38 protein-coding genes, 4 pseudogenes and 1 CRISPR repeat array (1 of these 43 running past the window's edge) are annotated in these 57,671 nt (G+C 53.4%); of the genes and pseudogenes, 34 read left to right on the top strand and 8 right to left on the bottom strand.

Translation table 11 applies throughout. The features are described 5' to 3' along the window. Positions 1 to 6 precede the first annotated feature (6 nt). Both tnpC and C7445_RS14645 read left to right on the top strand, forming a co-directional pair. Positions 7 to 960, top strand: a pseudogene (gene tnpC, locus C7445_RS10360) (IS66 family transposase); the annotation flags it as partial. 43 nt (positions 961 to 1,003) lie between these two features. Then, a complete protein-coding gene (locus C7445_RS14645) occupies positions 1,004 to 1,144 on the top strand; it encodes a hypothetical protein (protein WP_166669097.1) in 141 nt (46 codons plus the stop codon). A 227-nt stretch (positions 1,145 to 1,371) separates the two neighbouring features. On the opposite strand, the pseudogene C7445_RS10365 reads toward C7445_RS14645, so the two are convergent. Further along, positions 1,372 to 2,344: pseudogene (locus C7445_RS10365) on the bottom strand (IS256 family transposase). Between the two features lie 220 nt (positions 2,345 to 2,564). Here C7445_RS10365 and C7445_RS10370 point away from each other — a divergent pair. The 3 genes from C7445_RS10370 to C7445_RS10380 are packed head-to-tail and all read left to right on the top strand — an operon-like array spanning position 2,565 to position 8,585. Next, on the top strand, positions 2,565 to 5,324 hold the full coding sequence (locus C7445_RS10370; RefSeq protein ID WP_134160072.1) for a class I SAM-dependent DNA methyltransferase: 2,760 nt from the start codon (positions 2,565 to 2,567) through the stop codon (positions 5,322 to 5,324). Continuing rightward, complete coding sequence (locus C7445_RS10375; protein WP_134160074.1) at positions 5,321 to 7,411, top strand: DEAD/DEAH box helicase; 2,091 nt, start codon at positions 5,321 to 5,323, stop codon at positions 7,409 to 7,411. Before C7445_RS10370 ends, C7445_RS10375 begins: the two co-directional genes overlap by 4 nt. Next, positions 7,404 to 8,585: a GIY-YIG nuclease family protein gene (locus C7445_RS10380; RefSeq protein ID WP_134160076.1), complete on the top strand. Its 1,182-nt coding sequence runs from the start codon at positions 7,404 to 7,406 to the stop codon at positions 8,583 to 8,585. The genes C7445_RS10375 and C7445_RS10380 overlap by 8 nt, the downstream gene beginning before the upstream one ends. A 229-nt stretch (positions 8,586 to 8,814) precedes the next feature. Here the strand turns inward: C7445_RS10380 and C7445_RS10385 are convergent. Then, a pseudogene (locus C7445_RS10385) lies at positions 8,815 to 9,558 on the bottom strand (IS256 family transposase); the annotation flags it as partial. Positions 9,559 to 9,775: 217 nt separating this feature from the next. Further along, positions 9,776 to 11,065 (bottom strand): NRAMP family divalent metal transporter, encoded by a 1,290-nt coding sequence (locus tag C7445_RS10390; RefSeq protein ID WP_134160078.1) that lies wholly within the window; start codon positions 11,063 to 11,065, stop codon positions 9,776 to 9,778. 116 nt (positions 11,066 to 11,181) lie between these two features. Between C7445_RS10390 and C7445_RS10395 the strand changes: the two genes are divergently transcribed. The 10 genes from C7445_RS10395 to C7445_RS10440 all read left to right on the top strand — a co-directional run bounded on the left by C7445_RS10395 (position 11,182) and on the right by C7445_RS10440 (position 22,042). Then, entirely contained in the window at positions 11,182 to 11,805 is a 624-nt protein-coding gene (locus C7445_RS10395; protein ID WP_134160080.1) for a DUF1232 domain-containing protein, read from the top strand. Positions 11,806 to 12,769: 964 nt separating this feature from the next. After that, complete coding sequence (locus C7445_RS10400; RefSeq protein ID WP_134160082.1) at positions 12,770 to 13,054, top strand: hypothetical protein; 285 nt, start codon at positions 12,770 to 12,772, stop codon at positions 13,052 to 13,054. A gap of 14 nt (positions 13,055 to 13,068) precedes the next feature. Beyond that, positions 13,069 to 13,410: an ArsR/SmtB family transcription factor gene (locus C7445_RS10405; protein WP_243835127.1), complete on the top strand. Its 342-nt coding sequence runs from the start codon at positions 13,069 to 13,071 to the stop codon at positions 13,408 to 13,410. A 27-nt stretch (positions 13,411 to 13,437) separates the two neighbouring features. After that, positions 13,438 to 13,977: a TlpA family protein disulfide reductase gene (locus C7445_RS10410; protein ID WP_134160085.1), complete on the top strand. Its 540-nt coding sequence runs from the start codon at positions 13,438 to 13,440 to the stop codon at positions 13,975 to 13,977. Next, positions 13,974 to 14,645 carry a cytochrome c biogenesis CcdA family protein gene (locus C7445_RS10415; protein ID WP_134160087.1) on the top strand — a complete coding sequence of 224 codons (672 nt, stop codon included), beginning with the start codon at positions 13,974 to 13,976 and terminating at the stop codon, positions 14,643 to 14,645. The genes C7445_RS10410 and C7445_RS10415 overlap by 4 nt, the downstream gene beginning before the upstream one ends. A 61-nt stretch (positions 14,646 to 14,706) precedes the next feature. Next, positions 14,707 to 16,326: a mercury(II) reductase gene (gene merA, locus C7445_RS10420; RefSeq protein WP_243835135.1), complete on the top strand. Its 1,620-nt coding sequence runs from the start codon at positions 14,707 to 14,709 to the stop codon at positions 16,324 to 16,326. A 747-nt stretch (positions 16,327 to 17,073) separates the two neighbouring features. Continuing rightward, on the top strand, positions 17,074 to 18,396 hold the full coding sequence (locus C7445_RS10425) for an FAD-binding oxidoreductase (protein ID WP_134160091.1): 1,323 nt from the start codon (positions 17,074 to 17,076) through the stop codon (positions 18,394 to 18,396). Position 18,397: 1 nt separating this feature from the next. Next, entirely contained in the window at positions 18,398 to 19,726 is a 1,329-nt protein-coding gene (locus C7445_RS10430; protein ID WP_134160093.1) for a (Fe-S)-binding protein, read from the top strand. After that, positions 19,723 to 21,252 (top strand): FAD-linked oxidase C-terminal domain-containing protein, encoded by a 1,530-nt coding sequence (locus C7445_RS10435; protein WP_134160095.1) that lies wholly within the window; start codon positions 19,723 to 19,725, stop codon positions 21,250 to 21,252. Before C7445_RS10430 ends, C7445_RS10435 begins: the two co-directional genes overlap by 4 nt. 10 nt (positions 21,253 to 21,262) lie before the next feature. Then, positions 21,263 to 22,042, top strand: a complete 780-nt coding sequence (locus C7445_RS10440) for an IclR family transcriptional regulator (protein WP_134160097.1) — start codon at positions 21,263 to 21,265, stop codon at positions 22,040 to 22,042. Positions 22,043 to 22,188: 146 nt separating this feature from the next. Here C7445_RS10440 and aceB read toward each other — a convergent pair whose 3' ends face one another. Continuing rightward, entirely contained in the window at positions 22,189 to 23,793 is a 1,605-nt protein-coding gene (gene aceB / locus C7445_RS10445) for a malate synthase A (protein ID WP_134160099.1), read from the bottom strand. A gap of 328 nt (positions 23,794 to 24,121) precedes the next feature. On the opposite strand from aceB, the gene C7445_RS10450 reads away from it, so the two are divergent. The 4 genes and pseudogenes from C7445_RS10450 to C7445_RS10465 all read left to right on the top strand — a co-directional run bounded on the left by C7445_RS10450 (position 24,122) and on the right by C7445_RS10465 (position 29,206). Continuing rightward, positions 24,122 to 25,759, top strand: coding sequence for an L-lactate permease (locus tag C7445_RS10450; RefSeq protein WP_243835128.1), 1,638 nt, complete (start codon positions 24,122 to 24,124; stop codon positions 25,757 to 25,759). Positions 25,760 to 25,804: 45 nt separating this feature from the next. Continuing rightward, on the top strand, positions 25,805 to 27,229 hold the full coding sequence (locus C7445_RS10455; protein WP_134160101.1) for an NAD-dependent malic enzyme: 1,425 nt from the start codon (positions 25,805 to 25,807) through the stop codon (positions 27,227 to 27,229). Between the two features lie 105 nt (positions 27,230 to 27,334). Then, positions 27,335 to 27,652, top strand: a pseudogene (locus C7445_RS10460) (hypothetical protein); the annotation flags it as partial. Between the two features lie 153 nt (positions 27,653 to 27,805). Continuing rightward, positions 27,806 to 29,206 (top strand): hypothetical protein, encoded by a 1,401-nt coding sequence (locus C7445_RS10465; protein ID WP_243835129.1) that lies wholly within the window; start codon positions 27,806 to 27,808, stop codon positions 29,204 to 29,206. Between the two features lie 77 nt (positions 29,207 to 29,283). On the opposite strand, the gene C7445_RS10470 is transcribed toward C7445_RS10465, so the two are convergent. Together C7445_RS10470 and C7445_RS10475 are read right to left on the bottom strand one after the other, a co-directional pair. Next, positions 29,284 to 29,955, bottom strand: coding sequence for an MOSC domain-containing protein (locus C7445_RS10470; protein WP_134160103.1), 672 nt, complete (start codon positions 29,953 to 29,955; stop codon positions 29,284 to 29,286). A gap of 62 nt (positions 29,956 to 30,017) precedes the next feature. Next, the gene (locus C7445_RS10475) at positions 30,018 to 30,773 is read right to left on the bottom strand and encodes an exodeoxyribonuclease III (protein WP_134160105.1); all 756 of its coding nucleotides are present in this window, start codon (positions 30,771 to 30,773) and stop codon (positions 30,018 to 30,020) included. Positions 30,774 to 30,909: 136 nt separating this feature from the next. Here C7445_RS10475 and C7445_RS10480 point away from each other — a divergent pair, with 136 nt between their 5' ends. Then, on the top strand, positions 30,910 to 31,893 hold the full coding sequence (locus C7445_RS10480) for an aldo/keto reductase (RefSeq protein ID WP_134160107.1): 984 nt from the start codon (positions 30,910 to 30,912) through the stop codon (positions 31,891 to 31,893). A 79-nt stretch (positions 31,894 to 31,972) separates the two neighbouring features. Here C7445_RS10480 and C7445_RS10485 read toward each other — a convergent pair whose 3' ends face one another. Further along, complete coding sequence (locus C7445_RS10485; RefSeq protein ID WP_166669098.1) at positions 31,973 to 34,687, bottom strand: alpha-amylase family glycosyl hydrolase; 2,715 nt, start codon at positions 34,685 to 34,687, stop codon at positions 31,973 to 31,975. 296 nt (positions 34,688 to 34,983) lie between these two features. Here C7445_RS10485 and C7445_RS10490 point away from each other — a divergent pair, with 296 nt between their 5' ends. The 14 genes from C7445_RS10490 to C7445_RS10555 all read left to right on the top strand — a co-directional run bounded on the left by C7445_RS10490 (position 34,984) and on the right by C7445_RS10555 (position 57,253). Further along, on the top strand, positions 34,984 to 36,702 hold the full coding sequence (locus tag C7445_RS10490) for a methyl-accepting chemotaxis protein (protein ID WP_134160109.1): 1,719 nt from the start codon (positions 34,984 to 34,986) through the stop codon (positions 36,700 to 36,702). A gap of 195 nt (positions 36,703 to 36,897) precedes the next feature. Then, positions 36,898 to 37,272 (top strand): Na-translocating system protein MpsC family protein, encoded by a 375-nt coding sequence (locus tag C7445_RS10495; protein WP_208320894.1) that lies wholly within the window; start codon positions 36,898 to 36,900, stop codon positions 37,270 to 37,272. A gap of 246 nt (positions 37,273 to 37,518) precedes the next feature. After that, a complete protein-coding gene (locus tag C7445_RS10500; RefSeq protein WP_166669099.1) occupies positions 37,519 to 39,048 on the top strand; it encodes an NADH dehydrogenase subunit 5 in 1,530 nt (509 codons plus the stop codon). Then, on the top strand, positions 39,045 to 41,687 hold the full coding sequence (locus tag C7445_RS10505; RefSeq protein ID WP_243835130.1) for a DUF2309 domain-containing protein: 2,643 nt from the start codon (positions 39,045 to 39,047) through the stop codon (positions 41,685 to 41,687). The genes C7445_RS10500 and C7445_RS10505 overlap by 4 nt, the downstream gene beginning before the upstream one ends. A gap of 251 nt (positions 41,688 to 41,938) precedes the next feature. Further along, a complete protein-coding gene (gene cas9, locus C7445_RS10510; RefSeq protein WP_134160113.1) occupies positions 41,939 to 45,385 on the top strand; it encodes a type II CRISPR RNA-guided endonuclease Cas9 in 3,447 nt (1,148 codons plus the stop codon). Continuing rightward, positions 45,386 to 46,309 carry a type II CRISPR-associated endonuclease Cas1 gene (gene cas1 / locus C7445_RS10515; protein ID WP_134160115.1) on the top strand — a complete coding sequence of 308 codons (924 nt, stop codon included), beginning with the start codon at positions 45,386 to 45,388 and terminating at the stop codon, positions 46,307 to 46,309. A 13-nt stretch (positions 46,310 to 46,322) separates the two neighbouring features. Further along, positions 46,323 to 46,622, top strand: coding sequence for a CRISPR-associated endonuclease Cas2 (gene cas2 / locus C7445_RS10520; protein ID WP_243835131.1), 300 nt, complete (start codon positions 46,323 to 46,325; stop codon positions 46,620 to 46,622). Between the two features lie 100 nt (positions 46,623 to 46,722). Next, a CRISPR array of direct repeats spans positions 46,723 to 50,256; the repeat unit is 36 nt; unit sequence ATCATACCACATCGAGGCTTACGAGGGAACTATGAC. A gap of 173 nt (positions 50,257 to 50,429) precedes the next feature. Then, a complete protein-coding gene (locus C7445_RS10525) occupies positions 50,430 to 50,675 on the top strand; it encodes an AbrB/MazE/SpoVT family DNA-binding domain-containing protein (protein ID WP_134160119.1) in 246 nt (81 codons plus the stop codon). Between the two features lie 255 nt (positions 50,676 to 50,930). Next, complete coding sequence (locus C7445_RS10530) at positions 50,931 to 51,251, top strand: DUF3870 domain-containing protein (protein ID WP_134160120.1); 321 nt, start codon at positions 50,931 to 50,933, stop codon at positions 51,249 to 51,251. A gap of 183 nt (positions 51,252 to 51,434) precedes the next feature. Next, on the top strand, positions 51,435 to 52,826 hold the full coding sequence (gene tcuA, locus C7445_RS10535) for an FAD-dependent tricarballylate dehydrogenase TcuA (protein ID WP_134160122.1): 1,392 nt from the start codon (positions 51,435 to 51,437) through the stop codon (positions 52,824 to 52,826). After that, positions 52,813 to 53,892, top strand: coding sequence for a tricarballylate utilization 4Fe-4S protein TcuB (gene tcuB, locus C7445_RS10540; protein ID WP_243835132.1), 1,080 nt, complete (start codon positions 52,813 to 52,815; stop codon positions 53,890 to 53,892). The genes tcuA and tcuB overlap by 14 nt, the downstream gene beginning before the upstream one ends. A gap of 293 nt (positions 53,893 to 54,185) precedes the next feature. Beyond that, on the top strand, positions 54,186 to 55,316 hold the full coding sequence (locus tag C7445_RS10545; RefSeq protein WP_134160124.1) for a 2-methylaconitate cis-trans isomerase PrpF family protein: 1,131 nt from the start codon (positions 54,186 to 54,188) through the stop codon (positions 55,314 to 55,316). A gap of 81 nt (positions 55,317 to 55,397) precedes the next feature. After that, on the top strand, positions 55,398 to 56,756 hold the full coding sequence (locus C7445_RS10550) for an MFS transporter (protein ID WP_134160126.1): 1,359 nt from the start codon (positions 55,398 to 55,400) through the stop codon (positions 56,754 to 56,756). A 230-nt stretch (positions 56,757 to 56,986) separates the two neighbouring features. Next, positions 56,987 to 57,253 carry a hypothetical protein gene (locus C7445_RS10555; protein WP_134160128.1) on the top strand — a complete coding sequence of 89 codons (267 nt, stop codon included), beginning with the start codon at positions 56,987 to 56,989 and terminating at the stop codon, positions 57,251 to 57,253. A gap of 24 nt (positions 57,254 to 57,277) precedes the next feature. On the opposite strand, the gene C7445_RS10560 is transcribed toward C7445_RS10555, so the two are convergent. Further along, positions 57,278 to 57,671, bottom strand: partial view of a chloride channel protein gene (locus C7445_RS10560; protein WP_243835133.1) — the 3' portion only. Its footprint extends 1,391 nt past the window's final position; 394 of the gene's 1,785 nt are visible here — the last part of the coding sequence; the start codon falls outside the window, past its right edge — the gene reads right to left on this strand; it ends in the stop codon at positions 57,278 to 57,280.

Genomic DNA, 57,671 nt, shown 5'->3' on the forward strand with positions numbered 1-57,671 from the left:
GCCTGACAAGGCCTGCGGTTGACCCGGCAGACCCTGGCGAACTGGGTGGTGTTGGGGGCGACGCGGTGGCTTGATCTCATATACCACCTGTTGCACGAGGAACTCCTCCAGCGCCGGTACCTCCATGCGGACGAGACGACGTTGCAAGTGCTGCATGAGCCGGGGCGACCTGCCAAGGCGACATCGTACATGTGGCTGTACCGAAGCGGTCAGGATGGGCCGCCGATTGTGCTGTTCGACTATCAGGAGACCCGCTCGAAGGAGCACCCGAAGCGCTTTCTCGAAGGATTCAAGGGTTACCTGCACGTGGACGGGTACAGCGGTTACAACGAGATTCCGGATGTGAAGCTGGTTGGGTGCTGGGCACACACCAGACGCAAGTTTCATGAGGCGCACACCGCGCTGCCGGCAGAGGAGCGAAAGAAACCGACCGCTGTCAGGATAGGATTGGAATACTGCAATCGGTTGTTTAAGATTGAACGCGCCCTGAAGGACGCGACGCCAGAAGAACGCCACGCTGGGCGGCAGAGGTTAAGCCGGCCGGTGCTGGACGCGTTTTTGGCATGGCTTGAGGAACAGAGCGAACAGGTACTGCCCAAGAGCGCCTTTTGGCAGGCGGTTTCGTATTGCCTGAACCAGTGGTCCAAACTCACTACGTTCCTGGAGGACGGGCATCTGGAGCTGGACAACAATCGGAGCGAGCGCTCCATCAAGCGGTTTGTGATTGGCCGGAAGAACTTCCTGTTCGCAAACACACCACGAGGCGCGAGGGCCAGCGCCATCGCGTACAGCTTGGTGGAGACAGCCAAGGAGAACGGACTGGATCCATACTTGTACCTGGAATACCTGTTCGAACGGCTGCCCAACATCCAGACTGACGACCGGACGGCGATGGCTGACTTGCTGCCGTGGTCCAACCACTTGCCGGACGGTATCCGCAGACGGCCGAAAAGACCATAGAATGCACAGTTGCCCCGCCGGGGAACCGGCGGGGTTTATTGTCATGTACGACTTTGACGCAGCGACGGCGGGAATGCAAGATGGGCGGGATTTGACGCTCACCGAAAAGATAAAAACGATTGTCGATTCGACGGGGCGATATGACTATTTGCGGAGGCTAAACGAATCGAGCCACGAAGGCTAAACACAAGCAATGGCACCTGCGTTTTCGAATCGTGCCAATGGGGTGTGTCAAGCGTTCTGTGTAAACTCCATTTTGAAGAGATTACTTTCGTTCCTGTAGCGAGTACCAGGATGTCGTACCTATGTGAGGATGTCAAGGTACGTTTCCCAGCTTTGACAGCCGATGTTAGGCTGCCATCCTGGCCGGACGTGGCATGCCACACACCGTGGGCATGCCACCTAACGTCGTCACGGAAGGTAAGGCGTCACGCGATCTCCGAAGTAGATGGCCAATTGCCCCAGAATGGTGCCCCAGTTGGCCACCCGCATCGTCCATTTTCTCGTCACCTCCATCGTCGCCAGGTACAGCATCTTCAGCAAAGCTTCGTCGTTTGGAAACATGCTCTTCCCTTTCGTCGCTTTTCGCAGCTGCCGGTGGTAGCCTTCGATGATGTTCGTTGTATACATGATTCGCCGCATTTCCACAGGGTACCGATAGAACGTCGCGAGTTCCGTCCAGTTGTCTCGCCACGATTTCACACACAGGGGATAGCGCGCTCCCCATCCCCGTTCAAACTGGTCAAGCTCCATCAAGGCCGCCTCTTCCGTGGGTGCCTGATAGATGGGCTTGAGTGCTGCCGCGACCGCCTTGAAATCCTTATAGGACACATACCGCAGCGAATTTCGAATTTGGTGAACGATGCATTTTTGGACATCGGATTGCGGGAAACAGGCGGCGATGGCTTCGCTGAATCCCTTCAGGTTGTCAGTCGAAAAGACGAGCACATCCTGCACGCCGCGCGCCTTCAGGTCATTCAACACGCCTAGCCAGAACTTCGAGGACTCACTCTGCCCTATCCAGATGCCCAGCACATCTTTCTGACCCTCGATGTCGATGCCAATGACCATGTACGCCGCCTTGCTTACCAAGCGGCCTTCTTCGCGCACCTTGTAGTGAATGGCGTCGAGGAAGCGCGATATCGGTATCGCCGAGTCCGGACTGCACCGTCCGCTTGGCGCCGTGGCCATTTCGGGCGTTATCCGTGTCTTTGTGCTTCGCGTCGTATTTGGCATACCCCAGGTGCGTGTCCAATTCGGCTTCGAGCATCTCTTGGATGGTGCTCGCGAAAAGATCCTTGAGCATGCTTTGGACGTCGTGAATATCCTTCAACTTGCCATCTCGAATGAGTTGACGGATTTGCTCCTTGGATATAAGTTCCATGTCGATTCACTCCCCTTGTAGACTCCCACTCCTGGGCTCGGGGACTTTACACAGTTCATTTTACACTCTCCTTCAGAGCATGTGGTAAGAGCGACGCAACTCTTCTCCACGGCGTCTGTTTACGTGGTCACGTCCAAGCAGCCATCTGTTTGACGATGTGCGATAATGGTACTTGACCTGGTGACCAGTCAATTGCTAGTGATAAATGAGGGCGTTATTTGTGAATCCAGTAGAAATCGAAGCAGCAGTATCCGAATTGGCGGCCCAGCCTTTTGACAAGGAAGAGTTTCCTTTTGCCTTCTTGCGGGCGTTCGGGAACAAGGAAACGACAATTAGGCGCCTGCGTTCGGGCGAAACGAATAAGTCTGATATAGGCGGCGTATTACAGACGAACAATATCCATATTGCAGTAGCTCCAACTGGCGAAGTCACCAAGACTCTTGCGGCATTGAAAGAAAGCCCGGCAACGTCTAGAGCGAAGGCACGCTACATTCTCGCGACTGACGGTGAAGTCTTTGAGGCCGAGGATTTAGACTCCAGGGAAACCGTAGCCTGTGCCTATCAGGATTTCCCGGATCACTTTGGTTTCTTTCTCCCGCTTGCCGGAATTACGACTGTCAAGCAGGTGAGAGAAAGCTCTTTTGACATCCGGGCAACGGGCGGGTTGAACAAGCTTTATATCGAACTGTTGAAAGACAACCCGGAATGGGGAGCGGCCGAACGACGCCACGAGATGAACCACTTCATGGCGCGTTTAATCTTCTGCTTCTTTGCCGAGGACACCGGCATTTTCAGTGATACGCGCTTATTCACCAATACTGTCGAACAAATGAGCATGCGTAATGCCTCGAACACGCACGAAGTCATTGGTGAGATCTTCCATGCCATGAACACGAAGATTGAAGACCGCGCCAAGGCCAAGTTGCCGCGCTGGGCCGATGTATTCCCTTACGTGAACGGCGGACTCTTCTCGGGAAGTATAGATGTACCAAGGTTCAGTAAGATCTCGCGCTCGTACCTGCTACATATCGGTAATCTTGACTGGACTAAGATAAATCCCGACATCTTCGGCTCCATGATCCAGGCGGTAGCTGACGACGAGGAACGTGGTGCACTCGGCATGCACTACACGAGTGTGCCAAATATCCTGAAGGTACTCAATCCGTTGTTCTTAGATGATTTGCGAGCTCAGCTTGAAGCAGCGGGTGACAACCCTCGTAAGCTGCTCAACTTGCGCAAGCGTCTGTCGAGAATCCGGGTTTTTGATCCCGCCTGCGGCTCAGGCAACTTTCTGGTCATCGCTTACAAAGAAATGCGCGCGATTGAGGCCGAGATAAACCGACGACGAGGCGAAGCAGGACGTAAGAGCGAGATCCCATTGACTAATTTTTGCGGCATCGAGATACGAGACTTTTCGGCTGAAATTGCTCGCCTGGCCCTCGTCATTGCAGAGTTCCAGTGTGACGTTCTTTATCGTGGGAAGACGTTGGCTATATCGGAATTTTTGCCGCTCTCATCGGAAAACTGGATCACCTGCGGCAACGCCCTGCGATTGGACTGGCTTAGTATCTGCCCACCGACCGGAACAGGTGTGAAGCTCCACGCTGACGACCTATTCCACACGCCGCTTGAACAGACGCAGCTTGACTTCGAAAATGAGGGCGGTGAAACGTACATCTGCGGGAATCCACCGTTCACTGGTACGCGTAAGCAAACTGATGAACAAAAGAGCGATCTTCAAGCCGTCTTCTCGCGGTACACAACAAAGTGGAAAAACGTCGATTACGTGGGCGCGTGGCTAGTCAAAGCCGCTGAGTACAATACGCATTGTCGTGCGTCATTTGCGTTTGTTGCTACGAACAGTCTCTGCCAAGGACAGCAGGTCCCAATCACGTGGGCGGTGCTCCGAGATTTGGGATTCAGAATACGCTTTGCGTACACATCTTTCATTTGGTCGAACTTGGCAAAAAACCGTGCTGGAGTAACTGTCATAATCGTGGGATTGGATGCTGATGCAGCCGGTAATCGTTACTTGATAGATGGCGAGAACAAGCGTTTAGTTGAAAATATCAATCCCTATTTGACCGAGCACAAAATAGATATTGTGCCGTCGTCTCGTCGCCCGTTGTTTACAGGCATCTCGATGGACTACGGCGTATATTATTCCAAATCGGCGGGATTGATTTTGCACCCAGACGAAGCGCGCGAACTCGTACAGAGGGGATTTCCTGCCGGATTGTTGAAGCGTTTTCTCGGATCGACAGAATTCATTAATGGCGTGGAACGGTATTGCCTTTGGCTCGATGATGAAAGCCTATTAACTGCCAATCAATTCCCTGAAGTTCGACGCCGAATTGAGGCCGTTCGCAGAGATCGTCTCGAAACAACAGACGTGGCGGTCAATAAGTTGGCTACCAGGCCGCATCAGTTTCGTGAACGTAAAGGCGAGGAACAGAAAAAGATCCTCATACCAATCGTATCGTCTGAGAATCGGGAATATCTCCCTGTCGGTTTAGTAGATGGGAGCGTTATCCCCACAAATAAGACATTCTTCATTGGTGATGCACCGCTGTGGTGTTTGGCAATCTTGTCGTCGAAACTCCATCTAACATGGATCGCGGCCATCTGCGGCCGCTTGCGTTCTGACTATTCCTACTCGAACACGCTCGGCTGGAATACCTTTCCCGTTCCGACTTTAACCGAGAAGAACAAGGCGGACCTCAGTCGCTGCGCAGAGGACATCCTGCTGGCCCGTGAGGCGCATTTCCCGGCGACGATCGCCGATCTCTATGATCGTGAGAACATGCCTGCTGATCTACGCGAGGCGCATGAGCGTAACGATGAAGTATTAGAGCGTATCTATATCGGACGTCGTTTTCGTAACGATACCGAGCGGCTGGAAAAGCTGTTCGAGCTTTACACCAAAATGACGGCTACAACGAAATCGACTAAAAAAGGTAAGAGGAGGGCAGACGCATGACCAGCAGAAATAAATCAATCCCTTCCATTTCGGTGTCCTACGCCCGAAACGGCAGTTCGGCGAAAGTGAATTCGCTTGGCATGCGACCGATGCAAGAACGCGCGTATGAACGGCGCGGAGAGCAGTATCTGCTGATTAAATCGCCGCCGGCATCCGGCAAGAGTCGGGCGCTGATGTTCATCGCCCTTGACAAGCTCCACAACCAGGGGCTTAAGCAGGCAATCATAGTAGTGCCGGAAAAATCCATCGGAGCGAGCTTCAACGACGAGCCGCTGCGTCAATTTGGCTTTTGGGCCGACTGGCACGTTGAGCCTAAATGGAACCTCTGCAATGCGCCAGGCGCCGACAATGGTCGCAAAGTTAAATCGGTGAAGGCGTTCCTTGAAAGTGATGATAAGGTGTTGGTCTGTACCCACGCTACATTCCGATTTGCTGTTGATCAATTCGGCGTAGAGGCGTTTGACAATCGTCTTATTGCAGTGGACGAGTTTCATCACGTCTCTGCCAACCCCGATAACAAACTCGGGCTGCATCTTGGGCAGTTCATTGCGCAAGATCGGGTGCATATCGTGGCGATGACCGGCTCGTACTTCCGCGGCGATGCGGAAGCCGTGCTGGCCCCTCAGGATGAGGCAAAGTTCGATACCGTCACCTATACCTATTACGAGCAACTCAGTGGGTACGAGTATCTGAAACAGCTCGACATTGGTTATTACTTCTACTCCGGTTCATACACCGATGACATCCTGAAAGTGCTTGACCCGTCCGAGAAGACCATCATTCACATTCCAAACGTTAATTCGCGCGAGAGCACGAAACAGAAGATCAAGGAGGTCGAGCTCATTATCGAAGCCCTCGGGGAATGGCTAGGGACCGATCCGATGACCGGCTTCCAGTTCGTCAAGACGCCAGGTGGCCGAATTCTCCGGATTGCCGATCTCGTGGACGATGATCCGACGAAACGCGACCGGGTAGTGGCAGCACTGAAAGATCCAGCACAAAAGAACAACCGTGACCATGTAGACATCATCATCGCTCTTGGCATGGCGAAGGAAGGCTTCGACTGGATTTGGTGTGAGCACGCACTTACCGTTGGATATCGGTCGAGTCTAACCGAAATTGTACAAATCATTGGCCGCACGACTCGTGACGCGCCGGGCAAAACCCGCGCCCGATTCACGAACCTCATTGCAGAACTAGATGCGTCCCAAGAAGCCGTTACCGAGGCGGTGAACGACACTTTGAAGGCTATCGCCGCCAGTTTGCTGATGGAGCAGGTCCTTACACCGCGCTTCGAGTTCAAGCCGAAGAATCCAGACAACGGTCCTGAAGAAGGGTTCGACTATGGCGATGGCGGCTATGATCGAGAAAAATGCAATGTAGGCTTCAATCAGGAAACGGGTCAGTTCCAAATTGAAATCAAGGGCCTCTTGGCACCCAAAAGCGAGGAAGCGTCGCGCATCTGTCGGGAGGACCTTAACGAAGTGATTGCGACCTTCGTTCAGGACAAGACCACCATCGAGCGCGGCTTGTTTGACGAAGAACTGGTGCCGGAGGAGCTAACCCAGGTTCGAATGGGCACAATCATCAGGGAGAAGTATCCGAATCTCAACGAAGAGGATGTTGAAGCAGTACGCCAGCATGCCATCGCTGCACTCAACCTGACACAACAGGCCAAGAAAACTTTACCTGGCAACGATAGAGGCGGCAGCGAACCGGTGGCCAACACTGCCTTCATCGATGGGGTTCGTAAGTTCGTGATGGATGTGCGGGAACTGGACATCGATCTCATTGACCGCATCAACCCATTTAGTGAGGCATATGCCATCCTTGCCAGGACGATGAGCGAGGACAGCCTGAAACAGGTTGCGGCTGTGATTGCGGCTAAACGTGTAAGTATTCCCTACGAGGAGGCAAGAGCGCTGGCTGTACGGGCTCTACAATTCAAGAAGGAACGCGGGCGACTACCGGACATCAATGCGCAAGATCCATGGGAGAAGCGCATGGCCGAGGGTGTCGCAGCCTTACAGCGCTATCGTTCGCAGAAGAAGGCGGCGGAAGTCAGTGGAGGAGATATGAATGCCTGAGCTATCTGATGATGAATTACTTGAGGCACTTGGTGTGGAAGATGAGATTGCGAAAACAAGTACTCACTCGCCACGTGAAGAGCGCATTATCGCGGGGTTCGAGGAAATCCAGCGATTTGTTGAGCGGTATGGCCATGTTCCGCAACATGGAGAAAACAATGATATCTTCGAGCGGCTTTACGCTGTGCGACTCGACCGTCTGCGTGCGTTGGAGGAATGTCGGACCCTGCTTGCGCCGCTCGATTACCAAGGTCTTCTGAGTGCACCCGAGATTGCGCCAGTCGACCAAGTGGAATCGATGGATGACGATGAACTGCTCGCCCAACTTGGCGCAACTGGCTCTTCGGGCATTACAGAACTTCGTCATGTCCGCCCCCGATCCGAAGTGCGGGCGTCCGAGGAAATCGCCAAGCGCGAGAAGTGCGAGGACTTCGATGGCTTCCGACCCATGTTTGAGCAGGTTGAGCGCGAAATCAAATCTGGCCTGCGACAAACGCGTCCATTTGGTAAGGATGCAAGCGTCAACATCGGTAACTTCTTTATTTTGCGTGGCCAACTTGTTTACGTGGCTGAGAAGGGGGGTGAATTTCCAGCTCCGAATGGCGATACTGATGCTCGGCTTAGAGTCATATACTCTAACGGTACCGAAAGTAACATCCTGCTCCGGTCTTTACAGCGTGCACTATACAAAGACGAGGCCGGACGCCGCGTGACCGAGCCGGTTCGCGGTCCGTTGTTTAGCGAAACCTGGGACGAAGGCGATATCGAAAGTGGCACTATCTATGTCCTGCGCAGCCTGTCCAATCACCCGTTCGTGGCGCAGCACCGCGAACTTATTCATAAGATTGGCGTTACGGGCGGCAAGGTTGAAACCCGCATTGCCAATGCTTCGCACGATGCTACCTATCTGCTGGCAGATGTCGAAGTCGTCGCGACCTACAAACTTGCAGGCATCAACCGCACGAAGCTGGAGGGTATATTGCACCGCATCTTTGCATCGGCTCAGCTTGATCTTACTATCCATGACCGCTTCGGCAACCCGGTACGACCGAAGGAGTGGTTTCTCGTACCGCTACGCGTCATTGACGAAGCGGTGAGCCGAATTCGGGATGGCTCGATTACTAATGTGGTCTATGATCCTAAGACGGCCAGTTTGGTAGGTGGTCACCAGTAAAGGGTGGGATGTTCACTAGAGACACAGATTCCGCGCCTCGTTCTTCAGCGTCTGTGATTTTCTAGGTCGGGTTGATCGCGAAGTTGCAGAGTAATCATGTTGCGCCTGGACGATTTCCGGTTGATCGAACCCGTATCACAATTCCTGGTGGAAGCGTAAGCGTCAAACCCCGCACACCTTGCGTTCGGTTCGTCTTGGTGGCAAGGTGTGAAGAGTTGGACGCTCACGTCGCTCCGGTCAGTGCAGACCCAATCGCACTGCGAAGCCCTTCATGGGCATCGCTGATCGCCAACTGCACGCCACGCAGCCCACGTGCGACCAGACTGCGGATAAATGTGAGCCAGAACGAGCCATCTTCGCTGGTGCCGATGTCAAACCCCAATACTTCGCGCTCACCGGTGTCCCGCACCCCAATCGCAATGACAAACGCCATACTTTGGACCCGTCCGCCCTCTCGCACCTTCGGGAACGTAGCATCAAACCACAGGTACGGATATGTCCCCTCCAATGGGCGGTTCTTGAAGTCCTGGACTACGTTGTCGAGCTCTTTACAGATTCGAGAGACTTCGCTCTTGCTGAGCCCCTGAATGCCCATAGACTCGACCAGTTCATCCACCTTACGGGTGCTCACGCCATGGACATACGCTTCTTGAACTACGGACAGAAGAGCCTTCTCAGCCTTGCGTCGAGGCTCCAGGATACTGGGGAAGTAGCTCCCCTTACGCAGCTTCGGAATCTGCAATTCCATCGTTCCAACACGAGTATCCCATTCCCGGCTTCGGTGCCCATTGCGGCTGTTGCTACGCTTCTCACTACGCTCATACCGATCAGCACCAATCAGAGAGCTCACCTCCGCCTCGATCACCGCCTGGGTGAGGACTCTCAACCCCTCCTTCAGGAAATCCACATCCCCATCATCCAATCCGATCTTGCGAATTAACTCCAAAAGTGCGATCTTGTCTGTAGAAGCCATCGATGTGCCTCCTCTACTATTTGCTCGTCACTTTTAGTAGATGGCACTCGATGGCTTTTTCGTCAAGATCCAGCCGTGTAATTTACACCACTACTTGAGACTCTAACTACTGGACTCAACTCCTATTTCAGCCTAACACCAAACTGAGTGGATTTAGATAGGCTGGTTGCAGCTGAAAAAATGTAAGGAGTCTAACTGTTTGGACTTTTTGTGCCGATTACATACCCCTAACTACGTTGTATAGTAACAGCACGGAAAGAATCGTGATCCCCGCAAGGATGAACCAGCCCCAGATATTATACGTTATTCCATTCGCATACTTGCCCATGATCCGTCGATCCCTTACGAGAAGCAGTAGAAAAAGTAGTGCAGGAATAATGAGTATCGCCGACACAAACTGTGCGATAACTGCCATTAGATTCAGCGGTAGGGAAGGAATTAGAACGGTGAGTGCCGCGATCGTCACGCTCCCAAAATACATCCCATAAAATTTCGGTGCTTTGTGAACCTTATCATTCAGGCTGTTTGCCCAACCAAGAGTTGTGGCAAACGTCCAAGAAGTAGACATGGAAATTGTAAAAGCGGCGAGAAATCCAGCATTGAACAGCCCGAAAGCGAATAAATCCGCACCTACAATTCCGATATGTTGTGCGTAGGCATGAATGACTTGCAACGGGCCTGATAAAGAGTCAACCACGTTACTCGATGGTGTGTATAGCGCTGCGCCGCAGATAATCAAAATTGCCGCGATCAAAACTTGGCTCACGCTTCCTGTTACGGTATCCAGGCGGCCAAAACGCAGGTCCTTTGCGGTCATCCCTTTGTCTAAAACTGCACCACCTTGAAAGAAGATCATCCACGGTGCAAAGGCGTTACCAATAGTTGCTATGATGTACCAAAGGAATAGTGTGTGTGTTTCGGAGGGAATTGACCAGTGACTAAAGGCATTCCCGATTCGTGCGATGCTTGGGTGAGTCATAATGGACACAACTATAAAAACAACATTGAACGTACCGAGCAGGAGCGCGAGACGTTCTTTTGTCCAGTAGCTTCCAAATATAGCGATCGAAATCACGATAACAAGGCTTAGAAGATCACTTGCTACAAATGGAATACCGAGAATGGAAAGTCCTGCGCTCATGCCGATGAACTCAGTAATCAAAGAGAGGATGTTGTTTAGAAAGAGCGTACCAAGCGAAAATTTTGCCCAGAACGTGCCGAAACGTTCCGAAATCATAGTTGTAAAACTGCGTTGAGTCACTACACAGAGTCGCATCACCATTTCTTGCACGGTGTATGTGAGTGGGGCGAGAAGCAACACGAATGGGATAAAAAATCCGATGCTGAATTGGGCACCCGTAATTACATAGCTTAGAACGCCTCCTGCGTCGTTGTCACCGATCATGGCCAGCAATCCGGGGCCAAGGAATATCCAAAACACATTTATCAATTGAAAACGTGATTTCTGTCTCTTTGTTGGGGCGTCAATCTTCTCTTGAACATCCATCCTGATGACAACTCCTCAGCAGTTGACGGCATATCATATACAAAGACAATACGATGTGTGTTGATGAAGTGTTGAGAAATGACCAACACCAAAACATTACAGGGGTGTCTAATGAGATGGAGCAGAAAGGGCCGAACCAGCTTGAGGATACAGTCAAGTCTCTGTTAAAACAGCGGTCCATGTCACTACGCACACTTAGCAAACGAACGGACATAGACGTTGCGTCGATTTCAAGGATGCTTTCGGGCAAACAAAAAGCCAACCCAGACTACTTACAGAGGATCGCAGTTGAATTGGATGTACCTGCCGATGAATTATTTCGTGCTGCGGGATTTGACGTAGGCAGAACGAAGTCACAGGACTCTTTAGATTTTGTTCGTGAGTTGCTTAATGGACAAGAGTTTTCAAAACAGGCCATCGAAATGGAGTTGGCCAAGTACGAGGACTATGCGCGAACCGATGAAGGTGCGAACCTGATTGTCGAGAAATTCCTCGAGAAACGCCAGCAAGTTTCGGGGACTGGTGCATTCATTGAGCAGCTAGACAAGATGTATAACGGATTTTTAGATAGTAACTCTGATGAAGAGCGATGTATTTTGGGGAGTGGCCTGCTGTATTTTGTTCTGTCTACAGATATGATCCCTGACTATATATTCCCGATTGGTTATATTGACGATGCTTTGGCGATCCAAATAACGTGGAATCGTTTTTTGCTGATCCATCGAACGACAAATGAATAATTGCATCCGGTTAGTCTGGCTAACAGAAAGGTTTATATTTACAAAATTATTTGGCATAACCTACAGTATATAAGCGTCTTACAGGCGATTTGACATTCACTCACTGTGCCAATTCTCCATGACATATCAATTGTCTGGACAGGACGGGGTTCAATACGCCCGCACTCCGCTTGTCGAAAGTTGTAGGTGCGAACAAACAACATAGACAAGATGAAGAGGTGCGGGTCTTGGAGAGACTCTCAAAACTATGATGCGACGCGAGATCCGCGGGCACAAAGACTGGGAATTCACCGACAGCCTGTTTCCTGATATCTGGGTCAGATGCAGTAGGTGCGTCTTCTGGGCCGAGAGATGGATTACACAGCATCCCGCCGTGCCCGTCCTAGACTAATTGATTCTTATCTGGAGTACATACAACGGCGGTTGGAGGCTTATCCGGAGCTGACGGCAAAGAGATTGTTCAGGGAAATCCGGGACATGGGATTCAGTGGGTCAAAACGGATGGTCCTCGATACGTTGCTCCGCTTAAGGCAAGGGTTCCGGACCGTGTCCATAAGCCATACGAGACGACCAAAAATGCCCACATTCATCGTCTGAGGGTGTGTATACTCAAATTCCATCAAGTGCCCGTCGGTTCACCAGCTTGTGACGATTATTTTGGGTAAGGCACCTTGACGAAACTGGGTAATCGAGCACGATTAAAAACAAGCTGTCTGCGGTGAACACCGCGGGTGAAGGCTTTGCTCCTTCGTTCCTTATCATCGACCGGCGAATTGCCTCTTGATGAAGCGACGACGGGATATATTTGATTTGCCGAGGCAAAACCGTCAATGGCGGTGCGTCGAAACTCGGCACATTCTACACGTAGGGGCAATTTACACACAAATTCGGACTTGACCCATTTTTGCACCCTTGCCCCCATCATATCAAGATATTATAATATGTGTAAAGGAGATGAGCCATTGTGCAAAACAATGAACAGGAGCGGCACACAGGTACTGGCATGTGGGGCTTATTGGGACTCGTTGCTCTTCCCGTGCTCTGTTGTGGGCTGCAAACTTTGATTGGAGTTCTCGGTGTCACGACAGCGGGTGCGGTTTTGGCGTCAGACCGCTATTGGATTGTGGGCGGCCTTGTCATCTTGATCGGTATCGTGATGTTTATTGTATCACGCCGTCGCAAAAAGTCCGGGACAGATTCATGTTGTGCGATATCTCCCAGCGACCTGTCGTCCAAGGAGAAAGCCTGAAGGAGCTGAATGACGTGCGAGAACTCAATACAGCATCTCTTGACAGCGTGACGCAGACGGAGATTTATGCAAAGTTTTTTCACGGATTGTCGAACCCAACACGTTTTAAAATCGTGGAGGCCTTGCTCGATCAAGAGATGAACGTCAGTCAACTCGTAGATGCAATTGGAGCTTCTCAAAGCCAGGTGTCAAATCAACTCGCTTGTCTGAAGTGGTGTGGTTACGTGACATCGAGGCAGGAGGGCAAATACATTCTGTATCGCATTTCGGATGAACGTGTTCGTACGATCCTTCAACTGGCCAAGGAAATTGTCGCCGATAACGCAGAACATATCCGGTGTTGCACCAGGATGTAAACACGTGTGAGAATTGGAGGGCTAAGCATGAACAGGATTTGGCTTGGCGGTGCCCTGGTGGTCGTGCTTGGCGCTGTTGTTTTGGGATTCACCCGGTTTGAACATGCGACAGCGGCACCAACGGCAACTGGACCGCAGTCGGCGACTGCACAGCGGACAAGCCAACAAATCTCTGCGACTGCTACCGGGTTGAGCGAGCTTCGTTTTACGGATGTCTCCGGAAAAAAGATTTCCGTCAATCCTAATGAGAAGACAGTGCTTCATTTCATGACCTCGTCTTGTTCAGACTGTTTGCCAACAGAGGCGACATTGGCCAAGTTTCAAAACATGCCAGGCGTTCAACTGATTTCGGTTGACGTGGAGCCTCAAGCCGACAATGCCGGCACGATTGCGCAGTTTGCGCAGGTGGCGGGCAGCCACTGGCCTTATGTATTGGAGACGAATTCGTCTCTTCTCCAAAAGTTCCACGTGACGGAACTGGATACGGTGGTCGTGCTTTATCACAACAAGGTTATCTACGAAGGGGTTGTGCCATCAGAAGCCCAACTCAAGAAGGTGCTTGCATGAACGCTGAACTTGCAGTCGTTCTGGGTGCGGGCATGATGGCGGCTTTCAACCCATGTGGTGTCGCCATGTTGCCCTCCTATATTGTACACCTGATTGCCGGACGTGAGCGGCGTGTCTGGGACGGGGTGTGGGCAGGTCTACTCATGACTGCCGGTTTTCTGATTGTATTCCTGCTGGCTGGCGTCGTCGCGGTGACGTTTGCGACAGTATTCGGCAAAGCAGTGGCGTGGATTGCAGAGGCCGTCGGCGTAGTGTTCGTTGTTCTGGGGATACTGATGTTGTTTGGTAAACGTGGGGTTACATTCCATATCGGGGGTGACTGGAACTTACAACGAGGCAGCCAGTGGTCCGTGTTTCTATACGGCATCGCCTATGCACTCGGTTCACTTGGCTGTACGCTACCGCTCTTCTCTGTTCTCGTGTTGTCGTCTTTTCACAGTCAGGGATTTGCAAGTGGGATGTCCGACTTTGTGCTCTATGCGCTTGGCATGGGCTTGGTGGTGACCGTCATTTCCCTGGCGTCCACGATCTCGCAGCAACTGGTCGGAAAGTGGGTTCGGTCTGGGGCTCGATGGATGGGGCGGTTCAGTGCGCTCATTACACTCGCGACCGGTGTGTATCTCGTCGTCTACTGGCTGCCGTACGTGCGTCTATATGCGGGGTTTTGACGGAGGTGCTTTTGTGACGAATTCAAGCGGCAAGAAACAAATCCGGCTTGTCGTGAACGGTATGACTTGTCATGACTGCGAACGGCACGTATCCCATGCACTTCAACTTGTGGGTGCTAAAAATATATCTGTAAGTTTTCGGGAGAATGAAGTCATCTTTGAATTGGCTGATCTGAATCGTTTGGATGATGCACAACGGGCGATTGCCGATTTGGGCTATCAACCAGGGGATGCTACCATCCTCAGTGGTTGCCAGCCGGGAAAGGTCATCGAATTGGACGGGAACTACGATTTTGATTTCCTCATCATCGGATCCGGCGGCGCAGCGTTTTCTGCTGCAATTGAAGCATCGTCCTATGGTGCGAAAATCGCCATGGTGGAGCGAGGCACAGTCGGTGGGACTTGTGTGAACATTGGTTGCGTCCCGTCAAAGAACATGCTTCGGGCGGGAGAAATCAATCATCTGGCAGCGAGCAATCCGTTTCTCGGGTTAAACACAAGCGCTGGTCCGGTGGACATGAAGACCCTCATTGACCGAAAGAATGAACTGGTCGGCGAGCTACGCCAACACAAGTACGTGGATTTGATTGACGAATACGGCTTTGAACTGATTCAAGGGGAAGCGTATTTCGTGAATGAATCGACTGTCGAAGTGAATGCTCGGAAAATCACGGCCCGAGGCTTCCTGATTGCGACCGGCGCTTCCCCGTTCGTGCCGGACATCCCTGGCCTCGCCGATGTCGATTACCTAGACAGCACAACCGCTCTTCAGCTTGGGGAAGTCCCGAAGCGCCTTATCGTGATTGGCGCCGGATTTATCGGATTGGAAATGGGGAGCCTGTTTCGGAACCTGGGCTCGGAGGTCACCCTGTTGCAACGTGGATCCCGCATTTTGCCCAAGGCCGAACCGGAAGTCGCTGCTGCTGTGAAACAAGCCTTGACCGAGAAGGGGATTCGAGTCATCACGGATGCCGCCGTCAAACATGTCGAGCAGGACGGGAATCTTAAACGGGTGTTCATCACACTAAACGGCAAGGAACAGGTCGTAGAGGCCGAAGCATTGCTTGTTGCCACAGGCCGGAAACCGAACACGGAGTCGTTGAACCTGGGCGCGGCGGGCGTGAAGGTCGGTCATCGTGGCGAAGTCCTGGTGAATGAATACCTGCGCACTAGCAATCACCGGATCTATGCCGCAGGGGACGTGACGATGGGCCCGCAGTTTGTGTACGTGGCCGCTCACGAGGGAGCCATTGCGGCGCAGAATGCGGTTGTCGGCGCCGACAAGCAAGTGGACCTAAACGCAGTGCCTGGCGTGACGTTCACGAATCCTGCGATTGCAACGGTTGGCTTGACGGAAGAACAGGCGAGATCCGCCGGGTATGACGTATTGACTTCCGTGCTGCCGCTTGACACCGTACCACGGGCTTTGGTGAATCGGGAGACGACCGGGGTGTTCAAGCTCGTGGCGGATGCCAAGACACGCAGAATCATCGGTGTCCACGTGGTGGCGGAGAATGCCGGGGATGTTATCTACTCGGGCGTGATCGCCGTGAAGTTTGGGTTGACCATTGAGGATGTGAGGTCGACGCTTGCCCCATACCTGACCATGGCAGAGGGATTGAAACTGGCGGCCCTGACGTTTGATAAGGATGTGGCGAAGTTGTCGTGTTGTGCGGGCTAGCCCGTGGCATCACGATACGTATATCTTCATCCAAATTTTGATGCACGTTACCAGGATGAAGCATTGCCGGGGTCGCCTGTATCCATTTTACGTTTAACCGCTTACCCAACCGGGCCCGCAGTGGTGTCCCCACAGGGCTTGCCCAAATCATAACGAGGGCTGGCCCTAGCAAAACATCTCCAGCCCACAGATTTTTCCTCCATCATTCCAATCGAGGAAATAAACGTAACCGTCAGAGATGAAGCAACCGTCAACCGAGTAAGAATGCTCCAGATCACCAGCATGATTGGCACGAGCAGGAATGTTCCGGCCGCTCCAACGATGCCTGAGAGAAGAATCCCACGCCATCGACCAACCCCGACGCCGGTGTACACAATGAGGTAATCGTGCAGTTGATTTCCTTTCCGAAAGGCCCAAACGCGCGATGCTGTAGCAAATCAAACCTGAATTGCATTGATTCGGAAACTTGGTATGCGGGAAATACAGTAACACCCAATCAAGGCGCAGCGTATAGCAGCAAAAAGCGGCGTTCAAAAAGATACGATGTTGCCCCAGGGCTCTTGACATAACATCGTACCGCTGCTCTCGATGAATTGGACAGTTTCGACGACGTGAAGCAGAGAAAATCGTTCTCTACCTGTTCTCGGGCATTTCTTTGCCGTAGAATGAATATAACAATTCAGAACAGTATTTCACCATGCAGAACCAGAGTCTTCCCCAGAGGGGGCATTTGGAGGCGATCCCATCGTGCCGCTTCAGTCGAAGCCACACCCTGCGGATACGGCGGAACATTTGGCCAACGTGATCGGCCTTCATCATGTTCGCATCGTACCCGCCTGTACACTGCACATGCACGAGTCTTCGCAGGATGTTTGTCTCGCCGAGCCATCCAGTGAAGAGGAGGTGCTCGCCGTTCTCGCTTACGCGCGCGATCACGGCCTGAGCTTGCTTCCTTGCGGTGCTGGTCGTTTACTCGCCTATGGCCCGCCGGCAGAGGCACCTGACATTTGGCTGTCCCTGCGGCGTATGAACCGGGTGGTCAGCTTGTCCCAGGGTGATCTCATCGTCTCGGTGGAACCCGGTCTGACCATGTCGGAACTGACATCTACGCTCACTTCAGCGGGTCTCATGCTGCCCTACGATCCGCCCGCGCCTGCGGATGCGACGCTTGGCGGCCTGCTGAGCGCGGGGGTAAGCGGGCCGCGGCGCGCACTGTACGGATCGTTGCGCGACATGGCCATTTCTCTGCGCGTCGCGTTGCTCGATGGCCGCGTCATTCGTACGGGTGCAAAGGTCGTCAAGAACGTCGCCGGCTACGACATGACGAAGTTGTTCATCGGCGCTTGGGGCACGCTTGGCGTGATCACCGAAATCACCTTAAAGCTGCGGCCGTTGCCTATGCACCGTGAGACTGTGTTGGCTGCAGGGACGCTTGATGCACTTGGCTCATTTCGCGAACGGATCGTACAATCGGCGCTGCAGCCGAGCCGCTTGGAAGTTGTCTGGCAAGGGGAGACCGACAAGACGCAGGACTGGGTGCTCGCCGTGGACTGCGATGAGCATGAGCGATCCGCCAAGGCGCAAACGCAGATTCTCGAATCGATGGCTCATGATTTAGGGCTTACGGTGGAGACGCTGGAACAGCATGCCGCTGATACGTGGTGGGCAGACCATGCCGGGGCCATTTCGGATCGCATGGTTTGTATCCGCTTACAAGGGCCGCCGACTAAGCTTTTTTCAGCTTTGGCGCCGGTGCTCGATACGATTGCTGCACTTGCCGAGGAGCCGCGCAACATCAGCGCAACCGCCGGCGGCATCACGGGTGTTGCCAGGATTGCGTTCGATCCCGCTCGCGCCTTGCTGGACGATCCCGCCTGCTGGCAGAAGCTACGAGATGTCATTGCCGCTTCCGCACTCGAAATGACTGTGGAGCGTGCGCCCACCGCCATTCGCGCACAGTGCACCACATCGCCGTTTGTGCCTGGGGCCGCCGCTGTCATGCAGCGGTTAAAGCAAACGTTCGACCCGGAGCATCTCTTATCTCCAGGTCGTTTTCTGGGAGGGATGTGAGATGGTGAAGGATTCGTCTTCCATGGCACCACGTTTGACCGATTTTTGTTTTCCGGACGCACCGGAGGAAGACAAGTACTCGGTCTGCGTACATTGCGGGTTTTGCCTCGAAGTCTGCCCTACTTATCAGGCGTGGGGCGACGAAAATCACTCCCCGCGCGGGCGCGTGTTTCTAATTAAGTCTTGTGCAGAAGGGGAGCTGCCGCTGGACGAAAGCGTGATCGATCCCGTCTTTACCTGTCTCGACTGTCGTGCCTGCGAGACGGTTTGTCCATCCGGAGTCCAGGTGGGAGCCCTTGTCGAAGAAGCGCGGGGACAAGTCTTTCACGCACGCCGCGAGCGCGGGGATACCAACGCCTTGATGCGACTTTTTTTGCGCGGCGTCTTCCCACGTCCGGGGCGCCTGAAGGCCATTCGGCGACTCATGCGATTCTATCAGAAATCCGGCCTGCAAACGCTCGCGCGATCCACTGGAGTCATGCGTGTTCTGCCGCCACAAGTGCGTGAGATGGAAGACGTGATTCCGGAGATTGACGCCGGTCCCGCTATAGACGTGTTGCCGCCCGTGATGGCGCCGAAAGGTGAGCGCAAGGCCACGGCCGCACTGTTTACCGGTTGTGTAATGGACGTGTTTTTCTCCGACGTTAACAAGGCTACTGCGCGCGTCATGGTACGCAACGGTGTGGAAGTGCAGGTACCTCGTGATCAGATTTGTTGCGGGGCGTTGCAGGTGCATGCGGGCGATCGAGATATGGCCCGCGAAATGGCGAGGAAAAACATCGAAGTGTTCGAGCAGGCGGGTGCGGACTACATTGCCATCAACGCGGCTGGTTGCGGCGCAGCCCTGAAGGAATATCCAGAGTTGTTTCACGACGATCCCGCTTGGCACGAACGGGCGGTCCAATTCTCTGCGCGCGTGCGCGATATTTCACAACTGCTTGTCGAGGTCGGGTTCGATCCGCCAAAAGCCGAACTTCCCATGTCCATCACCTACCACGATGCCTGCCACTTGTGCCACGCGCAGAAGATCCGCCGGGAGCCAAGATCCATCCTCACGTCCGTTCCGGGCGTGGACCTTCGCGAGATGCCAGACTCGGATCGTTGTTGCGGTAGCGCCGGCATTTACAATCTCACACATCCAGTCATGGCCGGTGAGTTGCTCGAGCGCAAGATGGACGACGTGCCTCAAGGGGTCGACGCCATTGTCATGGGAAATCCGGGCTGCATGATGCAGATTCGCCTCGGTGTGAAGAAACGCAATCAACAGCTTCGCGTCATGCACACCGTCGAGGTGCTCGATCTCGCTTATCAAAGGGAGGAGACGCCATGAGAGATGCGCATATCGACGCGCTGGTGAACATCGTGGGTGAGCGCCGCTGTCTTTGGAATCCCAATCAGGTACGAGCTTACGCTTGTGATGGGTACACGGCGGAGTCGGCAATACCCCGTGCTGTGGTGTTTCCCGAGTCGACAGACGAGGTGGCACAAATCTGCCGCTATCTATACGAGCATAGCATTCCCTACCTTCCGCGTGGCGCCGGTACCGGTCTTTCGGGTGGGGCCACGCCGACGGGCGGCGAGGTGGTATTGAGTCTTGCGCGGATGAACCGACTGCTTGCCGTCGATTTTGATCATCTGCGGGCCATAGTCCAGCCGGGGCTCGTGAACCTCACGCTGACCCGGCGGGTTGCCCATGAAGATTGTTATTACGCCCCGGATCCCTCGAGCCAGTCTGTCTGTACGATTGGCGGCAACTTCGCGGAGAATGCAGGGGGCAGTCACTGTCTCAAATATGGGGTCACGACGAACCATATTGTTGCGGCGAAGGTCGTGCTGCCAGATGGCAGCGTGATCGACGTCGGAGCGCCATTTGGCGATGCACCGGGCTACGATCTGTTGGGGCTGCTTGTGGGCTCAGAAGGTACGCTTGGGATCGCGACGGAGATCACGGTGCGCATTCTGAAGAAACCCCAGGCTCTGCGAACGGCACTTGCATATTTCGATCGGGTCGCAGACGCGTCGGATACGGTGACGGATATTATTGTTGAGGGTATCATCCCCGCGGCCATCGAGATGATGGACCAGCTCGCCATGCAAGCGGTCGATAAAAGCAACTATCACGTCGGGTACCCGCATGACATCGAAGCGGTTTTGCTGATCGAGGTGGACGGTCTGGCTGCGGGGGTGGATGAGGTCATGGCGCGCGTGGTGGAATTGTGCCGCAAGCACAACGTCCGCGAGGTGAAGGTGGCACAATCGGACGCAGAGCGGGCGTTGTGGTGGTCCAGCCGGAAGATGGCTTTTGGCGCCATGGGGCGCTTGTCTCCGGATTATATCGTGCAGGACGGCGTGATTCCGCGTACTCGTTTGACCGAGGTGTTGCAGAAGATCGAAGCGATCAGCCAACGGCACGGCCTTCGGATTGCGAACGTGTTCCATGCGGGCGATGGCAATCTGCATCCGCTCGTTCTATACGACAGCCGCGTACCAGGCGAAGCGGAGCGCGCGGTGCAGGCCGGATCCGAGGTGTTGCGCGCATGCGTGGACGCGGGAGGCAGTATCACGGGTGAGCACGGCGTGGGGATTGAGAAAATTGGCGAGATGGCCTACATGTTCTCAGCGGACGAACTTCAAGTGCAGCGCGCTGTGAAGGCCTGTTTTGACGCCAAAGGCATCGTCAATGCAGGCAAGTTAATCCCATTGCCTGGACGCTGCGTCGAGGTCAAACACGCTCGCGACATCATCGAGGATCACTGGCAGATTCTCAATTCATTTCCGGATCAAGCAGAGGTGCAGGTGCGCGGTGCGCGGGCGCACGGGGCTGGCGCGGAGCATACTACGAGTGTACAAGGATGAGGTGAACCGATTGGAGGACTATACAGTCAAATCGGTCGACAAAGCGCTTCTTTTGCTCGAGATGGTAAGCGAGCATCCCGACGGAATTGCGATCTCAGAACTGGCGCAGGAGGTGGGCATGTACAAGAGCACAGTGCACCGTCTGCTCGGCACGATGATGCGGCGGGGCTATATCGAGCAGGATCCCGTGAGCGGGCGCTATAAGTTGGGCTATACCGTGCTCGATCTCGGCATGAAGCTGCTGTCCTCCATCGATATGCGCCGGGAGGCGATGCCAGCACTGCAAGAGCTGGCCTTTGCGACAAACGAAGTTGTGCATTTGGCTCTGCTGGATCGAGGCTCGGTCGTCTACGTCGAAAAGGTGGAGAGTGCAAACACCGTTCGCATGCATTCCCGCGTGGGGACGCGCGTGCCAGTGCATGCGACGGGCCTGGGCAAAGCCATTCTCGCCTTTTTGCCCAAGCGCGAAGTGCAGGACATCGTTCGCCGCTATGGATTGCCCAGACTTACAGCGCATACTGTCACGGATGTCAACCAGTTTTTCGAGTCGCTCGACGAGACGAGATCGACCGGATTCGCGTTTGACATCGAGGAGCATCAGGAAGGTGTGTGTTGCGTCGCGGCCCCCATTTTTGCCCATGATGGGTACGTGGTTGCGGCGGTCAGCGTGTCGGGCCCGGGCTTACGCATGACGCACGAGCGGATGATGGAACTTGTTCCCCTGGTGAAGCGTGCAGGGCAGAGGATTTCGGAGCGCCTCGGTTACAAGAGCGCATTCATCGCGCCTTGAGGGTCTCCGAAGATCGGGAAGAGGGTAATGTAGACATCACAGCGGATATTGCAAAAGAACCCCGCCGTGGAGGCGGGGTTTCGTATGGCGTTGGTCATGCGTTTTCACGTTGGGCCATAGGGTTCATGCCGTGCGGTTTCTCTCGATCACGCCAGATGCGCGTACCCGGGCAACGTCAGGAAGTCGGCAAAATCGTCCGCCGTAGACGTTTCATCGAGCAATTGTGCGGCGAGCGGGAACTTGCTTTCGGCGTACGCTTCGGGGCCTAGTTCATCTTGCAATGTCGCCAGTTCCTCTGCGAGAATCTGGTGGAACAGTTCAGGCGTCACCTTGCGCCCGTCGTCGAGTACGCCTTTCGGGTGATGGATCCACTGCCAAATTTGTGCCCGCGAAATTTCGGCAGTGGCCGCGTCTTCCATGAGGTTGAAGATAGGCACCGCACCCGATCCCCGCAGCCACGCTTCGATGTACCGGAGCGCAACTGCCACATTCGTGCGCAGGCCTCCCTCCGTGATGGTGCCCTCCGGAACCGCGACGAGATCAGCAGCGGAGACGTCGACATCTTCACGCAGGCGATGCACCTGATTGGGCGTCGGCATGAGGCGATTGAAGACCTCCATCGCGATCGGCACCAGACCCGGGTGCGCCACCCAGGTGCCATCGTGTCCGTCCTGAGCTTCGCGCTCCTTGTCAGCGCGCACCTTGGCGAGAGCCTCTTCGTTTGCCTGAGGATCGTTCTTGATGGGAATCTGCGCGGCCATGCCGCCCATCGCAAATGCCTTGCGCCGGTGGCACGTGCGGATTGTGAGGAGGGTATAGGCGCGCATGAACGGAACCGTCATCGTCACCTGCGCTCGATCCGGCAAAATGACTTCGGGATGCTTGCGGAACTTCTTGATATAGCTGAAGATGTAGTCCCAACGGCCGCAGTTCAGGCCGGCAGCGTGATCTCGCAGTTCGTACAAAATCTCGTCCATCTCGAATGTCGCGAGGATGGTCTCGATGAGCACTGTCGCCTTGATACTCCCTTGTGGAATGCCGAGCGTGTCCTGTGCATAGACGAACACGTCGTTCCAGAGCCGAGCCTCCAGGTGACTCTCCATTTTTGGCAGGTAGAAGTAGGGGCCGGAGCCGCGTGCCAAGAGCTCTTTGGCGTTGTGGTAGAAGTAGAGTCCAAAGTCGACGAGGCCTCCCGTAGCCTCGCGCCCATCGACCAGAATGTGCTTTTCGGGCAGATGCCAACCGCGTGGGCGCACAATCAGCGTCGCAATCTCGTCGTTCAACTTGTAGTGCTTGCCTTCGGGACTCGTGAAGCTGATGGTACGACGAATGGCGTCGCGCATGTTGATCTGACCCTGCACGACGTTTTCCCACGAGGGAGCGCAAGCATCTTCGAAGTCGGCCATAAAGCATTTGGCACCTGAATTCAGGGCGTTGATTACCATTTTGCGATCCGAACTCGGCCCGGTGATTTCGACGCGGCGATCCTGCAAATCTGCCGGAATCGGTCCTACGGTCCATTCACTCTCGCGAATGTCTTTCGTCTCAGGCAGGAAGTCCGGCCATTCACCCGTAAACAGCCGCTCCTCGCGTTGCTTACGCAACTGCAGCAGCTCATTCCGGCGCGGACCAAAGCGGCGTTCCAGTTCCGCGACAAATCGAAGTGCGTCCGCCGTTAAAATGTCGGCAAACTCTGGCCTGTATGCACCCGTGATCTGCACACCCTGTGGGCAATCGTACGATCCCGTCATCCCTATCTCTCCTCCCTCATATCCCTGGATACGCTTTCATGATAGCACGTTGTTGTGTAATAAGAAATAATGTTCTGAATTACGGAACGGAACTGCCGCAAGGATGAAGAAGCCTCTCGCGTCAAATTTTCGTATGTTCATTCTGCTATACGGAATCTTTTGAAACTCGCAGTGGAAACCGTTTTCATGATGTGGGTGCCATACTACAATGACGTCAGAGCGAGGGTGTCTCAAGTGATGTGGAGGTGACGCGATCGTCGAACGGGATATGCGTTAGGGAGGCGTTCGGTGTAGCGCCTTTTGAATCCGTACGGATGGGGGGAGTTCCATGGGGAATGCATTGTTTCATCAACTGTTGACGCCTATCGGCAACTCGACAGGACTATCGTTTCTTATTGGCATCATTCCGATTGCGGTCGTACTCGTTCTCCTTGGCGTGGTGCGTGCACCGGCCTGGATTTCGGCGCTTTCGGGTCTGGTTGTGGGCCTTATTGAGGCTGTGGCCGGTTGGCAGATGCCGTTTCATCTCGCGATGAGCTCAGTTGGCGAGGGTATGGTGTTTGCGGTTTGGCCGGTCATGTGGATTGTCTGGAACGCGATGTGGCTCTACAACATCAGTCAGCGCACTGGCGCGTTTGCTCAGTTTCGCGATTGGATGTATCGGTATGCAACGGATGACAGGCGGATTCAACTACTCATCATCGCGTTTGGTTTCGGAGCGCTGATGGAAGGCATTGCAGGCTTTGGCACGCCGGTGGCGATTGCCTCGGCATTGTTAGTGGGGCTCGGGTTTCCGGTTCTGGAAGCTGTTACGTACGCCCTCATCTTCGATACGGCGCCTGTTGCGTTTGGCGCACTAGGTGTCCCGATTGTCACACTCGGGTCTGTTACGAACCTCAATGTAAGCGCTTTATCCTCGATGGTTGGTCGCCAGTTGCCCATCTTTGCATTCATTCTTCCGTTTTACGTGATCGTCGTCATGGGAGGATGGAAGGCCCTGAAGGGAGCCTGGCCCGTGGCGCTCGTGGGAGGTCTCTCGTACGCCGTCACGCAGTTTGCGGTTGCCAATTTTGTTGGGCCGGCCTTACCTGACGTGTTGGCCGCGCTCGTTTCCCTGGTCTGCATCGTCCTTTTTACGCGCGTATGGCGGCCAAAGGACACAAACCACTTCCGATCGTTCGTCCATACGGGAGCGCAAAGCGAAACCGCAGCGACAATCGAAGGCGGTTCGACGGGTTCGCTGTGGCGTGGCTGGGTACCTTGGCTGACCGTCACAGGTGTCGTGATCATCTGGACGTTCCTCAAGATTGCAGAGATTGGACAGATGAAGATCAAATGGCCGGGCTTAAACGACCAAGTGTACCTTACTCTTTATCAGAAACCGTACGACGCGGTATGGGCATTCCAACCTTTGGCCACGGGCACGGCTATTCTCGTGGCTGTGATCCTAACGGCACTGTTTTTGCGCGCAGGATGGAAGACGTTCTGGATCGCAGCCGTCGACACGTGGAAGCAACTTGTGTTCCCCATTCTGACGGTGATGTTCATCGTTGGCCTGGCGTATCTGTACAACTACTCCGGCATGGCGTATACACTTGGCGTTGCGGTTGCGGCGCTGGGAAGTTGGTTTCCGTTTTTCTCCGGGTTCCTCGGCTGGATCGCGTGTTTTCTCTCCGGATCGGACACATCGTCCAACGCGCTCTTTGGCAATTTGCAAGTGGTAGCGGCCAATCGGCTTCACTTGAATCCCGTATTGATGGCGGCAACCAATTCGTCAGGCGCGGTCATGAGCAAGATGATCTCTCCACAGAACGTGACGACCGGTGTATCGACCGGCGAATTGCGCGGAAAAGAGGGTTTCGTCATCCGGCGGACGTTCTGGCACAGTCTCGTTCTGACTGTTCTTCTGGGGATTTTGGTCGTGCTGCAAGCGCATGTGTGGAGCGGCATGATTCCGAAACCGTAAGGAATGTGCATCATCCGATCGCGACGGCACATGAGGAGGTCGAGCATGGAATTGCAGCGCAGTGGAATCAGCCTGATTTATCGCCTCGAGATCGCCAATCAAGGCAACATGTTCGCCAAGCTGGCCAGTCTGGTGGGCAATGCTGGAGGCGACATCGCCGCGGTCGATATGATCCGCGTCACACAGGAAGCCGTGGTGCGCGACGTCACGATCAATGTGGGCAATCGCGAGCATGGCCGTCAGATTGCAGAGTTGTTAGATGCTGAAGATGGCATCCACGTGGTGGCGGTATCCGACCGGACGTTTCTGGTTCACTTGGGCGGCAAGCTCGAAATTGCGCCCAAGATTCAGGTCAAGAACCGGGACGATTTGTCGCGTGTGTATACGCCTCATGTCGCGAGGGTATGCGAGGCCATCCATGAAGATCCATCGAAGGCGTTTCAGTTGACCATTAAGCGAAATACGGTCGCCGTGGTGTCGGATGGTACGGCCGTACTGGGACTGGGCGACATTGGTCCATACGCTGCGATGCCTGTCATGGAAGGTAAGGCTATGCTGTTTAAGCAGTTTGCGGGCATCGATGCGTTTCCCATCTGCCTGGACACGAAGGATCCGGACGCCATCGTCGAGACGGTGAAGCGCATTGCACCAGCATTTGGCGGCATCAATTTGGAAGACATAGCGTCTCCGCGCTGCTTCTACATTGAGGAGCGCTTGAAGACTGAGTTGGACATTCCCGTCTTCCACGACGATCAGCATGGTACCGCGGTGGTGATGCTCGCTGGTTTGCTGAACGCCGCGAAGTTGGTGCGTAAAGAGTTGAAAAATCTTAAGGTGGTGGTGGTCGGCATCGGCGCTGCGGGCGTGGCGTGCACGAAGATGCTTCTTTCCGCCGGGGTGACGAACATCATTGGCGTGACCTTGGAGGGAATCCTGCACCGCGGAAGGGAGTATGAAAACGAAATTTGGAACTGGTACAAGGAGCACACCAATCCGGAGAACATCACCGGATCGCTCGATGATGCCATGGTTGGGGCCGACGTATTCATTGGCGTATCGGGCCCTGGCGTGCTGACGGTAGAACATCTGCGTAAAATGGCTCGAGATCCGATTGTGTTTGCGATGGCGAATCCGACGCCGGAAATTGAGCCGGAAGTAGCTGCCCCACATGTGCGGATTTTGGCGACCGGTCGATCCGATTACCCTAACCAGATCAACAATGTCCTGTGTTTTCCGGGCATCTTCAAAGGGGCGCTGGCAGCGCGGGCGTACACCATCAACGAGGACATGAAGCTTGCGGCGGCACAGGCGATTGCTTCGGCCATTCGTGAGAACGAGTTGCGAGAGGACTACATCATTCCGTCCGTCTTTAATCAAGCGGTTGTGCAACGAGTCGCGGATGCGGTCGCCGAGGCAGCCCGTCGGACCGACGTGGCACGCCGGGAAGTGATGCCGAAGGACAACTTCTGAACGGGTGCGTTGAAAAGAGCTGGCGCGAATGGACGGCAGGGAGGTGGAGTACACTTCCCTGCCGTTTTGACATGCGATCTCTATGGAGGGTTACCCTCAACTCCTGAGATGTCAACGGTGGAGTGGAAACCGCTCCGAAAGGGGCAAGCCGTTCGGACGTGGGATCGGGACATGTTTCAACAAGCCATCGAGCGGATGATGTCGTGGGAGTCGTGGCATCAGCGTGTTGGGAAAGAGTACGCAAAACTCGTAGAACAAAAAAGTCGATTTGAGCAGAAGAACTTCCTCGGCCAGGAACATCTGGTCCAGATCGTCAATCGCTTGCAACTAGATATGAAAGATGCATCGTCCGGACTTGAATCGAAAGAGCCTACTGCACACTATGTGACGGGACGGGGATTGCGAGGATCGGATAAGGTATTTTCGTGCTCTTCAATTTTGCCCTGTATATGCTTTGATAGGTCTTAGAAGAAAGGAATATCACGTTGTTTGGCGAATTTGAACAGATCATCAAACTCCTCCTGTACGCCTTATCAGACTCATCGAGATGCCTGAAAAACACGGAGGCAAGAGATCATGGGATACGGTAGAGTGAGGCCAAGCATCGCTTCAGTTGCAGTTTGTTCCATTTTGTTGGGTATAACAGGATGTGGTTCGCAGGCATTTGGCACTGTCACCAATCATCCAGGGAAACCACAAGCGTCTGGCGGGATGTCCACCTCGCCGAAGCATGACCGTAAAGACGTGGGGGCTGCTTCCACATCCGGGAAGGAAGCGACGTCTGTGGGGTGGTACTTCGTTCCGACCTATTCGACGTATGGAGCGAACAGTGTGATCGCTGGTATAACCGTACAGCGTAATCGCTTGAAACTGCTCATTCGAACAGATTCGTCCATCAACCATGGAACTGGTTTCGTGTTCTCGAAAGTGTGGCATGCGGCATGGTTCGATCCGGCGGCAGATACGTTGCAATCGGATGGGGAGGTACCAGCTCAAACTCAGATAACCTATCAAGGTCCGGTCAAACTTGTCTTTCCGACCGCTTTCCCGGGTAACTTTGAACGGCAGTCGGTCACTGTGGATATACAGGGGAAATCTGCTGCCAAATGGCCGGCAGCCATTCCTATGTACGGATCGGCTGCGAATCCCGAAGGGCCAACGCCAGGTTCGCTGGATAACCAAATTCTTGGCCAGGTGGGCAACTGGATTTGGGTGGCGCTAAAGGGTCCGCAGTATCCGCCGTTTTATCCCAATCAAAAGCCCTTATTATGGGCATTCCGCTTTTGGGATCGGCTGGTGGCGTTCAATCTGCAAACGGGCCAAGCTGTCGAATATTCGATCCCACGGAGTGATTCCGAATACGTTTGGGCGGTATCCACGGGCACGAATCTCGTCCTTCCAACATTCGTACGGGATGGGAGCCGCGTCTGGGTAGCTGTTGGGCAGTGGGTGGGTTGTTTCCCGAGCGATCCGCTGCCAACTGCGAAATCTGAAAGCGTAGTACACGGATTCAGCGCTGTTCTGCGTAAACCCAGTGCTTCCTATGTGCATGAGGAGGCGCAATCCGCAATGGCCGACTTACAAATGGACGAACGAGAGGTGGCGGACAGTCTAGCAAGTTACTGGGATACGACCATTGGTGCGAATGTGCCTGGTGTGCCATCGTTTCGCATGTATCAAGATGGAAAACGGCAAGCCTGGAATTTGAATACGGTCATTTACAATCACGGCGACTTGCCCTCGGATTTGCTTTGGGCTATGCAATTTCCATTTACGCCAAGTGATCCACGGGCCAGCGAGTGCACGAAGGTAGGGAAGACCATCTTGGCGCTTTTGCGAAGCCCACTCAACGCGGACGCCATCGGCGTTATCCAGATGACGCCGCAGCAAGTGGAGCATCAGTTTCACAACAAGCCACCAGTGTCGCTTCCGGGGTATGTGATTCGCGGCAACGCGTACTGGCCAGATGGAGCGTAAAGGATTGATATGGAACTGGCAGGAGAGTGTCGCGCCGATGCGCGATGCTCTCCGTTGCCAGGTTGGCAATCCCTCCATCACGCCTGATCCAGCATCCGTCGTAGCCGCAACGCCACCACGTTCTGGGCCGCTGCGGATAATTCGTTCACCGTAAGCAAATCGCGAATGGCGTTACCATCGGTCAGGCGACCTTCGCACACATCGTTGATCCGTTCGATGGTCCAATCCGGATGTCTTCGTTCCAGCACCTGCACTGGTTGCCCCGATTCTACATAGCCTTTTTCAAGCACGCGCAAATACCAACCGGTTCGCCCTGAAGCTCTCACTCGGTCGAGCAAATCCGGAATGCCCCAGCGAGCGGAAATCTTCCAGCAGGGACCGCGCATTTGGCTGACTTGAAACTTAGCCCCGCCAATGGCCAAAACGTCTCCAACGCAAACATTGGTTTCGTCCATGCCTTCGATGGTTAGATTTTCGCCGAACCCTCCATAGGGTAAGTCGATATGCAATTCTCGTGTCCATTTCCTATAATGGTCCGCCGCGTAGCATAGTACAGCCTTGTCTGGACCACCATGATTCTTTCGATCCGCTTGGCCATCGCCATCTATATGATCGAAATGCACATAGCGCTTACCATTCACAGGTTGTTTGTCGAACGCGGAGTACCACTCGTTCCTAGATGAAGTCGATCCACTCTCGTAGCGCTTCGGCAATCCAACCTGGATCGATATAACGCGCGGTGAAGTCATGTCGGACACATCCTATTTTCGTGAGTGGAATAAACTGTTGCCATCATTTCCGCGCAGGCCACTTACTCCGCCAGATCCAGCACAATAGGACAGTGATCGCTACCCAGGATATGCGCGTCAATGCGGGCGTCCAGCAACTTGTCGCGCAACCGATTCGAAATGAGAAAGTAATCGATCCGCCATCCAATATTTCGTTCGCGCACCTTTGGCATGTTCGACCACCATGTGTACGCGTCGGCGCGCTCTGGATGGAGATAGCGGAAAGAATCTGTGAAGCCTGCGTCCAAAAGCTGTGTCATCTTATTGCGTTCTTCATCTGTAAAACCGGAGTTGCCACGGTTGGATTTCGCGTTTTTGATATCGATCTCCTTGTGCGCCACATTGAGGTCACCGCAGGCAATGACCGGTTTTGTCGCGTCGAGATGGAGCAAGTACGCGCGAAATCGATCTTCCCACTCCAAGCGGTACGGAAGACGGGAAAGATCGCGCTTGGCATTGGGCGTATATACGGTGACGACATAGCATGACGCAAACTCGAGCGTGATGATTCGGCCTTCCGGCTCGCCATCGTCTTCCATTCCGTATCGGACAGAATGTGGAGGCATCTTCGTAAAGACGGCCGTTCCGGAGTACCCTTTCTTTTCAGCGTAATTCCAATACTGTTGGTACGATGGACCGAGGTCCAGTTCGATTTGCCCTTGCTGCAATTTGGTCTCCTGCAAGCAGAACACATCGGCATCCACGTCGTGGAAGTAGTCGAGGAACCCTTTATTGACACATGCTCGCAAACCATTGACGTTCCAAGATACAAGTTTCAATTGATGTAGCCTCCTTGCTTGCCAAAAGCATACCATACCGATTTGCGTTCTCCAGGCCGATCCGCCGCCATCTCTGCTAGTGCTCAGGGTTGGAATCATGGATAATATGAAAAGCCATACACAGGAGGTGTCGAACGTGCGTTATCGAAACTTGGGATCGACAGACTTACAGGTCAGTGAAGTGAGTTTTGGGACGTGGGCCATCGGCGGATCGTGGGGGCAAGTTGATGACAAGGCGTCGCTTGCAGGGTTAGCGGCCGCCATCGACGCCGGTGTAAACTTTTTCGATACCGCGGACGTTTACGGTGACGGGCACAGCGAGGAACTCTTGGCTCGAGCTACGAAGGGCAAGGAAGATGACATCTACATCGCGACGAAATTTTGCCGTGCGGGAGATATTCATGATCGGTCCACCTATGCTGAGGATTCGATCCGCCGGTTTTGTGAGGGAAGCTTGCGACGGTTGCAGCGTGATCGGATAGATCTGTACCAGATTCACTGTCCGCCGACTGAGGTTCTGCGCGATGGACAGGTTTTCGAAGTGCTTGACAAGCTGCAGGCGGAGGGGAAAATTCGTCATTACGGCGTCAGCGTCGAGACGGTGGAAGAGGGTCTCATTTGTTTACAGTATCCGAATGTGCGAGCGCTTCAGGTCATCTTCAACATCTTCCGGCAAAAGCCGTTGGATGAGTTATTGCCAAAAGCGAAGGCGCACGGTGTCGGTATTCTCGTTCGCTTGCCGCTGGCGAGTGGCCTTTTGACAGGGAAATTCACAAAGGACAGCCGGTTTGAGGTGGACGATCATCGCGCGTTCAACGAAAACGGCGAGCACTTCAATGTGGGAGAGACATTTGCTGGCCTTGGATTTGCCAAAGGGGTGGAATTGGCGGATCAACTGCGTTGGATCGCCGAGGGGCGCGGCAACATGGCGCGTGCAGCCATCCGTTGGGTTCTCGATCACGATGAGGTGACCTGTGCGATTCCAGGCTTCAAAAACGCGGCACAGGTAAAGGACAATTTGGAAGCGTTGAACGTGCCATCTTTCACCGCCGAGGAACGTCACAAGTTGCAGGCGTTCTACAATCACGATGTCAAACCGTGGATTCGTGGCGCGTATTGAGGGAATATGCATTTCAACGTTGGGACGATGCGCTAGCAAGGCATGTGTATGCCTTGCTAGCGGAGCTGTAGCAAAAACATTACTGAATCGCTAAATTGTAGTTCTGGCCACCATTGTTATCCCATGTCCCCGCCTGGTTGTAAAAAGCGGTGTTGAGCGTCGAGCCTGATGGCACCGTGATGGTTGCGGTCCAAGTTCCGTTTGACTGCTTGGTCATGGCCGTGTTGGTCGTTCCGCTCCATCCGTTGTAGCCCCAGTGCATAGTCATCGAGCTGGCGGACGTTGCGAGTGTCCCCGCATAGACGATGGTGGCGGTTTGACCGTGAACGAGGGGACTCGGCGACGAATACACATCCTGCACGGAAAAATTGTAGTTGTTGCTATTATTGTTGTCCCAGGTCGAACTTTGGTTGTAAAACGCGGTGTTCAGTGTTTGCGCACCAAAAGGTACCGTGATCGTCGCTGTCCAAGTTCCGTTAGATTGCTTGGTCATCGGCGTATTGGTCGTTCCACTCCATCCATTGTAGCCCCAGTGCATGGTCATTGAGCTAGCAGAAGCCGCTAGAGACCCGTTATAAATAACGGTGGCCTGCTGGCCAGCATCAAGGGTCCCAGAATTTGTGTAGACACCGCTTTGTACCGGCGCATTCCATAAAGAACTGCCTTGCTGGGTCAAAATCATAGCATAGTGACCAGGTACGGTGACGCTGATGTTCCCGTTGCCGTCCACCGTATAGCTTGACGCTTCGGATGCACCATTGATCAGGGGAGTCATATTGGTCAGAACGCTACCAAACGGTGTTCCGGCTTGCGCGACGGGAATGGTCTCGCTCTCTGTATTATCGGTATCGTTGAGAATGACAATGTCGCGCTCGTTCTGGTCAAAACGGGCGAAAGCCAGAATATTGGTGGAATTATCCGCGACCAGAGGCATAAACGAGCCGTCGACGAGTGCTGGGTGGCTCGTTCGTAGTTGGATGAGCTTTTGATAGAGTTGGAATACAGAGTTTCCGCCATTTGCGACCTGAGACCAATCAAAGGTCCAGCGCTTCCCTGCGTCATTGGTTCCACCACCCAACATGCCGTATTCGTCGCCATAGTAGATAGTGGGGATACCGACATACGTAAATTGCAAAAAGGCCCCAAGATAATCCTTCCAGTAGTTTGGCGTGCCGCCATAGGGCTCCGTGAATGTGCTGCCATTCGGCTCGGTGTAGGTTTTGTTATTGATGCTTTCAGCAGCCCGCTCGCCAAAACGAGGGGTATCCTGTGTCGACAGTTCGTTAACTTGGGCTAGTTGAGCCGCCCGCGGAACCGCGTTAAGTGTTCCTGTCAGCCAGCTTTCCATCGTGGTTGCGTTAATTGCGTCCGCGTTAAATCCATCGTCGTAACCAGTAACCCATTCGGATACCGGTTGGAGAAAACCATTGTAATTGACCGAGCCGTCCCATTGATCTCCATTATTTAGCCATTCCGTTGGCTGGGATCCTTCAAACCATTCGCCGAAGACGAATGCATTTGGATTGGCGGTTTTGACAGTGTTTCGAAACTCTTGCCAATAACTGTGGTTGGTGGGATCGTTGTAGTTGCCGTTAGACTCGGGGTCGTAACCGTTGGCTCCGATATGTCCTGGAGCGTCGAGTCTCCATCCGTCGATGTTGTAGGGTGAAGACAACCATGTCTTTGCGACATTATCGATCTGGCTGCGCAGCGCACTTGATCCGTAGTTCAACTTTGGCATGGTGCCAACGCCAGCGAACGTGGCGTAAGAGTTGGGCCAGTTGGTGAACGTGTAGTAGCTATAGTACTGGCTGGATTGGCTTTGCTGAGCGCTAGTGAACCAGGCATTTTGATTACTCGTGTGGTTAAAGACGCCATCTAGAATCAATCGACCTTCTTGTCCAGCGTTGTTGCTCGTGTTGTGCAGATCTGTGGATAGTTGCTGGAGTGCTGTATTGCCGCCAAAGTGTGGATCGACGTTGTAATAGTCTTGCGTGTCGTATTTGTGATTGGTCGGTGACGTGAAAATTGGATTGAGATAGACGATATTGGCGCCAAGTGTTTTGGTGATATAAGATAGTTTTTGGTCAACACCCTCCAAATCACCGCCGGAAAACGCAACTTGGTCTTTACCACCCGGATCTCCCAACTCGGGATCTGATCCCCACGGTAGTTGGACTGTCTGGTTGCCGTTCCACGAGTATGCCCCGGTCGTAACATCGTTCGACGTATCACCATTGTAGAAACGATCAACCATTATCTGATACATAATGCCGTTCTGTGCCCAGGTGGGTGTACTGAAGTTTGGAGCAAGGACAAAATCATCATATGTGTTCCACTGATTTCCGCTGAGCGATGGTGTTGGGAAAGCACTGGTGGATGTTCCTGAACCATTGTAGTATAACGTCGAAGATCCATCGTTTGCCTGGAAGTAGTAGTACTTGACGCTGGACGATGCAGGAATCGTCCCCTGCCAAAAGTCGTACAGTCCGTTGACATCCGTGCCTTTCAGTGCCATGGGGTAATAAGTGGTGGAGCCAGTAGAGGTATCATACACCACGACATTGGCGCTGGTTAAGTTACCATGCGTCGCACGCAAGGTCACCGTGACGGCTTGCGCGGACGTTGGTTCTTGCGGCGACATATACTGGGGCCCTTGGTCAGCAAACAGCCCACTCGCCTGAACACCGGAGGACGATGCAGCCGCTTGGGGTGTAAAACATACACTCCAGCCGAAAAGTGCGGATAGCGGAATGAGCGCTATCGGATACTTTGCCCACTTTCGAAGTTTCAACTTCTTTCACGCTCCTTCACTTCAATACAAACGTTTGCCTGATAGCGAGAAAAATAGAGCAAACGTTTTCATTATTTCAGCATACGGTTTGATGTCATTCAATTGTCTAAAGCTATGTTTTATTTACACAGACAATCGTCCCATTACATAACGATTTGAACCGAAAATACGAAGGTTCTGTGATAGATACCGATAAGACGTCAAAATCTCCAATTGATTTTGTAAGGTGATTAGACGTACGATTCAGTTAGTTTGCGCATGCAAACGATTGCGCATGTCCGAGAAGGGGGATAAGAGTGCAAGAAAAAACGTACGTATGGTCAGGGTATATGTGGAAAAAGCGTCAAGACCCGTTGGTCTGGCCTTTGTGGATGCGGTTTGTGCCTATTCTGCTTGTGGCGGTTATTGGAATGTTGGCAGTTCAACGAATTTCCATAGGAGCTGTCGTTTCGACTGCGACTGTGGTTGCCAACCAAGATTCGCAGCAATTTGAGGATTTATCTCTCATCACATCGGTACAAACCAGTATTGACGCTGCGTATATCTCCCTGCTTCAAGCAACATCTGCCAAGCCAATGGATACCGTTGCCATGAGCACATTCGCGCAGACAGCCACGGGCATAGACCAGGCAATTCAAACATTGACGGCGACCGAGGCTCATATCGTGTTACCCGATTGGGATGCAATGAAGCGGGATGCAAGTGTATTGATTTCAGACGCGATACGGAAGCCTTCAAACGTAAGCCAAGATTTAGCCAACCTGCAAAACGATGCGCAAAGCGTCTCGAATGACCTGACGATGTTAACTGGCGTCGACACAAATCACACGTTGGGTATTGATCGTGCCGAACAGTCAGCAATTGAAAAGATCCATGCCATATCTATGGAAATGCTCGGGGTGATGACCTGCGTTGCCGTTGGCATTTTTAGCATTGTGGCGTGGCAAACGCGTAGACGCATTCGTCGGCTGACGCAGGGGCTACACCGAGCAGCTGTCGGTGATTTGTCCATACGTTTTGAAAGCATTCGGGATCGCACAGAAATTGGCTTTATTACACGGGAAGTGCAGTTGCTGGTCGATAGTCTTTCCCGGATTGTGAAATTGGTTCTCGCTGCAGTCGGTGATACGGTCATTCAGGCTAACTTACTGCTCGAACGCGTTGAGACAGCTCGTTTAGCGGGGAGTGAGATTGACCGGGTTGTCCAGTCGCTGAATATAGCAATTGGTGATTCGTATTTCGAGTTGGAGCGTGGTCGGGACGAGCTGTCTGCGGCTTCTTCTGCGGTCTCATGTTTGTCGCAAGCGGTTGAGGAAGTGAGCGATCGCGCAGCCGAGGTGACCAGTTCATCGCATGTTGGCTTACAGCACTTGGCCACCATTCAAACCATCATGCTCGAACTTGGACAATCGACATCTGTGAGCCAGCAGGTTTATATGTCTACGCAGCAGCAGTTCGAACGATTGGTATCCAAGGTACAGATGATTTCGCAGATCGCTGAAACCACGGAATTGCTGGCGTTAAACGCAAGTATTGAGGCTGCGCGCAGTGGTCAATCGAGTTTCACCGTCATTGCGGTAGAAGTTCGCAAGTTGGCGATGCAAACGTCCGATGTCTCGCAGCTGATTCTGGAAGCCATCCGTGAACTCGGTGTATCGATGCACGAGACCGGGTTGTCTGTTCGTGCAGCCCAGCGACTTACATCAGAAGCTGTGGCACACATCGAGCAAACCAAAGGGACGTTTGAATCCATTGTTGTTGGGATGTCAGAACTTGAAAGGTCATCCGCGAACACAGCTGTGACGGTACGGGAAAGTGTGACTTGCATGGAGCGGATTATCGGCATGCTACGCAATGCCATCAACACGATACAGGCTATTTCTACCTACAGTGCCGAAGTCGCTGTGAGCTTGCACGCTCAATTGAGCGATTTCGAAACCTTGAATCGTACGAGTGAAACGGTTTCCGAGACAGCTCGTCATTTGGAAACATCCGTCGCGCGCTTCACCGTATAAGATGAACGCTTGGTTGACGCTGGTGTAAAAGGGCGATATGGTTCGTTCCGGCAATGGTTCCTAGAAGGAAGCATGTAAAGTGCAAGCTCGAAGTTCCATTGCATATACTTGCCCGAGGAGGCTGTTTGTTGTTACAATGTTTCTGACCTGTAGCGAGGCCGTGCGGCGTTCGCGGCCGAAGGAGAGAACGCAGCAGTGGCAAAGCTAAAGGGCTGTATGGAAGCCGAAATTAGTAATGCTCTCACAAAATGGGAGAAGGAGTACCTTGGGCGAGGGTCTGTATCTGTGAAGACAGATGTTTTACGCGACATGATTATCGTATCCTTGCGTGGCATTCTGTCGACTGCCGAGTATGCCTTGTGTGAAACGCGCGACGGTATGCTTTCGGTGAAACGAACGCGGACCAGCTTGGTCGAGTCTGGGATTGACGAATTGAAAGACATGATTCGCCGCATCACAGGTGAAGAGGTGACGAGCTTTTTCACCGATTTGAGTACGCGCACGGGCGAGCGCATCATGGTCTTTCGGTTATCTGAGGATTTGGAAAAGAAGTTTATTACAGCGGATTGACGAAATCTGCGCATATACCTAAAGCACTCGGAGGTTGACCTACGCCGAAGGATTTTGGTGGAGGGTGGCAGTCGAGGAAGTCAAGGACGCATGGGAGTTCTTCGTCACAATGGTGGCGACTGAAAAACCGGCGTGACCCTATAGAGTCGGCATCGGCGGAAGCTGATGAACGTGACTGTATGGGGCGCGCCGGTTTTTATGTTGTATGCCGATATGTGTCGGATGTGGTCGAGAGAGGAGACGACGATGTTCATTCAGGACATGCAGCAGTGGATGTTGCCGATTTGGCTTGGTACGTGGGCGTTTGTCGGTTTGACCGGGTTCCTTGCCGCGTGCATGGGCAAAGCGAACGGATTCGTGCGTTGGCATGTCGCTGGGCTTGCGCTGCCTGTCATGGCAGCGGGGGTTGGGCTATTCGCGAGGGCGGATGGCGTTGCGCTGGGACCCTGGCAGGCTGACGGGATTGGCTGGTTGATGGCTTTTTATATTGCTTTGCTTGGCATCGTGATTCAACGATTTTCTGTTCGCTATCTACTGGGAGATCGCCACTATGGCCGGTACTTAGGGTGGCTCACCTGGACGACGGGCGCGGCGAGCATGACGTGGATGAGCCGCACGCTATGGATGGAAGTGGCATCCTGGACGGCAATGGATGCGGGGCTGATTGCCTTGATTGCTCTCGCTTGGCAAAGTGGCCCCGTGCGCGCCGTAACGAAGCTTACGATTCGCCGTTTGGCCATCGGCGCTTTCGCGATCGCGATCGCCTGTTTGTGGTACGGCATGGCCGCCCATCGGGGAGACATCGCGATCTCGCTGGCGCGGGTCGGAGATTTGCCGTCCATGGTTCGTATGGGTGTGGCGTTGTTGCTCATTTTGGCGGCGATCGTTCAGGCGGGCGGTTGGCCGTTTGGGCGTTGGTTGCTTGAGTCTGCTGTGACACCGACACCGGTGTCCGCCATCATGCATGCAGGGATCGTGAACGCGGGCGGACTCTTGCTCACGCGCTGGGCGCCTTTGCTCAGCGTAGCTGGGCCGTTGCCCCACGGTGTGTTACTCGTCCTGGCTTGGGCCAGCGTTGGGATCGGGTCGGGTATCCTGCTGGTTCACGTGGATTACAAACGGCAATTGGTCGCATCCACCATGGCGCAAATGGGACTGATGCTCATGCAATGTGCCATCGGCGCATACGACGCGGCGATCGTCCACCTGATTTTACATGGTGTGTTCAAAGCCACTCTGTTTCTGCGGTCAGGCGATGCACTGCCGCCTCCGGAACAGGTGCTTGCTCGATCGCGAGGGACAAAACGGCCGTCTGCACAATGGCCTGTGGCGCTCGGCGCTATCTTTGCGCTTGTCTACTTTGCAGTGGAGCCACATGCATGGGTGCGGGCGCTCAGTGCGCTGATGCTTGGCGCCGGGGCATCCTTGGTCGCGAGACAAGCGCGATCAATGCGGGAGGGACGCTGGCTTGGAGTCGCAATCGTCCTGGTTGCTGCGGCCATCAGTGAAGGTTTACGTGCCTGGCTTTCGCACACCATTCAGGAAATTGCCCCCGACATCCACGCCTACCCGGTAGCCATGGCATGGCCGATCGCCGCGGTTGCCCTGTTAGCACTCATCGGTTTTGCTGGTGCGATCGTCGCAGTCAGGCCAGATGCGGCCGTCGCCTCGCGGTTATATCTTTGGCTTGTGCATCTGGGCGAGCCGCGGCCCGTCGCCATGGAGGCACATCCGCGTCATCTCCGTCGATACGAACAGGAGGCGGTTTTACGGTGAGACAAAGTCACGCAGTCCAGCGGAATACCGCGTCGCCACTTGGAAATATTCAACTTCAGGATCGTGTGTTGGCATGGGTTACCCAAGCGATGGATGTCGTGGTTCCACAGTGGCCCTTGCCTGTCTTTGTGGCACGCCATCCGTGGATGCATCTCGAACATATGTCGTTCGCAGATGCGCTGTCCCTCCTGGAGGATATGCAGGATGTACAACTACGCCCGGCGCTCTCTGTCATCCAATCCGCTGTCGAGCGTGGCGACATTGCCTTGCCTATCTTCGAACAGCGGCTTCGTGCATGGGTAGATGAGCATGTGCCGCCATCTCTGACAGCGCGTCTCGAACCCGTTCTCCGTGCGCTGATTTGGGAAGAAGAAAGTGAATCGGCGGTTCCTGAGTATGTATGGGCGTTTGCCAACGAGGTGGTGGCGGCGGGCGAAGCGCCGCTATCTTCTCGCAAGGTCGTCGTGCACAGCAACGAGAGCGGCCATGTGCGCTCGCGCTTGGCGCAGCAAACCATTAAATGGTGCAAGTTGTTTCTGGATGCTGGCCAGGCGGGGTGGAGATTGCCAGGTACACAAGATGGTTTGTACAAGGCATGGCGCCACCTGATCTTGCGCGATCCTGCCTTAACCCGGACTGAAAGGCGTCGCTTGGCCGACTGGCCGACGGATTCGGTGGAAGCTATCGCGTTCGCGATCAAGATGTTGGCTCTCGAGGAGCACGAGGCTGTTGCCTATCTGCGTGCGCACCTCGCGGCATTGCCTGGGTGGGTTGGCATGCTGAGTTGGCGAGGGCGCGAAGAGGGCTGCGAGATCGAGCTTGTTGTAGATTATCTGGCGCTGCGTGTATCGCTAGAATGGGCCCTGTATGGCTTAACGGGTGCTGATGCGGCTATCACGGTGAACGATGATGTGACGAAGGATGTGGCGTTGAGCTTGGCGGCACTGCATCGCTATGGGGGCATGACGCGATCCTCCTGGCGCAATGTTCCGATCAGCACGCGTACAGAACTGCTTGCCATCGTGGATCGGTTTCGACGGGTGGAACGGTGGCAACTGTGGTTGGAAGCCTGGGAGGATACGCAAGCACAACGCATGGCGGCAGCGTGCAAGGTGCCAACCGACGAGCCGGCCGAAGCTGTGGCGGCACAGTTGCTGTTTTGCATAGACGTCCGCTCGGAGCCGTTTCGCCGCAACTTGGAGGCGTCAGGGCCGTTTGCGACCTACGGCTGTGCGGGGTTCTTTAACCTTCCCATCAAGACGCGTCATCTGGATTGTTCCTATGCCCACCCCTCCTGCCCGGCGATTGTCACACCAACGGTTGAACTGAGAGAGTCTTTGGTGGAACCTTCACTCATTGCGTATCGCCGACGCCAAAGTGGCATTCGCTTGATCGGGGATGTCTTTAAAAAGGTAAAGCAACATGCGTTGGCTTCGTTGGTGCTGCCGGAGCTGTCTGGCCCCTGGTTCGCCCTGTACAGTTTCGCTCGCACGCTCGCGCCCTCCCTGGCCGGGGGTGCGCTGGAGCGCTGGAAAAGCAAACAGGTTGCGGCCAACACCGAACTTGTCCTTGATAAGGGGCAGGATGACGGTGGAACGGGCGAAATACCTCTCGGATTTACCGTAACGCAAATGGCCGAGATTGCGGGTGGACTGTTGCGCACGATTGGGCTAACGGAGTTTGCGCCGCTCGTTGTGGTATGTGGACATGAAAGTTTGACTGCCAACAATGCACATGCGGCGGCGTTGGATTGTGGCGCATGCGGGGGAGCTGCAGGACGCTGGAATGCTCGGGTGTTTGCTGCCATCTGCAATCGCCGCGATGTACGTGGCGAGATCGTCAAACGGTTTGGCGTATCGATTCCTGACGACACCGTGTTTATCGCAGCGGAGCATGTCACAACCACCGATGAACTCGTTTGGCTGGATAGGCCCGAGCTGCAAGGCGCAACGCGGGAGGCGTGGAAGTTGCTACAAGCAGCCGCCAAGCGGGCGCAGTGGTTAACGGCGACGGAGCGGATACAACAACTGCCGGACGTGGAGCCTGTTCGGCACCCGGTGCGCAGCGCAACACGGCGTGCGCGCGATTGGAGTGAAGTGCGTCCGGAGTGGGGGCTTGCTGACAATCGCGCCTTTATCGTTGGACGGCGTTCGTTGACGAAAGGGACATACTGGGGTGGTCGGGTATTCCTTCACAGTTATGACTGGCGGCTTGATCCGGACGGGAGTCTCCTCGCGTCCATCGTCGCAGGCCCGGTGACGGTTGCGCATTGGATCAACCTGCAGTATTACGCGTCAACTGTTGCTCCTGATGTTTATGGCAGCGGCAGTAAGACGACGCAGACTGTCACGAGTGGACTTGGCGTCATGCAAGGAAACGGCAGTGACTTGCTCGCAGGTCTGCCGTGGCAATCCGTAGCCGTTGATGATGGCGCGATCTATCATGCGCCACTGCGTCTATGGGTGGTCATTGAGGCGCCAGACACGGCGATCGAGCAACTTTTGGCAATTGATCACGCGTTTTGTCGCAAAGTGGAGGGCGGCTGGTTACGTTTGGCGAGCATCGATCCGCTGACGGGGCAATGGCGAGACTGGTCAGTTGGGACGAGTCGGGAACTTGCGGAAACACAGGCACGCTAAGGTCCTTGGAGGCAAGCCTGTGCATTCTCTTCGCGACGTGGGGGATTCAATGTATTGGGGTTGGAGGAAGTACAAAGAATTAGCTTGACTCTTTTCTTGCACTCGTATAATATAGAAGTCGAGGGATATCATACTACATCAAGGCTTGCGAGGTTGCTATGATAAGGCAACAGGCCGCAAAGCACTGACCCGCATTCCATTGAATGCGGGTCATCTTCGTTTACGGAGATATGTAACTTGGGGGGATACTGATGCTGTATCGACTGGGACTGGACATCGGCATTACATCCGTTGGATGGGCCGTTGTAGCTCTTGAGAAGGATGAAAGCGGATTAAAACCAATTCGCATCCAAGACCTCGGGGTGCGTATTTTTGAGAAGGCCGAAGATAGTAAGACAGGTGCGTCATTGGCTCTTCCACGTCGTGAGGCGCGCAGTGCACGACGTCGCGTGCGGCGCCGCCGGCATCGCCTATGGCGTGTAAAGCGATTGTTGGAACAGCAGGGGATTATTTCGATGGAACAAATTGAAGCGCTTTATACGCAACGAACACCATCTCCTGACGTGTATGCCCTTCGTGTGTCCGGGCTTGATAGACGTCTTACGGCAGAAGAAATCGCGAGAGTGCTGATTCATATCGCGCACCGTCGCGGATTTCAGTCAAATCGGAAATCAGAGTTAAGGGATTCAGATGCCGGGAAATTGCTGAAAGCTGTGCAGGAAAATGAAGCCCGAATGCAAACAAAGGGATACCGAACGGTCGCGGAGATGCTTGTTTCTGAGGCAACTGTGATGAATACGGAGGGGAAACTCATTCACGGCCGGAGCCACAGTTCTGTATCGAACGTGAGGAATAAGGCAGGCGAGTATCGCCATACGGTCTCCCGACAGGCAATTGTGGAAGAGGTTCGGGCGATTTTCACCGCCCAGCGCGCACTGGGAAACGATTTGATGAGCGAAGCGCTAGAAGATGCATATCTGCACATTCTTTGTTCGCAACGCAACTTTGACGATGGTCCTGGTGGGGACAGTCCGTACGGACACGGTTTGGTCTCCGCGAGCGGAGTGCGACAAAGCATCTACGAAAGAATGGTAGGTATTTGCACGTTTGAGTACAAGCAACGCGAAAAGCGGGCTCCCCGTAGTTCGTATTCCTTCGAGCGATTTCAGCTTCTTACCAAGGTTTTAAACCTGAGGATCTATCGACAGAAGGACGATGGAGGAAGGTATCTGTGTGCGCTTACAGAGGATGAGAGATCACGTATTATTCAGTGCGCGTATGAACAGACGAAGATCACGTATTCAAAGCTTCGCAAATTGTTGAACATGCAGGACGCTGACACTTTCTCTGGTCTGACATATGGTGCGAATCGTGCACGTGAAAAGACGGAGGACGCAGTGTTTGTCGAACTAAAGTTTTATCATGATGTGAGAAGGGCACTGCAGCATGCGGGCATGTCCATTCAGGATATTCCTCATGAAACACTCGACCAAATAGGATGGATTTTATCCGTCTGGAAAAGCGACGATAATCGCAGAATTGAACTTTCGAAACTCGAGTTGTCTGACAACGTGATTGAAGAATTATTGCCATTGAATGGGGCGAAATTTGGACATCTATCTTTCAAGGCAATTCGAAATATCCTTCCTTTTTTGGAGGATGGCTACGGTTACGATGTGGCATGTGGGTTGGCCGGCTACCAATTTCAAGGGCAAGAGGAGCACCAGAAACAGAAACTCATTCCGCCTTTAGACGAAGGGGAAGTTACGAACCCTGTTGTGCGGCGCGGTATTTCGCAAGCCATTAAGGTCATCAATGCGGTTATCCGCAAGTATGGCTCGCCTGAATCGATTCATATTGAGTTGGCGCGGGAGATGTCCAAGAGTTTGGATGAGCGGCGTAAGCTTGAAAAAGCTCAGAAGGAGAATCAAAAAAATAACGAGCGGATGAAGGAGGAGATTCGTGAGAACCTTGGCATCATGCACGTGACTGGGCGCGACATCGTGAAGTATAAGCTGTTTAAACAACAACAGGGCCTTTGCATGTATTCGGGCGAAACATTGGAATTGAGCCGCTTGTTTGAACCAGGATACGCAGAGGTCGATCATATTATTCCGTATGGCGTTTCATTTGATGATAGCTATGATAACAAGGTTCTTGTCAAGGCGGAGCAAAATCGGCAAAAGGGAAATCGGACGCCGTTGGAGTACCTGCAAGACAAGCCGGACCAGAAAGCCAAGTTGATAGCGTTGGTTGAAAGCCTCCAACTGTCGCAGAAAAAGAAGAATTACCTGTTAATGGACAAGCGTGCCGTCGACTTGGAACAGGAGGGATTTCGCGAGAGAAATCTTTCGGACACTCGGTACATCACGCGAGCTCTGATGAATCATATACAAAAGTGGCTGCTGTTCGATGAAACAGCCTCTCAACGGTCGAAGCGTGTGATTTGTGTCAATGGCGCTGTTACAGCATATATGCGGGCGCGGTGGGGACTGACCAAGGATCGCGATGCCGGGGACAAACACCATGCGGCAGACGCGGTCATTGTTGCGTGCATTGGGGATTCGCTTATTCAACGCGTCACGAAATATGACAAATTCAAGCGCAACGCGCTCGCTGACCGCAACCGTTATATGAAGCAGGTCAACGAAAATCAGGGCACCATGCAATACGTAGACGTGGAGACGGGTGAAACGTTTACCTGGGAATCCTTTGATGAACGTAAGTTTCTTCCACATGAGACATTGGAGCCGTGGCCATGTTTCCGGGACGAGTTGTTGGCGAGGCTCAGTGACGAGCCCGCCAAAAATATTCGCGCAATTGGCCTTTTGCCGTATTCGGAAAGCGAACCGATTCAGCCTATCTTCGTCTCGAGGATGCCGACGAGGAAGGTCACAGGCCCGGCGCATAAAGAAACCGTCCGTAGTCCGCGAATCGTCCGTTTGGACGACAAGAAGGGAACGGAGATTCAGGTTACTGTCTCCAAAGTTAATCTGTCGGAATTAAAGCTCACGAAAGACGGGGAAATTAAGGACTATTTCCGCCCCGAAGACGATCGGCAGCTGTATGAGACTCTCCGCTCACGACTGATACAATTTGGCGGCGATGCGAAGGCAGCTTTCAAAGAGCCTGTTTATAAGATTTCTAAGGATGGAAGTGTTCAAACGCCTGTCCGGAAGGTCAAGGTTCAAGAGAAGTTGACGCTTGGTGTTCCGGTTCACGCCGGTCGGGGTATTGCCGAAAATGGCGGTATGGTGAGAATTGATATTTTCGAAAAGGATGGAAAGCACTTTTTTGTGCCGGTGTACGTATCAGACGTCCTGAAGCAAGAGCTCCCGAATCGGTTAGCCACTGCGCACAAACCATATTCCGAGTGGAGAATTGTGGATGATAGTTATCGATTCAAGTTTAGTTTGTATCCAAACGACGCGATTAGGATTAAACCTAGCAGGGAAGTGGATATAACTTATAAGGATGGATCGAAAGAACCGTTAGGGTGCCGCCTCATGTACTACGTCGGCGCAGACATCTCGAGCGCGAATATTACGGTGAAGACACATGATGATTTCGGTGAGGCCAGACTTGGCCTGCAGGGTCTGGAAGTCTTCGATAAATACGTAGTCGATGTTCTAGGCGGCGCCCATCCTGTTCATAAGGAAAAGCGTATGCCATTTCGCGTGAGAAGGAAGGAGAAATGATTGTCTCATCGACATGTGATGGTGACACGATCGGCCAAGCTCAGTTGCCGAAATAGCCAGCTTGTCATACGTCAGGAGGACGAGATCACTGGCGAAATGTGTGAATACACCATTCCTTTGGAGGACATTCGCACCCTTCTGTTGGAGGACCGACAGAGCATCATTACGTCGGCCCTCCTTGCAAGACTGGCCGAGTTTCGGATCGCCGTATTTACTTGTGACGACAAGCATTTGCCGAACGGCGTACTTTTGCCTTATGGTCAGCATTCGCGAGGGCCGAAAATCATGCGATCCCAGCTTGATATGAAACGTCCTCTCGTCAAACGTCTCTGGCAGGCTATCGTGCGCCGTAAAATCGAGAATCAAGCTGCATGTTTAGCCTTATGTGGTTGTAGTGGTGAAGAGGGGTTGCTTGCACTTGCGAACAGGGTGGCCTCTGGGGATAAGGGATCCATGGAGTCCCTAGCAGCTCGGATGTACTTCAAACATCTCTTCGGCAAGGCGTTTAAGCGAGGCTCGGATGATTTTATAAATTCAGCGATGAACTACGGGTATGCGCTGGTGCGTGGTCAAGTCGCCCGAAGTTTGTGCGCCTTCGGCTTTCAACCATCCATCGGTCTGCAGCATCACAGTGAGCTCAACAATTTCAACCTTGCGGACGATCTCATGGAACCGTATCGACCTATTGTCGATTACGTTGTGGCTTCAGAGCTCGACGTTGACTCGCCGGTGCTTTCGAAGTTACACAAACGACGTCTAATGCAGATTCTTACGCAAATGGTTTGGTTGGAAAATGAACGATACGATCTCACTGCAAGCATTGAAGCAATGGTTTCCAGCCTTTCGAATGCGATATCGACGGAAGACCCAAGTGCTTTGCAATTGCCAAGGTTAACGGAGGTACAGATGGGGGTTTATGAGTAGGACTATGCGGCTAATGGTGTTGTTTGATTTGCCAGTGACCACAAAAGCTGAACGAAAGGTTGCAACCCAGTTTCGACAGTTCTTGCTCCATGATGGGTACTATATGATGCAGTACTCCTGTTATTGTCGTATCTGCGGAAGTTATGAGATGGCCGAAAAGCACGAGCGGCGCCTTCAAGCTCATGTACCCGAGAAGGGTTCAGTTCGAACACTATTGGTCACGGAAAAGCAGTTCATGAGAATGAAAATCCTTGTCGGCAACTATGTGCCAAACGAGCGGAGAATGCAAAGTGAGCAATTACTACTTTTTTGAAAAGTGGACCATGAACGATGAAAAATGGAATGGAAATTCCTTTTTTGAAAAATACACGAGCGTCCAATCCCTTATCTCACAAGGGATTGGACGCTCGTGTATCATACCACATCGAGGCTTACGAGGGAACTATGACAACGTGCCATCATGAAGCAAACAGGACATAATCATACCACATCGAGGCTTACGAGGGAACTATGACATACGTTCGGCTTTCTGCAAGCATGAGTGGATCATACCACATCGAGGCTTACGAGGGAACTATGACCCACCACGCAGACACTGGCATCAAGCAACGATCATACCACATCGAGGCTTACGAGGGAACTATGACGATGCTGGTTTTATCGACGAGGAACTAGACATCATACCACATCGAGGCTTACGAGGGAACTATGACCTATGAAACCGGAAAGAACGAACCCGACGTATCATACCACATCGAGGCTTACGAGGGAACTATGACTTGATCCGACGTCCACGAGATCTCCTCTTGATCATACCACATCGAGGCTTACGAGGGAACTATGACTTTCAGGAACCACATACACCGTTTTTATCGATCATACCACATCGAGGCTTACGAGGGAACTATGACGGATTTCTGCATCTGAAAAAAGAACTAGCAATCATACCACATCGAGGCTTACGAGGGAACTATGACGTATTAAACGCATACCCTACCACACCCACAATCATACCACATCGAGGCTTACGAGGGAACTATGACAGCTGTTGCTCATCCCACATGCGCGCGTTCATCATACCACATCGAGGCTTACGAGGGAACTATGACGCGGCTTTTCCTGGCACGCAACTCGCGCTCATCATACCACATCGAGGCTTACGAGGGAACTATGACTCTGAACAACGCGCAGATCGGCGTGGATGTATCATACCACATCGAGGCTTACGAGGGAACTATGACCCTGGAAACAACATCGTGCGTGTCTTCCGGATCATACCACATCGAGGCTTACGAGGGAACTATGACGACCAGTTGTAGCCATTCACGTCACTCACGATCATACCACATCGAGGCTTACGAGGGAACTATGACCATACCTCGTGCGCCGCGATACTCTCGATGATCATACCACATCGAGGCTTACGAGGGAACTATGACCCTCCGTCTTGCACCTCGTACGCTGGTTGCATCATACCACATCGAGGCTTACGAGGGAACTATGACATCCGTGGAGGGCACAATGAGTGGATTCCAATCATACCACATCGAGGCTTACGAGGGAACTATGACCTCTTTCATTTGATATGTATTCAACACCGTATCATACCACATCGAGGCTTACGAGGGAACTATGACCTTGATGAGCATGTACGAATCATCCGCGAAATCATACCACATCGAGGCTTACGAGGGAACTATGACTTCATGTGGGCACACACGCACATCTACCGGATCATACCACATCGAGGCTTACGAGGGAACTATGACCGCAACACACGATTCAATTTGATAAACTCAATCATACCACATCGAGGCTTACGAGGGAACTATGACCTGATTCAGTGTGATGATCTGCATATGGTTATCATACCACATCGAGGCTTACGAGGGAACTATGACCGACATGGACGCGAAAAAAGATGTGCAGGTATCATACCACATCGAGGCTTACGAGGGAACTATGACGCGGGTGCAATAGCGGCGGCCGTTGGGACGATCATACCACATCGAGGCTTACGAGGGAACTATGACAAATTGGCACTCCCACAGTCGATCATGAATATCATACCACATCGAGGCTTACGAGGGAACTATGACTGCGTGAACTTGCTAATCGATATGATTTGTATCATACCACATCGAGGCTTACGAGGGAACTATGACATCAGCGCCACTACGCTTCCCGTGTTGAAAATCATACCACATCGAGGCTTACGAGGGAACTATGACTTGAGTTTTTTGGTGGCGCCTTTCGTTTTTATCATACCACATCGAGGCTTACGAGGGAACTATGACTAGAGGACGTTGATATAGGTAGTATTGTGCATCATACCACATCGAGGCTTACGAGGGAACTATGACGCAAGAACGCTTGCAGGTGTTGTTTGTGAAATCATACCACATCGAGGCTTACGAGGGAACTATGACATCGTCGAACGTTATATGCGAATCGAGCAAATCATACCACATCGAGGCTTACGAGGGAACTATGACTGCAAAAACACAACATGTTCTCGCTGGCGGATCATACCACATCGAGGCTTACGAGGGAACTATGACTGAACATTCCGGCCACATATGCCAAAACTCATCATACCACATCGAGGCTTACGAGGGAACTATGACAGGTTATTCGAACAGGAATGAACGGGCAATATCATACCACATCGAGGCTTACGAGGGAACTATGACATCGCCGGGTCGATATCCCATTGTCTTTTCATCATACCACATCGAGGCTTACGAGGGAACTATGACCTTCTGCACGAGCTCCGTCAGAGCGTCGAGATCATACCACATCGAGGCTTACGAGGGAACTATGACTAAGACGAAGGTACAACGAGAATCGCACCAATCATACCACATCGAGGCTTACGAGGGAACTATGACGATGGAGTACGGCGATCTCGTCATGTCGCCATCATACCACATCGAGGCTTACGAGGGAACTATGACCTTGACGACGTAGAAACGGCAACGTTTGAAATCATACCACATCGAGGCTTACGAGGGAACTATGACCTTGTCCTGCTTGCGCGCAACATAGTCCTGATCATACCACATCGAGGCTTACGAGGGAACTATGACCAACGAACGTCTGCATGACGCGGCTCTATAATCATACCACATCGAGGCTTACGAGGGAACTATGACAACCACCTCTCGCTGGAGTCACTTAACAACATCATACCACATCGAGGCTTACGAGGGAACTATGACATCGACGGCACGGTTTATACGACTTTGCAGATCATACCACATCGAGGCTTACGAGGGAACTATGACATCTACAATGCTAAGGGTCAGGCTATTGTCATCATACCACATCGAGGCTTACGAGGGAACTATGACCCTTTCGCCCTTCACGCGCAGGATTACGCGATCATACCACATCGAGGCTTACGAGGGAACTATGACCAGGTTTTTAGCTTCGGCATTAGCTGCAAGATCATACCACATCGAGGCTTACGAGGGAACTATGACTCTGCAAAGTGTATTAACATCTAGTTCGTTATCATACCACATCGAGGCTTACGAGGGAACTATGACTGCTGTCTTGTGTCTGTATTCGTTTGTGCTATCATACCACATCGAGGCTTACGAGGGAACTATGACAATTTTTAGGTGTGTATTTTGCATGTGATGATCATACCACATCGAGGCTTACGAGGGAACTATGACGGATTTGGGCGATACAGTTCGGAAGGTCATATCATACCACATCGAGGCTTACGAGGGAACTATGACCATTCTCGCGCGTGGTTGGACACTACACAGATCATACCACATCGAGGCTTACGAGGGAACTATGACACGCAATAGATGGTGCTTCCTCAAAACCAGATCATACCACATCGAGGCTTACGAGGGAACTATGACTTCAGGATCAAGCATGTCGGGATCGACAGCATCATACCACATCGAGGCTTACGAGGGAACTATTCCGCCATCTTATACCATGTGGGAGTTAAGAAAGGCTCCTACCTGCACGCTTGAGTAGGTGCTTCGAATGAAGTCTATGAACTAGATGGCCAACCATAGGACTTGCATCATACGAAAGATACGACTTTCGCGTATTCATCATATGATATAGGCAAGGCCCACATGAGGTGAAACGCATGCCAAAGAAACAATACGTGCTTACGATGGATGACCGCGGATACATTGCTTTGCCAAAGGAACTGTGTGACCAGCTGCATATTCAACCCGGAGACACATTGTGTGCGCGTATTGATAGGGACGGCTTTCAAGTGCACAAGGTACGCAATCCCTTTGACGCGCTTGCAAAAGATGCAATTCAGCAGCATCAAGAGGGCAAGACGGTTAGTCATGAACAACTCCTAAAGGAGCTTGGATTAGATTGAACTGGAAATAGCATCGTATTAAAATCAATAGTTTTACGTGAGGTTCTTGTTTAAATATACCTGTCTAAGTGCTCGTGTTACCCACTGAGTGTACCGTTTGTTACGTCTCGGTCACACCACGTAACCCGTTCGGATCGCGAACTTAACACTGGGTCATGGTTCTTTCGTTAGGCCCTCAATCAGCTACAATGTCCTATTCTCTGCCTGCCCGACATAGATTCGATGTGGAGGACATTCTACTTTGGGGGAGACACGATGGGACTCGTAAATACGGCGTTTCTTGCGGGACATGGCAAACTTCCAGTCGGATCGGCCGCGAAGACGGCATTTGACACACTCGCTGTAGTCGTCGAGATCGAAACGCGCCGCGGCGTCATTCTGTCAGCGGAGTGCACGCTTGCCACGCAGCTGGGGCGGGACTTCGTGTGCAGCTTGCTGCGCGGGTGGTCCCTGGAAGATGGGATAGAGCCCATGATCCAACAGGTCAAACTGCACTATCACGGTGCCGCAAAGGCCGCTATCATTGCTGCGTTGAAAGATCTGGAAGCTGAATACACGCGCCAGGCGGAGGTGTGAAGTCATACGCCAGCCAGACGAGCATAGGATGAAAGTATCCAATTGCAAAGGAAAGCGAGACTGTCATGTTTGAGTTGCTCAATTTTCCGTTGGGCAAGGAATCAAAGATGCACCAGTCGGTCAGGAGGCCGAGGTGCGTCTTTTTGTTTTGTGCGCACCGATCCGTTGGGAGGTGGCAAGCCCATGACAACGTCCATTGCCTGTGATGTGCTGGTTGTCGGCGGCGGCAATGCGGCTATGGCGGCCGCGTTGTCGGCACGCGACCACGGTGCAAGCGTGATCGTCGTCGAGCGAGCGCCCCGGTTCTATCGTGGTGGAAACAGCAGGCATACCCGAGATTTTCGCATCATGCATACAAGGACCACGGAACACATGTTGGACGTGTATCCGCCAGAGGAATTTCTCGATGATTTGCGGCGCGTGGCTGGCGGCGAAATGGATGAGGAATTGGCGCGCTTAGTGGTGGAGCGTTCCGAAGGTTTGCCCATGTGGTTGTCCCAGCAAGGCGTGCGCTGGCAGGAACCGCTGTCTGGCACGCTGCACCTGGCCCGTACCAACTTGTTCATGCTTGGCGGCGGTCGAGCGATGATGAATGCCTATTATCGCACGGCAGAGAAAAAAGGTATCCAGATCTGGTATGAAGCGATGGTTGAGGACATCGAGGTGACAGCGGGCGTGTTTGGTGGAGCGCAGATCCGCCGCGGCGGCGAAGTCTGCTTGGTCCGAGCTTCGGCCGTCGTGTTTGCGGCAGGGGGTTACGAGGCCAACATCGACTGGCTGCGACAACACTGGGGCGATGCTGCCGATAACTTCGTTATCCGTGGAACCCGGTACAATCAGGGCAACGTCATTGATTTGTTACTGGCGGCCGGGGCAACGCCAATCGGTCACCCGCGGGCATTTCATGCGGTTGCCGTCGACGGTCGGGCGCCCAAATTTGACGGCGGCATCGTCACGCGTCTGGACAGTGTGCCGTTCGGCATTGTGATCAACTTGGACTGTGAGCGATTTTACGATGAGGGCGAGGATTTCTGGCCGAAGCGATACGCCATTTGGGGCGGTCTGATTGCTCGGCAGCAGGAGCAGGTGGCCTATTCCATCATTGACAGCAAGGTGATCGACAAGTTTATGCCATCCGTTTTTCCACCCATGATGGCTCATTCCATTGCCGATCTCGCAATGCAGTTGGGCCTGGACGCGGATCGCGTGCAGGCGACCGTCGACGCATACAACGCTGCAGTGCAGCCGGGCAACTTCCGTCCGGACGCACTTGATGACTGTCATACGGTGGGCATCGACCCGCCTAAGTCCCACTGGGCACAGCGGATCGATACGCCGCCATTCTATGCTTACCCGTTACGCGCGGGCATTACGTTCACCTATCGCGGTGTGCGCATCCAGCGCGATGCGCGCGTGCAGCTTGTCGGCGGGGATGCCATGGGAAACGTGTTTGCAGCCGGCGAAATGGTGGCGGGCAATGTGTTACGCCGAGGCTATCTCGCCGGCTTTGGTCTGACGATGGGCGCGGTTTTTGGCAGGATCGCAGGGGAGGGAGCAGCTCGTGTCGCACGATGAATTGATGGAGGAAGGCAAGCGGCAGATGCGCGTCTGCAACGCCTGTCGTTATTGCGAGGGTTTTTGCGCAGTATGGCGGGCCATTGAGTGGCGCCGCGATGTTCAGGATGGCGATCTCGCCTATTTTGCTAACCTGTGTCACGATTGCAAGGAATGTGTATTTGCCTGTCCGTTTGCACCGCCTCATGAATTTGGCGTGAATCCTCCGCGTCTGTTCGCCTCCCTACGGCAAGCGTCCTACCGCAAATATGCGTGGCCGGGCCCGTTTGCCCGCGCGCTCAAAGGTCGCAGCGGCTACGCGTGGGCTGCCATCGGCAGCGTGGTACTGCTTTGTCTGATTTCACTTGTTGCAAATGGGAGCCTGTTTGGTGTCCGGGGTGCAGCGTTTTACGCTGTGTTGCCAGAATCGGTACTGGAAGTTGTGTTTGGCATGTTGGCCGTGTGGCTGATCTGCGGTTGGCTGGTCGGGGCATGGCGATTCTGGAGCGACATACGCGCTGTCAACTCGAGCACCGTACAGGTGCGCGACATCCTGCGGGCTGCGCGATACGCGATGAGCTTGCGCTATCTAGGCGGGAGCGAGGATGAACCACTGTCGCGATCGCGCAAATGGTTTCACCATTGCGTTGTATACGGATTCCTGCTCGATTTCGCATCGACGTGTTTGGCGGCGTATGATTCGCACATTCTGCACGAAGAGGCTCCTTATCCAGTTGGGAGTCCAGTCGTCTTGCTTGGCATCATCGGTGGCGCAGGTTTGCTTGTTGGATGTGCTGGATTGCTGTTTGTCAAGGTGGGTATGAATCGGGATACGGTTGACGAGGGTGCGTATCAGTCCGGGCGTGCATTTCTCTGGACCATGCTCCTCGTGGCTGCCAGTGGACTGCTGTTGCTTCTCCTGCGCAGTACCACGGTGATGGCGGAGGTGCTGGTGATCCATCTCAGTTTCGTGGCAGCCCTCTTCTTTACAGCGCCATACTCGAAGTTTGGCCATTTTGTCTATCGGTGTCTGGCGCTTGTACGGTACGCAGAAGAGGAGCGGAAGCATCACTCGCCCGGTCATTGATGCGATGGAATGGTAAGCGGACAGCGGCCGTTTGATCTTGTTTGTTGCTCTCCAGTGAGGGAAACCAAGCATGTGCCTCAGAAACAGCTCAGCCAGCTTCCTATGTTGATTCTTGTTTTACTAGCCCATTGACATCATGACGTAACCGCATTATGGTAAAGATCATCGCATAGCCTACTGCTGTTTCATTGCGAGTCGCCAGACATCCTCTGGCGAATCATCGCGTGAAGCCCAGCATAGTCCGACATTCGGATTGTGCTGGGCTTTTTGTGTTCTCAAGGGGGGCGATTGTCATGGCATGGCGCACGATTCCTTGCGCGATTTATCGCGGTGGCACGAGTAAAGGCATCATCGTGCGCGGGCGCGATATACCGAGCGATCCGAATGAGCGCGATCGCGTGCTGCTGCGGCTCTTTGGCAGCCCCGATCCGCGACAAATCGATGGGCTTGGCGGCGCTACGCCGACGACAAGCAAACTGGCGATTGTCGAAGTTTCGTCGCGGGACGATGCAGACGTTGATTACACCTTTGGCCAGGTCAGCATCGATAAACCGTACATCGACTATCGCCCAAACTGTGGCAACATCTCTGCCGCCGTGGGGCCGTTCGCGGTCAATGCCGGTTTGGTTGAGGTCGATGGTGATGGCATGACACAAGTGCGCATCTATAACACGAACACGGATGCCCTCATTGTGGCGCGTTTTTTGGTGCAGGGGGGGCGGTTTCAGGCGGCTGGCAACGCCCAGATTCCCGGCGTGCCGGGAGCTGGATCGCCTGTGTATCTCGACTTCTCCAGAGTGGCGGGCGGCGTCACAGGGCGCCTGTTACCGACGGGGAAGCGGAAGGATGAACTGTTGCTTGCAAATGGACGACGCCTGACTGTGACGATTATTGACGCAGGCAACTTAACGGTATTAGTGGATGCTGAAGAACTAGGTTTGACAGGATGCGAGATTCGAGAGTCGGAGATGGTGACCGCTTGGAGTGTCTTGGAAGATGTGCGTCAGAGTGTGGGCAGGATGCTGGGTTTATACAGGGAGGGGGAAGTTGTCAAGCCCGAGACACATGCTTTACCCAAGATTGCGTTTGTACACAGGCCCATTGCGTATCGTACAACCGACGAAGTGCTGGTTTCGGATGAGTCGTATGACATTTCAGCTCGTGTTCTCACCATGGGAAGGCTACATCCGACATACGCTGTAACAGGCGCGATCGCGCTGGTTGTCGCGTGCAAACTGCCGGGCACGGTGGCATATAGCCGTGTCCGTAAACGCGGTCGATCTTCTGGGATGATACGGATTGGCCACCCGGCGGGTGTCATGGAGGCGGGGGCCGAAGTCGAAGACGGGGACTGTCCGAAGGTTGCGAAAGTGACACTCATGCGTACCGCACGCCCGCTGATGGCGGGTATGGCGTGGATCTGAAAGGTGGTGAGGCAGCGGCAAGACGTTCATGGCGGATTTTGATGTATGCGCTTTCAAAAATAAGGGTTGGGAGGGAAAACGATGGCATCGACCGCTTCCATTGGCGCGCGCCTTGAGAGATTGCCCATTTCATCGTTTCACCGGTATGTGATCTGGGTGCTGGCGTTTGCGTTTTTCTTTGAATTGGGTGACATCAATACATTGTCGTACACCGCACCCGCGATCGAAAAAGCGTGGAACCTACAGCTTTCGGCGATCGGAAATGTGACATCAGCGACGTTTTTGGGCATGTTTTTGGGCGCCTCGGTCATCGGATATGTGTCGGATCGAATTGGGCGCAAACGCAGCTTGATCTTTACGATCCTAGTCTACTCAGTGTTTTCGCTGTTGAACGCATTTGCCATGAACATGACGATGTTGTTTGTTACGAGATTGGTCACAGGATTTGGCCTTTCGGCCATGACGGTAGTCGGTATCACCTACATCAGCGAGGTCTTTCCAGCAAAGAAACGCGGAACGTACCAAGGTCTCATCATGACCATTGGCCTCTGTGGAATTCCAATCACGGCGTATGTGGCCCGCTTTTTGGTTCCCGTTGCGCCTTGGGGCTGGCGGTTTGTGTATATTTGGGGGGCGTTGGGATTTATCTTTGCCATCCTCGCCGGTCGCATGTATGAGTCCCCGCGTTGGTATGAAAATCGCGGCCGTCTCGACGATGCCGCCACCGTGATGACCGCCATTGAAAGCAGGGTCGAGAGCGAAAGGGGCCCATTGCCGGATCCGGTAGAACGCGTGGAGCCAACGGTCAGTCGGCGTGGCTACGGAGAACTGTTCAACGGAAAATACCTTGGGCGTACGGTGGTCCTTCTCGTCGTTTGGATTTTACAGACGCTCGGCTTTTACGGGTTCATGTCTTGGGTGCCGACACTGCTTGTGGCCCACGGCTTCTCTCTGGTCCATTCGCTCGCGTGGTCTTCAGCGATGTCCATTGGCGCCGTACCCGGAGCCTTTATCGCGTATTTGGTTTCGGACCGACTCGATAGAAAGTGGCTTGTCGTGATCTTCGCGATCGCGATTTCCATCTGCGGCCTGTTGTACGGCCTGACGTTTCAAACTGCCATCATTGTTGTCTTTGGTTTCTTGGTTGCGATGTTTCTTCAGACGTTTGCACCGCTGTTGTATGCATACACACCGGAGTTGTATCCAACAGAAGTACGTAACTCTGGTTCTGGCCTGGTGTATGGCGTTGGGCGGTTGGCCAATGTGTTTGGGCCGATGATTGTGGTTGCCATTTATAACAACCACGGCTATCAAAGCGTGTTTATCTACATTGCGGCAGCATGGATTTTGCTGGCCATTGTCACGGCGTGGTTCGGGCCGCGGACGAAAGGGCGCATGCTCGAAATACTCAATTCGTCCGAAGTAGAAAGCCAGATGTAAAAGGTGTGGCCCGATTGGAGCACAGGGTCGGAACTCCGACCCTGTGTCGATTTGGATTCGTCAGGACATATTGGCATGGTGTGTCTCCCGAATTGGCATGGTTCCGTTTCACCACCAAGGTGTGATGTTTGGGGCGGTTGCCGACAACCCGTGCTCGGGTCATACATACCTTACATGCAACGAGAGCCAACGCCGGTACGTGCAAGCCGGCAGTAGGGGGAGATGCGTGCATGGAATCGAAGGCCTTAAGGATCTTTCGCCGAAAAATGGCCAATCCGCTACATTGGCGCAAGGCAAATCAAGTTTTCCTTCGATATTCACAGACCGATCTACAAAATCTTGAACGGACCAAACACCTCGTCTCGACGCTGGCGACCGAGTTGGAAGTTCCCCTTTCACCGCGAGAAGAAGTGGAGGCAGCGAAATGGCTGCTCGCACAGGGCATCAATCCCCAGAGTCGAAAAGACAGACTGATGATCTGGAAGAGGGCAAAGTGAGTATAGCCTTTTTTCCCCTACGCCCTAAGCATCAGAAGCCGTCGAGCCTTCGCCGACCGTACGCTGGAACCACGGCAAGCTAAACGTGCGCTGGCGGTGATGTTCTTCCAGTAGATAGCGCTCGCGCAGTTTCAAAAGCTGTTGCACAGAGACAAATCCGATCGGTTGTTCATGATCGATCACGCGAATCCACTCCAGATCCTCGCGGATCATGAAGTCTAGTACCCGTTTGACGGGCAGGTCTGCACGCATGTCCACGATTCGCTCCATACATGCTTCCACCGAACGGTTGGGGTCGCGCTTGGCGCTGCGCAGGGTAGCCGTGCTGGATATCGCTCCAATGAAATGCCCGGACGTGTCGATCAGTTCAATCCAAGCTGGCAGATCTGCATGGCTTTCCAGGATGAGCTTGGCGAGA

Origin of the sequence: Alicyclobacillus sacchari (genome assembly GCF_004366795.1) — a bacterium.
GTDB classification, from domain to species: Bacteria; Bacillota; Bacilli; order Alicyclobacillales; family Alicyclobacillaceae; genus Alicyclobacillus; species Alicyclobacillus sacchari.

Coding starts and splice junctions, on each gene's coding strand:
- C7445_RS10455 (WP_134160101.1), top strand. CDS start 25,805: ATGGAATTGCAGCGCAGTGGAATCAGCCTGATTTATCGCCTCGAGATC.
- C7445_RS10530 (WP_134160120.1), top strand. CDS start 50,931: ATGGGACTCGTAAATACGGCGTTTCTTGCGGGACATGGCAAACTTCCA.
- C7445_RS10450 (WP_243835128.1), top strand. CDS start 24,122: ATGGGGAATGCATTGTTTCATCAACTGTTGACGCCTATCGGCAACTCG.
- C7445_RS10550 (WP_134160126.1), top strand. CDS start 55,398: ATGGCATCGACCGCTTCCATTGGCGCGCGCCTTGAGAGATTGCCCATT.
- cas9 (WP_134160113.1), top strand. CDS start 41,939: ATGCTGTATCGACTGGGACTGGACATCGGCATTACATCCGTTGGATGG.
- cas2 (WP_243835131.1), top strand. CDS start 46,323: ATGGTGTTGTTTGATTTGCCAGTGACCACAAAAGCTGAACGAAAGGTT.
- C7445_RS10465 (WP_243835129.1), top strand. CDS start 27,806: ATGGGATACGGTAGAGTGAGGCCAAGCATCGCTTCAGTTGCAGTTTGT.
- C7445_RS10380 (WP_134160076.1), top strand. CDS start 7,404: ATGCCTGAGCTATCTGATGATGAATTACTTGAGGCACTTGGTGTGGAA.
- tcuA (WP_134160122.1), top strand. CDS start 51,435: ATGACAACGTCCATTGCCTGTGATGTGCTGGTTGTCGGCGGCGGCAAT.
- C7445_RS10395 (WP_134160080.1), top strand. CDS start 11,182: ATGGAGCAGAAAGGGCCGAACCAGCTTGAGGATACAGTCAAGTCTCTG.
- C7445_RS10555 (WP_134160128.1), top strand. CDS start 56,987: ATGGAATCGAAGGCCTTAAGGATCTTTCGCCGAAAAATGGCCAATCCG.
- aceB (WP_134160099.1), bottom strand. CDS start 23,793: ATGACGGGATCGTACGATTGCCCACAGGGTGTGCAGATCACGGGTGCA.
- C7445_RS10470 (WP_134160103.1), bottom strand. CDS start 29,955: ATGACTTCACCGCGCGTTATATCGATCCAGGTTGGATTGCCGAAGCGC.
- C7445_RS10500 (WP_166669099.1), top strand. CDS start 37,519: ATGTTCATTCAGGACATGCAGCAGTGGATGTTGCCGATTTGGCTTGGT.
- C7445_RS10435 (WP_134160095.1), top strand. CDS start 19,723: ATGAGAGATGCGCATATCGACGCGCTGGTGAACATCGTGGGTGAGCGC.
- C7445_RS10430 (WP_134160093.1), top strand. CDS start 18,398: ATGGTGAAGGATTCGTCTTCCATGGCACCACGTTTGACCGATTTTTGT.
- C7445_RS10410 (WP_134160085.1), top strand. CDS start 13,438: ATGAACAGGATTTGGCTTGGCGGTGCCCTGGTGGTCGTGCTTGGCGCT.
- C7445_RS10525 (WP_134160119.1), top strand. CDS start 50,430: ATGCCAAAGAAACAATACGTGCTTACGATGGATGACCGCGGATACATT.
- C7445_RS10375 (WP_134160074.1), top strand. CDS start 5,321: ATGACCAGCAGAAATAAATCAATCCCTTCCATTTCGGTGTCCTACGCC.
- C7445_RS10545 (WP_134160124.1), top strand. CDS start 54,186: ATGGCATGGCGCACGATTCCTTGCGCGATTTATCGCGGTGGCACGAGT.
- C7445_RS14645 (WP_166669097.1), top strand. CDS start 1,004: ATGTACGACTTTGACGCAGCGACGGCGGGAATGCAAGATGGGCGGGAT.
- C7445_RS10390 (WP_134160078.1), bottom strand. CDS start 11,065: ATGGATGTTCAAGAGAAGATTGACGCCCCAACAAAGAGACAGAAATCA.
- C7445_RS10415 (WP_134160087.1), top strand. CDS start 13,974: ATGAACGCTGAACTTGCAGTCGTTCTGGGTGCGGGCATGATGGCGGCT.
- merA (WP_243835135.1), top strand. CDS start 14,707: ATGACTTGTCATGACTGCGAACGGCACGTATCCCATGCACTTCAACTT.